This window comes from Pseudomonas spelaei (genome assembly GCF_009724245.1).
In the GTDB taxonomy this organism is placed as follows: domain Bacteria; phylum Pseudomonadota; class Gammaproteobacteria; order Pseudomonadales; family Pseudomonadaceae; genus Aquipseudomonas; species Aquipseudomonas spelaei.
Genome location: NZ_WNNK01000020.1, coordinates 55900 through 112080, shown reverse-complemented (window position 1 = coordinate 112080; position 56181 = coordinate 55900). Strand labels below are relative to the sequence as shown.

The following is a 56181-nucleotide window of genomic DNA, read 5'->3' as shown; positions in this document are numbered from 1 at the left end:
TCGGTGGCACCGAAAAGATGGCCAAGTCGAAGAACAACGGCGTCGATCCACAGTCGATGATTGACCAGTTCGGCGCAGACACCTGCCGACTGTTCATGATGTTCGCCTCGCCGCCCGACATGAGCGCGGAATGGTCCGACTCCGGCGTAGAGGGTTCGCACCGTTTCCTCAAACGCGTCTGGCGCCTGGCACACGCACATGTCAGCCAGGGCTTGCCCGGCAAGCTGAACGTGGCCGGCCTGAACGATGAGCAAAAAGTCATTCGCCGCAGCACGCACCTGGCCATCAAACAAGCCAGCCAGGACGTGGGCCAGCACCACAAATTCAACACCGCCATCGCCCAGGTGATGACGCTGATGAACGTGCTGGAAAAAGCCCCGCAGGCCACTGAGCAAGACCGTGCGCTGGTGCAGGAAGGCCTGGAAACGGTCACCCTGTTGCTGGCACCGATCACACCGCACATCAGCCACGAACTGTGGAGCCAACTGGGCCACAGCGGCGCAGTCATCGATGCCCGCTGGCCAGTACAGGATGACAGCGCCCTGGTACAGGACACGTTGCAACTGGTGATTCAGGTCAACGGCAAACTGCGTGGCCAGATCGACATGCCTGCCAGCGCCAGCCGCGAAGAAGTCGAAGCCGCTGCCCGCTGCAACGAAAACGTGCTGCGCTTTACCGAAGGCCTGACGATCCGCAAAGTGATCGTGGTGCCCGGCAAACTGGTCAATATCGTCGCTAGCTAATCGGATCGGGCGCCAGGACAAAAAACTGGCGCCGAACAAAACCTCCAGGGCCTCGATAAGGCCCACATGGTTTCAAGGGGAGCATCAAAATGATCAAACGCAATCTGCTGGTTATGGGCCTCGCCGTGCTGTTGAGCGCTTGCGGCTTCCAGCTGCGCGGCACCGGCACCACCGAACTGACAATCAAGGAATTGGACGTCAGCGCCCGCAACGCCTACGGCGAGACCGTGACGCAACTGCGCACTACGCTGGAAGGCAGTGGCGTGAAAGTCTACACCGGAGCGCCTTACAAACTGGTCCTGATCAACGAACAGGAAACCCAGCGTAACCTCAGCTACGCCAGCGCCGGTCGTGCCTCGGACATCGAACTGAACACCGCGCTCATCTACGAGATCCAGGGTCACGACAACCTGCCGCTGACCGGTGGCAAACTGGAAGTACAGAAAGTCGTGAGCCACGACGGCAACAACCTGGTGGGTTCGGACTCGGAAAGCATCCAGGTACGCAAAGAAATGCGTCGTGACCTGGTCCAGCGTATGGTGCTGCGCCTGCAACAATTTAGCCCGACCCAATTGGACGCCCTGCAGCAAACTGCAGACGCCAAGGCCAAGGCAGATGCCGATGCGCTGAAAGCTGCGCAAGAGTATGAAAACAACACGCCGAAGCAGTCCCCTGTAGAAATCCCTGCCGAGTAAGCTAAACGGGGCGCGTCATGCGCCCCGTTCGCCCCGACTATGAAACTCGCCCCTGCCCAACTCGCCAAGCACCTGCAAGGCAGCCTCGCGCCCATCTATATCGTCAGCGGTGATGACCCGTTGCTGTGCCAGGAAGCCGCCGACGCTATTCGTGCTGCCGCGCGTCAACAGGGTTTTGATGAGCGCCAGGTATTCAGCGCCGACGCCAGTTTCGACTGGGGTACGTTGCTGCAAGCCGGCGCGAGCATGTCACTGTTTGCTGAAAAGCGCCTGCTGGAACTGCGCCTGCCCTCGGGCAAGCCTGGGGATAAAGGCGCAGCAGCGTTGATGGAGTACTGCGCGCGTCCTGCCGAAGACACGCTACTGCTGATCAGCTTGCCCAAGCTCGATGGCAGCGCGCAGAAAACCAAGTGGGGCAAGGCGCTGGTTGAGGGACCGCAGACCCAGTTCATCCAGATCTGGCCGGTGGATGGCAATCAACTGCCCCAGTGGATTCGCCAGCGTTTGTCGCAGTCCGGGCTGTCCGCCAGCCAGGATGCAGTGGAGCTGATTGCCGCACGCGTCGAAGGCAACCTGCTGGCAGCCGCGCAGGAAATCGAGAAGCTCAAGTTGATGGCCGAAGGTGGGCAAATCACCGTCGAAACCGTGCAAGGGGCCGTGGCCGACAGCGCGCGCTTTGATGTGTTCGGCCTGGTGGATGCGATCCTCAATGGTGAGGCCGCTCACGCCCTGCGCATGCTCGAAGGCCTGCGCGGTGAAGGCGTCGAACCACCGGTGATTCTCTGGGCCCTGGCCCGGGAGCTGCGGTTACTGGCCAATATCGCCCTGCAATACAGCCAGGGCATACCGCTGGACAAGGCCTTCAGCCAGGCTCGGCCGCCGGTGTGGGACAAACGTAAACCGCTGATCAGCAAAGCCCTGCAACGGCATTCGGCGCAACGCTGGGCGCAACTGTTGCTCGAGGCCCAGCGCATTGATGCGCAGATCAAGGGACAAGCGGCGGGATCACCGTGGATGAGCTTGAGCCGTTTGTCACTGCTTATGTCCGGCCAACGCCTGGCCTTACCGGCCGAATAACCCTGTAGACGCAGCCTCGTGCCTCGGCAGCGGCTACAGGGGCTGGACAGAATCCGAACTTCGGCAGATGATTCGTCCCGCAATTACCCACCCAGAGAGCACTCATCATGAGCAAAAAGCCATCCAAGCATGGCCCCAACAAGGCCAAGTCCATCATCGCCCAACCCCTGTTCCGCAGTCGCCAGGAACGTGCAGCCAAGGGCAAAGGCAGCTACCGCCGCGAAGCCTTCCAGTCTAATAGCTGGGAGGCTTCTTACTTTCTGGCTGCCTGAAGGCAAGCGCCCCTCTGGCATGATAAGGTCTGTACCTGATTCGTATTCCCTGGACCTGTGCATGCCCTCTAGTCTTTCCCGTCGTTGGCACCTCCGCCAACTGATCGCTGCCTCCAGCCTCATTCTGTTAGTCGCCTGTGCGGAAAAACCTACCGCCGCAGACGCCCAACCCTTGCCTACCGTGCAAACCGCACCGGTGGCCGCCCCTGCCGTCGTTGCGCCGTTGGCGGTGGACAATCTCGACATCCAGCCCACCCAGACCTTCGCCGAATGGCAAGCAGGCTTTCGCATTGAAGCCTTGAAGGCCGGTATCACACCCCAGGTGTTTGACACCGCCTTTGCCAACGTCACCCCCGACATGTCGGTTATCCGCGCCGATCGCAGCCAGCCAGAGTTTTCTCGCCCTGTGTGGGAATACCTCGATGGTGCTCTGTCGCCATTGCGGGTGCGTAATGGCCAGTCGCTGCTGATCAAGTACGCCGACACACTGCAAAGCATCGAGCAACGTTATGGCGTCGACCGCCAGGCGCTGGTATCGGTGTGGGGCATGGAGAGTAACTTCGGCCAGTTCCAAGGCAATAACCTGGTGATCCGCTCACTGGCCACCCTGGCCTATGAAGGCCGCCGCCCGGCATTTGCCCTGGCGCAACTGCTGGCGGCGCTGCAAATCATCCAGCACGGCGATATCCAGGCCGACCAGATGCGCGGCTCCTGGGCCGGGGCCATGGGGCAAACCCAGTTTATCCCCACCACCTACAACACCCACGCCGTGGACTTCGACGGCGATGGCCGCCGCGACATCTGGAACAGCCCTGCCGACGCCCTCGCCTCCACCGCACACTACCTGCAAAGCTCCGGCTGGCAGAAAGGCCAGCCATGGGGCTTTGAGGTACAGCAACTACCGTTGAACTTTGATTACGCCCTGGCCGACGGCGCGGTGCGCAAGACAGTGGGTGAATGGCTGAAACTGGGGATCCAGGTGCCAGCCGGCGCCAGCGTACCGCCCAACGTGGACCAGCTCTCTGCTGCCCTGCTACTGCCTGCCGGCTATCGCGGCCCGGCGTTCCTGGTACTGGATAACTTCCGGGCGATCCTCAAGTACAACAACTCGTCGTCCTACGCACTGGCGGTCGGCTTGCTGTCGGAGCGGTTCGGCGGTGGTGGGCTGATTCGTGGGGCTTGGCCGAAAGACGAGCTGCCGTTGACCCGCTCCCAGCGTATGGAGTTGCAGACGGTGCTCAGTGCGCATGGTTACGATGCCGGGAACCCGGACGGGATCATTGGCGCCAACACGCGCAAGGCGATTCGAGCAGCGCAGCAAGCGCTGGGCTGGCCGGCGGATGGGTATCCGACGGTGAAGTTGCTGGAGAGCTTGCGCAACAAATAGATTGCCGCATGGCGGCTATCGCTATCGCGGGCAAGCCCGACTCCCACATTTGACCGTGTCGCTCAAGATGTACGCGATCAATGTGGGAGCCGGGCTTGCCCGCGAAGGGCCCTCCAAGGCAATAACTTTGTCAGGGTTTGAATACCACATCCTGCTCCAGCACTAACCTCTTCTCCCCCGCATCCAGCCTTACTCGCGCACCCATCGGCAAGGTCAGGTTCGGGTCGCAGTGCCCACTGCGCCATCCGGACAGCACCGGAATGCACAACGGCTCAAACGTCTGCTTGAGCAAACGCTCCAGCGCCACGTTATCCACACCCGCCACATCCCCCACCAGCACACCGGCCAGTTGGGCCAGCTTGCCTGCCAGGCGCAAATGGGTGAACAAGCGATCAATGCGATACAGCGGCTCGTTAACGTCTTCGATAAACAGAATAATGCCCTCGGCATCAATCTCGTAAGCCGTGCCCATGACCGCAGCGATCATCGACAGGTTACCCCCCAGCAGGCGCCCACAGGCAATACCTGGCTCGATCGTGGTCAACGGATAGGCCACGGGGTGGACCAACTGGCTACCAGCCTTCATCTGGCCCCGCAGCATGCTGAACAGCGACGACTCCGTAGGCTGCTGCTTTTCACCCAGCAAGTCGGCGTTGAGCATCGGCCCATGAAAGGTCACGAACCCGGCGTACCGGCTGATCGCCAGGTGCAACGCGGTGATATCGCTGTAACCTACAAATGGCTTGGGGTTGGCCCGCAGCAGGTCGAAATCCAGGCGGTCAAGCAAGCGTGGTGTCCCGTAGCCGCCGCGCAGGCAGAAGATGGCATCAATTTCTGGATCAGCGAAGGCAGCGTGCAGGTCGCGCAGGCGCACTTCATCGCTGCCGGCCAGATAGCCGTCGCGTTCATACACACCAGAGAAGATCCGCAGCTCATGGCCACGGGCACGCATCCATTGCCCGGCCTTTTCCACATCCAACGCGGCGGGGCCGGCGGGTGCGATCAAGCCGATCACGCCTTCGGCGCGCAGAGCAGGTACGGCGGCCGCGAGTTGAGTCGTCATCCATGGTTCTCCTTATCTAGATAGCCAAGGCACTCTAACCAGCAACAGTGACTTATAGAAGACACAGAAACAAATGTGGGAGCTGGCTTGCCTGCGATTGCATCACCCTCGGCATGTTTGATACACCGAGGCGTCTGCATCGCAGGCAAGCCAGCTCCCACACAAACCCACTCCCACATTGGATCTGCGGTGCGGCTTAGGAAACCAGGCTGGCCTTGACCAGTTTCGCCTGCTCATCGGCGTGGTACGAGGAACGCACCAATGGGCCCGAGGCGACGTTCTTGAAGCCCATCTTGTAACCTTCCTCGGCGAACCAGGCGAAGACGTCCGGGTGCACGAAGCGCTGCACCGGCAAGTGGCTGCGGGACGGTTGCAGGTACTGGCCAAGAGTCAGCATGTCGATGTCGTGCTCGCGCATGCGCTTCATGACTTCGATGACTTCTTCATCGGTTTCGCCAAGACCCAGCATCAAACCGGACTTGGTCGGAATGTGCGGCATCATTTGCTTGAACTTCTGCAGCAAGGTCAGCGACCACTGATAGTCCGAGCCCGGACGCGCAGCCTTGTACAGGCGCGGCACGGTTTCCAGGTTGTGGTTGAACACATCTGGCGGCTCAGCGGCGGTGATTTCCAATGCGACGTCCATCCGGCCACGGTAATCCGGGACCAGGGTTTCGAGCATCACATTCGGCGACAGCTTGCGAATTTCGCGGATGCAATCGGCAAAGTGCTGGGCACCGCCGTCACGCAAGTCATCACGGTCTACCGAGGTGATGACCACATACTTGAGTTTCAGGTCGGCGATGGCAATGGCCAGGCTTTCCGGCTCGTTGACGTCCAATGGCTTCGGACGGCCGTGGCCGACGTCGCAGAACGGGCAGCGACGGGTGCAGATATCACCCATGATCATGAAAGTGGCGGTGCCGCCAGAGAAACATTCGCCCAGGTTCGGGCAGGACGCTTCTTCGCAGACGCTGTGCAGCTTGTGTTTGCGCAGCAGGGCCTTGATCCGGTCGACTTCCGGCGAGACCGGGATGCGTACGCGAATCCAGTCAGGCTTTTTCGGCAGTTCGGTGGTCGGAATGATCTTTACCGGGATGCGTGCAACCTTCTCGGCGCCGCGCAGCTTGACGCCGGCTTCCACCTTGGCACGCGGGGCCGGACGCTCGGTAATGTCCAGCGTCGGGATCATGGTTTGCACAACATCAGTAGTCATATCAATCGATTCCGCCCGTCAGGGTCGTCTGCTCAGCATAGTCGAGGTGTTTGACGAGCTGCGCGCGCAGCCGGGCACTTACCTCGGCAAATTCTATCGGACCTGTGTGATCGCGCAGCTGGGTCATCGCCAGCCCGGCGTAGCCACAGGGGTTAATCCGTTGAAACGGGGCCAGGTCCATGTCCACGTTCAAGGCCAGGCCATGAAAGGAACAACCGTGGCGGATCCGCAGGCCCAGGGAGGCGATTTTCGCGCCATCGACATACACACCAGGCGCATCGGGCTTGGCCGCCGCGGTCACGCCATAGCTGGCCAACAGCTCGATCAGACAGGTTTCCATGCGGCTGACCAGATCACGTACACCGAAACCCAGCTTGCGCACATCCAGCAGCAGATAAGCCACCAGTTGGCCTGGGCCATGGTAAGTCACTTGGCCACCTCGGTCGACCTGCACCACCGGAATATCACCCGGCAATAGCAGATGCTCGGCCTTCCCTGCCTGCCCCTGAGTGAAAACCGGCGGGTGTTCCACCAACCAGATTTCATCGTCGGCAGCAGAACCACGCTCATTGGTAAACCGCTGCATGGCATGCCAGACCGGCTCGTAAGCCATCCGGCCGAGCTCGCGAAAGCCCAGGACCTGTGACATCACAACACCATGTGTACGAAGCCGGTAGCCCGCAGTTCGCTGTTGATGTCGTAGAGCTGGTCTTGACCCGTTGCAACGATGTGCAACTGGATCGTCGTGTATTTACCGTTGGTGCTGGAACGCTCATCCACACGGTTGTCGTTGATCGTCGCATGCTTCCTGACGATCTCAAGGATCTTGTCCTTGTTGCCCACACCTGTGTCGCTGATCACCTTGACTGGATAATCAGTCACTGGGAATTCGATCTTTGGCGCCTTTACTTCGGTATCGGTCATGGCGTAACGGCCTCGTAAGCGGTAAGCCGTGGCGACGGGCAAAGCCCCGCGTCGGATCAACGCGGGGCTTTGCAGGTGCACACTATCAGTTGAACAAGCCGTAGAAGAATAGACGGATGCTATCCCACACGCGGCGGAAGATACCACCTTCGTCGACAGCGTCGAGGGCGATCAAGTCGGCGCTGTGCACCACTTTGTCATCCAGCTTCACTTCGACCTTACCAATGACATCGCCCTTGGCAATCGGTGCAACCAGTTGCGGGTTCATGGTCATGCTGGCAACCAGCTTCTTGAGCTGGCCTTTAGGCATGGTCAGGGTCAGGTCTTCAGCCAGGCCGGCCTTGACTTGATGGGTAGCGCCTTTCCACACCGGGGCTTGCGCCAGCTCAGTACCCTTCTGGTAGAAGGTCTGGGTTTCGAAGAAGCGGAAACCGTAGGTCAGCAACTTTTGCGTCTCGGCCGCACGGGCCTGCTCGCTGTTGGTACCGAACACCACTGCAATCAGGCGCTGGCCGTCACGTACAGCGGAAGACACCATGCAGTAGCCGGCTTCGTCGGTGTGGCCGGTTTTCAGGCCATCGACGGTCTTGTCACGCCACAGCAACAGGTTGCGGTTAGGCTGCTTGATGTTGTTCCAGAAGAACTCTTTCTGCGAGTAGATCGCATAGTGCACCGGGTCGACACGAATGATCGCGCGGGCCAGGATCGCCATGTCGTGAGCCGACGAGTAGTGCTCAGGGTTCGGCAGACCGGTCGGGTTCATGAAGTGGCTGTTGGTCATGCCCAGGTCAGTCACGGTTTTGTTCATCATGTCGGCGAACGCATCTTCGCTGCCGGCGATGTGCTCGGACAGGGCCACGCTGGCGTCGTTACCGGACTGGATGATGATGCCGTGCAGCAGGTCGCTGACGGTCACTTGAGAGCCGACCTTGATGAACATCCGCGAGCCACCGGTACGCCAGGCGTTTTCGCTGACGGTTACCGGATCGTTTTCGCCGATCTGGCCGCGACGGATTTCCAAGGTCGCGATGTAGGCCGTCATCAGTTTGGTCAGGCTGGCCGGTGGCAGGCGCTGGTCACCGTTGCTCTCGACCAGCACGTTACCGCTGGCGGCATCCATGAGTACCCAGGACTTGGCGGCCAGTTGCGGTGAAGCCGGCACCATTTCAACCGCCCAGGCGGCCGGAGTGATGATCAGCGGGACAAGCAGGCACAGGCGTTTGGCTAAGGTGGTGATGTTCATCCGTCTCTCGAAATTGCTTATGGAAACTTGCCCTTGCGGGCAAAACTATTCAGACAGCCCGTCTCCAGACTGTCGCGTGTTCGGTTGCCTGCTCACCCCTTGCCCCTGGGTTTTTATTATTCCACGAGCCAACAACCAGGGTCCTGGCCCGCACGCGAGCCTGAACCATCAATCCGATAACTGCTTATTCCGCGCTGACCACACTCGGCTGGCCCAGGTTGGCCAGACGAACGCTGTTCTGCACTTGCTGGATCTCGCCCGGTGAACCGATCGGCCCCAGGCGAACCCGGTGCAGGGTCTGCTGATTACGCACGATAGAGCTGATAAAGACTGGCGCGCTGACCATCCCACTGAGCTTGGACCTTAACAGCTCCGCAGCATCCGGGTTGGCAAAGGCACCGACTTGCAGGTACTGGCCACCCACTGCGTTGCCGGGGGCCGCTTGTGGCACGGCCACCACGGGGGCCGCATGTTGCTGCGGCGGCGGTGTCCATTGCTCGACCTTGCCCGCCTGGGCGATCTGCGGCTGCGGGGTTTGCGGCTCGTTGAGCATCAGCGGTGCCGGCTTGCCACGCTGGGCCCAGTACTGCTGTGGATCGATGCCCTCGACCTTGACCCGGGCGGTGCCGGTTTCGGCATAGCCGAGTTTCTTCGCGGCCGCGTAGGACAAGTCGATGATCCGATCCGAATAGAACGGCCCACGGTCATTGACCCGCAGGATGACCGTACGGTTGTTGTCCAGGTTGGTCACCTTGACGTAGCTGGGCAGCGGCAAGGTCTTGTGGGCCGCGCTCATGCCGTACAGGTCATAGACTTCGCCGTTGGCCGTGTTCTGGCCGTGGAACTTGGTGCCGTACCAGGACGCGGTGCCCGATTGCACGTAGGTCTTGGACTCTTGCAGCGGGAAGTAGGTCTTGCCCAGCACGGTGTACGGGTTGGCCTTGTAGGCACCGGTGTGCAGGGTCGGCGTCGCATCCGGGATACGGGAGACATCAACGTCCCACCACGGCGCGCCATCTTTGTGGGCCCGGTTGATATCCAGGCCTGGTTGAGCGCGGACGACAGCACCGCCAGCTTTTTGCGCAGGGGCACGACTGGTGTTGGAGGAACAACTGACCACCAACAATGACAATGCAGCCAGCGCCACCAGCTTCAGGGGTTTATTGATCGGCGATACCGGCATTACTTGACGCCCCGTGCTTGGACCAGCATGTCTGACAGCTGATGCACGGCCATGGCGTACATCACACTGCGGTTATAACGCGTAATTGCGTAGAAATTCTTCAAGCCCATCCAGTATTCAGGGCCGTCTGCGCCTTCCAGGCGGAAAGCCGTGACCGGCATATCATCGCGCAGCGCATCATGACTTGACCAGCCCAGCGCCCGCAACTCCCCGACGGTCTTGACCGGCTCGATGCCCTGGGTGAGGCCTTCATCGGCGCGATCCCCGGTCACATCGGCACGAATCACCACCGGCTCGCCGGCTACCCAGCCATGGCGCTTGAAGTAACTGGCCACACTGCCGATGGCATCATCGGGATTGCTCCAGATGTTGATATGGCCGTCACCGTCAAAATCCACCGCATAGGCGCGAAAGCTGCTCGGCATGAACTGCGGCAGCCCCATGGCACCGGCGTAGGACCCCTTGAGGGTCAGCGGGTCAACCTGTTCTTCGCGGGCCAGCAGCAGGAATTCGCGCAGTTCCTTACGGAAGAACTCGGCGCGAGGCGGGTAATCGAAACCCAGGGTCGACAACGCGTCGATCACCCGGTAGCTGCCGGTGTTGCGGCCGTAAAAGGTTTCAATGCCGATGATCGAGACAATCACCTGGGCCGGCACGCCGTACTCCTGCTCGGCGCGGGCCAGCACCGCTTCGTGCTGGCGCCAGAAGTCCACGCCCCGGGCTATGCGGGCATCGGTGAGGAACATCGGACGATATTCCTTCCACTGCTTCACACGCTCGGCAGGACGGGAAATGGCGTCCAGGATCGACTGCTTGCGCTGGGCTTCACGAAACACGTCCATCAGCTGTTCACCGGCGAAACCATAGTCACGGGTCATCTCACCGACAAACTCGGCGACCTGGGGCGAACCGTCATAGTCGCCGGCCTGTGCTTCCTGAGTAGCGCCCAGCAGGCCTATCAAGCCCACACAGGACGCGTACCGAGCAGCCCAGCCGCGCATTGCTTGCATTGACATCTTCACCTTATTCAAACCTGTGCGATCCACTTACGATGGGTATGGATCGACATCAAAACCCCAAACGCTGACATCAATGTGACCAGCGAAGTTCCGCCGTAGCTAATGAACGGCAACGGCACCCCAACCACCGGCAACAGGCCACTGACCATACCGATGTTGACGAAAACATAAACAAAAAACGTCATAGTCAGGCTGCCGGCGAGCAATTTGCCGAACAGCGTCTGCGCCTGAGCGGTAATCACCAGGCCGCGACCAATCAATAACAGGTAGATCAGCAACAGTGCGCAAATGCCCACCAGGCCGAACTCTTCCCCCATCACCGCGATAATAAAGTCGGTGTGGCTTTCCGGCAAAAAGTCCAGGTGCGACTGGGTGCCCAGCAACCAGCCCTTACCGAATACACCACCAGAACCGATGGCCGCCTTGGACTGGATGATGTTCCAGCCGGTGCCCAACGGATCACTCTCCGGATCGAGGAACGTCAGGATCCGCTGCTTCTGGTAGTCGTGCATGAAGAAGAACCACATGGCCACCGCCACCGGTATCGCCGCCGCCAATACGCTGAGGATCCAGCGCCAGCGCAAGCCGCCCATGAACAACACGAACGCACCACCGGCCAGGATCAGCAGCGAGGTGCCCAGGTCCGGCTGACGCACAATCAGGATAAATGGCACGCCGATCAGGATCAGGCTGATCCCCACGTGCTTGAGCTGCGGCGGCAAGGTGCGCTTGGACAGGTACCAGGCAATGGTTGCCGGCATCAGGATCTTCATGAATTCCGACGGCTGGAAGCGGATCACCCCCGGAATGTTGATCCAGCGGGTCGCACCCATGGCGTTGTGGCCCATGACGTCCACCACCACCAGCAGCAACACGCCCGCCACGTAGCCCAATGGTACCCAACGCGCCATGAAGCGCGGCTCCAGTTGGGCAATCACCACCATCGACAACAGGCCCAGGCCGAACGAAGACGCCTGCTTGATCAACAGGTCCCAGTTCTTGCCACTGGCCGAATACAACACAAACAGGCTGCCGGCGGCCAATGTCAGCAGCAGGATCAGCAACGGGCCATCAATGTGCAGGCGCTGCAGCAAGGTGGCGCGACGGCGCATCACATCCTCGCTGGAGAGGATGCGGTCAAAATTACTCTTCACGGGCCGTAGCCTCCGCGCTTGAAGGGTTGGCGTACTCAGGCTTGAGCTTGCCGTCCTGGTCCAGCAACCAGGCGTCCATGATCTGGCGCACTACCGGAGCAGCCACGCCGGAGCCGGACTCGCCGTTCTCGACCATCACCGCCACGGTGATCCTGGGGTTGTCAGCCGGGGCAAAACCAACGAACAACGCATGGTCGCGGTGACGCTCCTGAACCTTGGAGCGGTCGTACTTCTCACCCTGCTTGATCGCCACCACCTGGGCGGTACCACTCTTGCCGGCAATCCGGTACTGCGAGCCGGCCGCCGCCTTGCGCGCAGTACCCCGGGCGCCGTGCATCACTTGCTGCATGCCGTGGTTGACCTTGGTCCAGTCGGACGGATCACGCAGGACAATGTCCGGAATCGGGTTCTCATCCACCGGTTTTTCACCCTCGATGGTCTTGGCCAGGTGTGGACGGTTCCATTTGCCCTTGTTAGCCACCAGCGCCGTCGCCTGGGCCAGTTGCAGCGGAGTGGCCTGCATATAACCCTGGCCGATCCCGAGAATCAGGGTTTCACCCGGGAACCAGGCTTGGCGTCGGGTCGCGCGCTTCCATTCACGGGAAGGCATCAGGCCGGGAGACTCTTCAAACATGTCCAGGGACACTTTCTGACCGAGGCCGAACTTGCCCATGTAGGCCGACAACCGATCAATCCCCAGCTTGTGGGCCAGGTCATAGAAGTAGGTGTCGTTGGACCGCATGATCGCCGTGTCCAGGTCCACATAACCGTCACCGGTACGGTTCCAGTTACGGTACTTGTGATCGTAGTTGGGCAGCATGTAGTAACCGGGGTCGAATACCCGGCTGGACGCTGTGATAACACCGGAATCCAGGCCGGCAATGGCCACCGCCGGTTTGATGGTCGAACCCGGTGGATACAGGCCGCGCAGCACCCGGTTGAACAGCGGGCGGTCAATGGAGTCGCGCAGCTCGGCGTAAGCCTTGAAGCTGATCCCGGTCACAAACAGATTCGGGTCGAAACTCGGCTGGCTGACCATCGCCAATACTTCGCCAGTGGTCGGATCCAGCGCCACGACTGCGCCGCGGCGACCGCCCAAGGCCATCTCCGCCGCTTCCTGCAACTTGATATCCAGGCTCAGGACAATGTCCTTGCCGGGAGTCGGATCGGTACGCTTGAGCACCCGCAGCACCCGGCCACGGGCGTTGGTTTCAACTTCTTCGTAACCCACTTGGCCATGCAGTTCCGGCTCGTAGAAGCGCTCGATGCCGGTCTTGCCGATATGATGGGTACCGCTGTAGTTGACCGGGTCGAGGGTCTTGAGCTCTTTCTCGTTGATCCGTCCCATATAGCCGACAGAGTGGGCAAAGTGCGCCCCCTGCGGGTAGTGACGTACCAACTGCGCCACCACTTCAACACCCGGCAGGCGGAACTGGTTCACCGCAATCCGGGCGATCTGCTCTTCGGTCAGCTCAAACAGAATCGGCACCGGCTCAAACGGCCGGCGCCCCTGTTTCATACGCTTCTCGAAGATCACCCGGTCGTCCGGGGTCAGTTGCAGCACCTCGACGATGACATCAAGGATCTGCTGCCAGTCGCCGGATCGCTCGCGGGTCATGCTCAGGCTGAAACTGGGCCGGTTATCCGCCACCACCACGCCATTGCGGTCGAAAATCAAGCCACGGGTCGGCGGAATCGGCTGCACGTGCACCCGGTTGTTTTCCGACAGCGTGGAGTGATAGTCGTACTGGATCACCTGCAGGAAATACAGGCGGGCGATCAACACCCCCAGCAGTACCACCACCAAAATGGCGCCGAACACGACCCGACCGCGCACCAGACGTGCGTCTTTCTCGTGGTCCTTGATGCGGATCGGCTGGGTCATCAGGCAGGGCGCAGACTATTTGTGGTAAGGGTGCCCGGACAGAACTGTCCAGGCGCGATACAGCTGTTCACCGATCAGAATCCGCACCAGCGGATGCGGCAGCGTCAGGGGCGACAGCGACCAGCGCTGATCGGCCCGTGCACACACTTCCGGCGCCAGCCCTTCGGGGCCGCCGACCATGAAGTTCACCGTGCGCGAATCCAGGCGCCAGCGATCCAGCTCCACCGCCAACTGCTCGGTGCTCCACGGCTTGCCATGCACTTCCAGGGTGACAATCCGCTCATTGGGGCCGACCTTGGCCAGCATGGCCTCGCCTTCCTGACGGATAAAGCGCGCCACGTCGGCGTTCTTGCCCCGGGTATTGAGCGGTATTTCCACCAGTTCCAGTGCCAGCTCGGAGGGCAGACGCTTGGCATATTCATGCCAGCCTTCTTCCACCCACTTGGGCATGCGTGAACCAACAGCGATCAGACGCAGGCGCACAGCCGTTCCTTATTCCTGGTCTTTGTTGAGCTTGTCGAAGTGCGCGTGGCCGACTTCAGGGCTGTGGTGCTTGCCATCGGCGGCACGGCTCTGCTCGGCGCCTTGCCACAGACGCTCCAGGTCGTAGAACTGACGGGCGTTGCTGGTCATCATGTGAACGATCACATCGTCCATGTCCAACAGCACCCAGTCGCTGTCGCCCTTGCCTTCTTCACCCAGTGGCTTGACGCCTTGGGCTTTGACGGCTTCGCGAACCTTGTCCAGCATCGCGCCGATCTGACGGTTGGAGGTACCGGTGGCGATGATCATGAAGTCGGTGATGCTCTGCTTGTCGCGCACGTCCAGGACTTGAATGTCCTGGGCCTTCACGTCTTCCAGTGCAGCTACGGCAACCTTCACCAGCTCTGCGCCAGCGAGTTCCGGGCCGGTATGGGCTTCTACAGGCAACGGAGCGCTCTTGAACGTGCCTTTGCGCTTAACTTTGCTTACGTCTTTGTTCGTCATATAAAACTCGTTTTACTCGTATGTTCGGGCGCTTCAATACACGTCTATTCGTGCCTTCAAGCGCGCCTTTTCAGTTCGACGCACGGTAAAGCCCGTGCGCATCGATGTAGGCCAGGACCGCGTCAGGCACCAGGAAACGTACCGACTTCCCGCTGGCCAGCAGTTGACGGATCTGGGTGGCAGACACCGCAAGCGGCGTCTGCCAGACGAATGCAATATTCCCGCTCGGCCCGGTCAGAGCCTGCGGGTCACTTACCGAGCGCGCTGCCAGCAGGTTGCGCAAGGCATCCGGCGGTTCGCTGTCGGCATCCGGGCGTTGCAGCACCAGGATGTGGCAATGCTGGAGCAATTCTTCCCAGCGGTGCCAAGTGGGCAGGCCGCAAAATGCGTCCCAGCCCAAAAGTAGAAACAACTGGTCATCTGCGGCCAGTTCGGCGCGCATCAGTTCCAGAGTGTCAACAGTGTAGGACGGTTTGTCGCGCTTGAGCTCGCGGTCGTCCACCACCAACGGTGCAATACCGGCCACCGCCAGGCGCACCATTTCCAGGCGCTGCTGCGGTGACACCTGCGGCGTGTCCCGATGAGGCGGCCGGGCATTGGGTGCCAGGCGCAGCTCATCCAGTGCGAGGGCATCCGCGACTTCCAGGGCACTGCGCAAATGGCCGATGTGCACGGGGTCGAAGGTACCGCCGAGCAGCCCGATGCGTTTACCCATCAAGTGCGCACATGACCGTCACCGAACACCACGTACTTCTCGCTGGTCAGGCCTTCCAGGCCAACCGGGCCGCGTGCGTGGAGCTTGTCGGTGGAAATGCCGATCTCGGCCCCCAGGCCGTATTCAAAGCCGTCGGCAAAGCGCGTCGAGGCGTTGACCATCACCGAAGCGGAATCCACTTCATTGAGGAAACGCCGGGCATCGCTGAAATGCTCGGTGACGATGGCGTCGGTGTGCCTGGAGCCATAGGTGTTGATGTGTTCGATGGCCTGGTCCAGGTCGTCGACGATGCGGATCGACAGGATCGGCGCCGTGTACTCGGTGTACCAGTCTTGCTCGGTGGCTTCGATTACATCGCTGCCGAGGATCGCCCGGGTACGCTCGCAGCCACGCAGCTCGACGCCCTTGTCGCGGTAAATGGCCGCCAGCGGCGGCAGCACGCGATCGGCAATGCCGACGTGCACCAGCAGGGTTTCCATGGTGTTGCACGGCGCATAGCGATGAGTCTTGGCGTTGTCGGCAATGCGAATGGCCTTGTCGAGGTCGGCGGCCACATCAATGAACACGTGGCAGACGCCGTCCAGGTGCTTAATGACCGGCACCTTGGCATCACGGCTGACCCGTTCGATCAGGCTCTTGCCACCGCGCGGGACGATCACGTCGACGAACTCGGGCATCGTGATCAACGCGCCAACGGCGGCGCGGTCGGTGGTTTCCACCACTTGCACCACTTCGGCCGGCAAATCAGCCACGGCCAAGCCCTGTTGGATGCACGCGGCGATGGCACGGTTGGAGTTGATCGCCTCGGAACCGCCCCGCAGGATCGTGGCGTTACCGGACTTGAGGCACAGGCTCGCAGCGTCGATGGTCACGTTCGGACGCGACTCATAGATGATGCCGATCACGCCCAGGGGCACGCGCATCTTGCCGACCTGGATACCCGACGGCAGGTAGCGCATGTCGCGGATTTCACCGATGGGGTCAGGCAGCTTGGCCACCTGACGCAAACCTTCGATCATGTCGTCGATGCGTGCCGGCGTCAGCGCCAGACGGTCCAGCAATGCCGGTTCCAGACCATTGGCCCGGCCATTGGCCAGGTCCAGCTCGTTAGCGGCCGTCAGCTCGGAGCGCGAAGCATCCAGGGCATCGGCGGCAGCCAGCAGGGCACGGTTCTTCTGCGCAGTGCTCGCACGGGCGATCAACCGCGAGGCCTGACGGGCAGCGCGACCCAGGCGGGTCATGTAGTCAAGAACGGACTCAGTCATGGTCTGGTGGGGTCTTGGCAAAGAGGAAAGCGGCAGATTATAGCTGTCGCGCAGTCCTACGGACAGCGGTGAGGGGCGGATGGTCGAAATGAACTGCAAATACTCGACGTTCAGCAGGAATTAAGGCTGGAGTTGTTATCATCCTGTCACATTTAGCCGCTCCCGCCTTGATCGCCATGTCCAGTTTTTCGCCCCTGATCCCCGCCAGCGCCCTGCCCGACGGCTTTTTCGACCGTGACGCGCAACTGCTTGCCCGTGAATTGCTGGGAAAAGTGATCCGCCACCGCGTAGGTGATCTGTGGCTGTCGGCACGCATTATTGAGACTGAAGCCTATTACATGGCCGAAAAAGGCAGCCATGCCTCACTCGGCTACACAGAAAAGCGTAAGGCTTTGTTTCTGGATGGTGGCCACATCTATATGTACTACGCCCGTGGCGGCGACTCGCTGAACTTCAGCGCCCAGGGGCCAGGCAATGCCGTATTGATCAAGTCTGCCTATCCGTGGGTCGACGAACTGTCTGGCCCGGCCAGTTTGGCGCAGATGCTGCTGAACAACCCCGACGCCAGTGGCCGCCCCCGCCCGTCCCAGAAGCTGTGTGCCGGGCAGACCCTGCTGTGCAAGGCCCTCGGCCTGAAAGTACCGATGTGGGATGCCAAGCGCTTCGATCAAGAACTCTTGTTCGTCGAGGACGTAGGCCAATCGCCTACGCAAATGATCCAGACCTCCCGCCTGGGCATTCCCAGTGGCCGGGATGAACACCTGATGTATCGATTCGTCGATGCCAACTACGCGCCCTACTGCACACGGAACCCGCTGCGTCGGGGCCAGGTCGAAGGGCGCGACTATTTTTTGCGTTGAAATAACCGAACCGGCCACGCGCGCCACACACCAATGGAGTTGATTGTATGGGCCCATGGCTCGATAGCATTACCGGCTGGCTGACCCTGAACCCGCAATGGCTGGCTGTGGCGGTGTTTATCGTGGCGTTCGTGGAGTGCCTGGCCATCGCCGGTCTGATCGTGCCCGGCACGGTATTGCTGTTCGCTATTGCCGCGCTGGCCGGCAGCGGCGCACTGTCGTTGGGGGAAACCCTGTTGCTGGGATTCCTCGGCGGATTGCTGGGCGATGCTATTTCCTACTACCTGGGGCGACATTTTCACCAGAACATCCGCCGGCTGCCTGGCCTGCGCCATCATCCCGAATGGATGAGCGGCGCCGAGACATACTTCCATAAATACGGGATCGCCAGCCTGCTGGTAGGGCGTTTTATCGGCCCGCTGCGGCCAATGCTGCCAATGGTCGCCGGCATGTGCGACATGCCGTTCCCGCGCTTCGCTGCCGTCAGCCTACTGGCCGGCGCCGGTTGGGCGGTGGTCTACTTGCTACCGGGCTGGGCCACCGGTGCGGCATTTCGCCTGCCATTGCCCGAAGGTTTCTGGCCTCAGGCCGGGATTGTCGCCGCCTGCCTCGCCGTATTCGTGGGCCTGAGCCTCAACAGCAGCCTGCGCGGGCATCGACGGGCAACACTGCTGGTCGGCTGCCTCAGCGGGGCGTTGCTAATCGCACTGTTTATTGGCTATCCGTACCTGAACCATTTTGACCAAGGGCTGATGGCCTTGGTGCAGGAACACCGTAGCCCGGCGATGGACCAGGCCATGGTGATGGTCACCCAGCTCGGCGAGTTCAAGAAGATGTTCGTGGCGAGCGCCGTGCTCACCGGCCTGCTGGCGCTGCTGCGGCAATGGCGCAAGGCGATTTTCGTCGGCGCCACACTCTTGGGCGCAGCACTGATCAACACTGGCACCAAGCTGTTTTTTGCGCGGATGCGCCCGGAAGTGCTGAGCGATCCATTGACCAGCTACAGCATGCCCAGCGGCCACGCCTCCGGTTCATTTGCGTTTTTCCTGGCCCTGGCGGTGCTGGCTGGACGCGGTCAGCCCACCCGCTTGCGCCTGACCTGGCTTTTGCTTGGCGCCATCCCCGCCGCGAGCATTGCCCTGTCTCGGGTATATCTCGGCGCCCATTGGCCGACGGACATCCTGGCTGGCACCTTACTGGCAATGACGGTCTGCGCCTTCAGCCTGACCCTCAGCCAGCGCCAAAGCCTGCTGCCGCCCATGGTGCCGAAGGTCTGGTGGTTGATCTTGCCGGCCTGCGTGGCGGTGCTTGGTTTTATCGCCTTTACCGGCACGGCCCACGCGCTGCTCAGGTACGCCTACTGATCCAGGCCGGCCCGATCCAGTCCACCGGGCGCAGCGCGACGTTCAAAAGAACGTTCGCGCCGCTCCAGCAACATCTCGTCGGCAATTTCTGCGGCGCGCTCAGCGATATATTCCGGGCCGCGGTCATCGGCCCATCGAATCATTTGCCCCGTAATTCCGATAAAAAAAGCATCCCAAACTGCCTGTTCCGATTGCGAGAGCCGAATCATTTCCATCCCCTGATCCTGATTAGGTAATTGCCAACCATGTCAGCCGGCAGGATCAGAGTAACGACGAAAATTCCGAGAGAGATATCAGACATGTCTGGAAATTAGATTCAGGTGAACAGCTCACCTTGCAGTTCATCCAGCAACATCTGAATGGCATCCAACCGTTGCTGCGGGTCATCGAGCTGCAACAGGTCGACCTTATCGGCCTCGGTGAAGGGCAACAGATAGGCCAACTGATTGCCCAATGCCTGTTGGCCATCCGCGTGAGTGCCCATGTCCAGCGAAGCGACCATCGGGTGCTCGGCCAAGGCCTGGAGCAGCGCCAACAGGTCGGCGTCCTCCTCTTCCAGCGGTTGCTCCGGCCGCTCTTCCAACCACTGGACCTCAGCCACCAGCAACTGGTCACGCTGAACACCGGCGTCCCACACGCGAAACCTGCGGCCGCCCTCGACTCGAATCCCCAACAGGCCATTATCCTGCTGCTTGAAGTCACGGATCAGCGCTTCGCAGCCAATCAGCGCATAGCCATCCGGGGCCAGCCCCACTTCCTTGCCGTCGAGGATGCACACCACGCCAAAGCTTTCGCCCTTTTTCATACAGCGGCTGATCATGTCCAGATAGCGCGCCTCGAATACCTGTAAATCAAGGGTGCACCCGGGAAACAGCACCGTATTGAGCGGGAAAAGCGCCAGACTCATAAAGGTTTCCTTAAACCTGACTTAAACAACCAGTGACACGGCCAACGGCAGGAAAACCGCCGTGGCCACGCCCATCAAACTCATGGCCAGCGCCGCAAAGGCGCCGCACTCTTCACTTTCCTGCAAGGCCACCGAGGTACCGACCGCATGGGCCGTCATGCCCAATGCCATGCCCCGCGCCTCGGGGCTGTGGACGCCGAGGCGCGACAGGTATGCCGGCCCGATCATCGCCCCGACCACGCCGGTGATCAGCACAAACACTGCCGCCAGCGCCGCCACACCACCAATCTGCTCAGCCACCAGCATGGCAATCGGCGAGGTCACCGACTTGGGCGCCATGGTCATCAACATCATGTGCTCGGCGCCAAACCACCACCCCAGCAACACACAGAGACCAGTGGCCAAAACACCTCCCACCACCAGCGTAGTAAAAATCGGCCAGAACAACTGGCGAATCCGTCGCAGATTCAAGTAAAGCGGCACCGCCAGGGCGACCGTTGCGGGACCCAGCAGGATGCTCATGATCTCGGTGCTCTTGCGGTACTCGGCGTAGCTCAGTCCACAACCGAGCAAGACGCCGATCACCAACAGCATCGACACCAGCACCGGTTGCAGGAAAATCCAGCGGGTTTTCTCGAAGCCCGCCAACACCAGTTGATAGGCACCCAGGGTGATACCGATGCCGAACAACGGATGATGAATCACAGCGACCCAGGCACCTTGCCAGTCGAAGGTCATTGGCCCTCCTCCCGACGTGACTGGCGCTTGATCAGCCTCTGCATCAGCACCCCGACAAAGCCCATAGCGATCACCAGGGACAGCACCAGCGCACCGACGATGGCCCAGAAATCGGCGGCGATGTCCTTGGCATAGACCATCACGCCCACGGCTGGCGGCACCAGCAGCAACGGCAAATAGCGCAGCAAACTGCTCGCCGCCAGGCTCAGGGGCTCGCCGACTTCGCCGTTCCATATCAGATACGCCAGCATCAGCAACAGACCGACAATCGGCCCCGGCAGCACCGGCAGGAATAAATGATTGATCGCCGTGCCCAGCAATTGAAACAGCACCAGCCATGTCAGACCGCGTAACAGCATCCGTCCTCTCCCCCAGAAATCGCGTCCTGCATTATAAGCACGCCGCCTCTATGGACCGGCATTCGCCAAAAGCATGGTGGGTTGACCGGGCCAAATGCCCATGATGATCTACATTGGTTCTTCAGGGGCTTGCCCCACACCTGAACATTATAAAAACCGATGAACCCAAGGAGAGTCGCAATGCCCTCAGTACCCGTAGCGCAACTCAAAGATTACGTCGGCAAGGAACTGGGACGTTCCGACTGGCTCACCATCGACCAGGAACGCATCAACCTGTTCGCGGAGGCCACTGGCGATCATCAGTTCATCCACGTCGACCCGGTGAAGGCCGCCCAGACGCCGTTCGGCAGCACCATCGCCCATGGTTTCCTGTCGTTGTCGCTGATACCCAAGTTGATAGAAGACATCCTGGTCATGCCCGAGGGCTTGAAGATGGCCGTCAACTACGGCCTGGACAGCGTGCGTTTCATCCAGCCGGTCAAGGTCAACTCCAAGGTGCGCCTGGCAGTCACCTTGACCGATGCCACCGAGAAAAAACCTGGCCAGTGGCTACTTAAAGCGACCTGTACCCTGGAAATTGAAGGCCAGGAAAAACCTGCGTACATTGCCGAGTCGTTGTCACTCTGCTTTGTCTGAGTCTTAGTCCGGCACGAAACAGCACATACGCTGTTTCGTGTAAATTTATGTATAGATCTCGCAGCTGCGGCATACTCGGCGCTCAATTATCCGGATCCCGCTATGCGCCCACTCGCTCCCCTTGCTCTTGTCCTGTTGCTCACCGCTTGCGGCGACGGCGAATCGCTGTTGCCGCCTGATGCGCGACTGCCCGACGGAGGTCGTTATCGGGGTGAGGTGATCAACGGTTTGCTGCAAGGCCAGGGTCGGGTGGACTACCCCAATGGCAGTTGGTACGCCGGGCAGTTCGACAAGGGCCAGTGGCATGGCCAGGGCGAATGGCATGGCAGTAATGGCGAGGTCTATAAAGGTCAGTTCCAGCAAGGCCTGTTCGACGGCCAGGGCACGCTGACCACGCCGGGCAGCAGCTACGTTGGCGGTTTCAAGCAAGGGCGACGCAACGGTGAAGGCACTCTCAAAGAGGGCCTGATGACCTACCGCGGCGAATTCAAGGACGATCAGTATTCCGGCCTCGGTCGCCTCGAACTGCCCGACGGCAGTCAATACCAGGGCCAATTCAGCCACGGCAAACCCAATGGCGAAGGCCAGCGCAACGACGACAGTGGCAACCAGTTCAGTGGCCACTTCGTCGATGGCCAACTGGAAGGCAACGGCACCTTCAACAGCGCCGACGGCGACATGTACGTCGGCCATTTCAAACAAAACCAGCTCAACGGCAAAGGCCGTTATGAAAACGCCGACGGTGACGTGTGGATCGGCGAATTCAAGGAAGGCGCGCTGAGCGGCAAGGGCGAGTTGATCGGTGTCGACGCCAGCCACTACGTCGGCCAATTCAGCGATTGGCGCTTCACCGGCCAGGGGCGCCTGAACCTCACTGATGGCAGCTTCTACATTGGCGGCTTCGACAGCGACAGTTATCAAGGCAAGGGCACATTGGTGCTCACCGATGGCACCGTCCAGGCCGGAACGTGGGTCAACGGCATGCGCGTACGCAACGCCGATGGCAAATTGCTGCCCGACGCCCTGGAGGTCGGGATACTGGCCCAGGGCCGTCTGCTTGACCAGGCTCTGGCCGCAGTGCCCGCGTCGACTCCGACGGTTGAGCTGTACACCTTGACGCTGGCCGGCGACGGCAAGCAAAGCGTATTCCTGCGCGAAGCCGACTACGTCAGCAACATGCTCGCCACCCGCTTCGGCGCCTACGGCCAGATTCGCCTGGTCAACCACCGCGACCATATTGCCGACCGCCCCATGGCCACCCGGGAAAGCCTGCGCCGCGCGGTACAAACCCTGGCCGAGCGCAGCGGGCCAGAAGACCTGGTGTTCATCTACCTGACCAGTCACGGTACCCACGAGCACGAGCTGGTGCTGGACCAGCCACGCATGGAGCTGGCCGACCTGCCCGCCGATGAATTGGCGGCCGTCATGGAGCCGCTGAAAAACCGCGACAAGATCATCGTCATTTCAGCCTGCTACTCCGGCGGCTTCATCCCGGCATTGAAAGACGAACACACCCTGATCATGACGGCCTCTCGGGCCGACCGGGTCTCGTTCGGCTGCTCGGAGGAAGCTGACTTCACGTACTTCGGCGACGCCCTGTTCGCCCAGGCTTTCAACCAGACTGATGATCTGCAGCAAGCCTTCAAGCTGGCGCAAAGGCATGTCACCGAGCGCGAAATGGCGGAGAACTTCGAAGCCTCCGAACCGCAAATCTGGGCGCCCAAAGGGGTGATCGCCCATTGGCAGTTGCTGCGTAAACAGCAAGCACGAAAGGCGCTGGAAAGCGTCTCTTTAAATAGCAAGGAAGCGAAGAGCAACTAAGCTGAAATAGTATCAAGGGGGAAATATCATGTACTTGACGCCTCAGCATATCTTGCTTGCCGGAGCCTCTGGCTTGACCGGGGAACATTTGCTGGACCGCCTGCTTAACGAGCCCACCGTCACCCGTGTGCTAGCGCCCAGCCGTAAACCTCTGGCCGAGCATCCACACCTGGAAAACCCGGTGGGTGATCCGGCGGTATTCCTGCCGCAACTGAGCGGCCAGGTGGATATCGCCTTCTGCTGCCTGGGCACCACCATCAAGCAAGCCGGTTCCGAAGCGGCCTTTCGCGCGGTGGACCTAGACATGGTGGTGGCCTTTGCCAAGCGCGCACGGGAAATGGGCGCGCGGCACCTGATCGTGATCAGCGCGATTGGCGCCGACCCCAAATCCTCGATTTTCTACAACCGGGTCAAAGGGGAGATGGAACAAGCGCTGAAGGCCCAGGACTGGCCGCAACTGACTATCGTCAGGCCTTCTCTGTTGCTGGGGGAACGACTGGAACCACGGCTGGCCGAGCAATTGGCCGGACCGTTATCCCGATTGATCCCCGGCAAATACCGTGGCATCGAAGTGTGCGAACTGGCGCGGGCCATGTGGCGTTTGGCGCTGGAAGAGCAGGATGGTGTTCGGATTGTGGAGTCGGATGAGTTGCGCAAGCTCGGCAAGTGATTTTGCAGTGAGTCGACTGGCCTCATCGCAGGCAAGCCAGCTCCCACATTTGAATGTATTCACCCCTAAAAATGTGGGAGCCGGGCTTGCCCGCGATGACGTCGGCGCAAACACCCTCTATGTTGCAGACTACAACCCACCCGTCGCGTTAAACCCAACCCCCAACACCGTCAACACCGACAGCGGCAACAGCAGCGTGTCGAGCAAGGCGCTGGCTGGCAGGTCAACGCCCGGATAGCGCGGCGCCTCGGCACCAAACCGATCCATCGCGCAGCACCCGCCCTGCATCGCATACAAATCCAGCCGCATCCCGGCATACACCACCGGCGCGCCGGGTTGCGCCGCGTCCAGAGTGCGTGCCGTGGCACAACCACCCAACTGCAGCGCCAGCACTACCATGAGTGCCTTATTCATCGCTGCTCAAATGGTGTTCGCCCCAACGCGGCAGCATGTCTTGGGGAATATTCAGCAGGTTGAGAATCCGCGCCACCACAAAATCCACCAGGTCATCGATGGTTTGCGGCTGGTGATAAAAGCCCGGCGACGCCGGCAAGATGGTCACGCCCATGTTCGACAGCTTGAGCATGTGTTCCAGGTGGATGCTCGAATACGGCGCCTCGCGCGGCACCAGAATCAACTGCCGACGCTCTTTCAACGTCACATCCGCCGCCCGTTCGATCAAGTTATTGCAGGCGCCCGTGGCAATGGCCGACAACGTCCCGGTGGAACACGGCACTACCACCATCGCCGCCGGCGCACCGGAGCCAGAGGCCACCGGCGACATCCAGTCTTCCTTGCCATAGACCTTGATCTGCCCCGCCGCCGCGCCGGTGTATTCGGTGAGGAAGGCCTGCATCATCTGCACTTTGGCAGGCAGTGCGACATCGGTCTCGGTGGCCACCACCAGTTGCGCGGCCTTGGAGATCAGAAAGTGCACCTCGCGATCTTCCCGTATCAGGCAATCCAGCAGCCGCAGACCATAGGGCGCGCCGGACGCGCCGGTCATCGCCAGGGTGACACGCTCCGGGCCGCTCACTTCAGGGCCTCGGCGAGTTTGCCGTGCAGGCCGCCGAAGCCGCCGTTGCTCATGATCACCACATGGGTACCGGGCCTGGCCTGGTGTTTCACGTGCTCAATGATGCCTTCCAGTGAATCGCAGACAATCGAGGGCACCGTACACAACGCAGCGATGGCGGGCAGGTCCCATCCGAGGTTGGCCGGCGCATACCACACCACCTGGTCGGCATCGTTCACGCTTTCCGGCAGACCGTCACGGTGCGCGCCGAGCTTCATGGAGTTGGAACGCGGCTCGACAATGGCAATCACCTGGGCATCGCCGACGCGCTTGCGCAGACCGTCGAGGGTGGTTGCAATGGCCGTCGGGTGGTGGGCAAAGTCATCGTAGATGGTGATCCCATTCACCTCGGCGACCTTTTCCATACGGCGCTTGACGCTTTTGAACGCGCTCAACGCCGCGATGCCCATGGATGGCACAACGCCGACGTGCCGAGCGGCCGCCAGGGTGACCAAGGCATTGGCCACGTTATGTTGGCCGGTCATGCCCCAATCGACGATGCCTTGGGCGACACCTTCGAACAGCACTTCAAATTGGGAGCCGTCTTCACTCAGTAACCTGACCTGCCACTGCCCGCCCGCACCAGTGGTTTGCACCGGGGTCCAGCAGCCCATCTCAATCACTCGCTGCAACGCAGGCTCAGTGGTCGGGTGAATCACCAGCCCTTCGCTGGGGATGGTACGCACCAAGTGGTGGAATTGCCGTTCGATGGCCGGCAGATCGGGGAAGATGTCGGCGTGATCGTATTCCAGGTTATTCAGGATCGCCGTGCGCGGGCGGTAATGAACGAACTTGGAACGCTTGTCGAAGAACGCACTGTCGTATTCATCGGCTTCGATGACGAAGAATGGCGTATCACCCAGGCGTGCAGACACCGAGAAGTTCTGCGGCACACCGCCGATCAGGAAGCCCGGGCTCATGCCTGCGTGCTCCAGAACCCAGGCCAGCATGCTGCTGGTGGTGGTCTTGCCATGGGTGCCGGCGACGGCCAGCACCCAACGGCCTTGCAGCACATGGTCCGCCAGCCACTGCGGGCCGGACACATAAGGCAGGCCTTTGTTCAGCACGTACTCGACAGCGGGGTTGCCGCGGGTCATGGCATTGCCAATGACGACCAGATCCGGGACCGGGTCAAACTGCGCCGGGTCGTAACCTTGGGTCAACTCAATGCCTTGGGCCTGCAGTTGCGTGCTCATGGGCGGATAAACGTTGGCATCGGAGCCAGTGACATGATGGCCCAGCTCTTTGGCCAGAACCGCCATCGACCCCATGAAGGTGCCGCAAATACCGAGAATATGAATGTGCATAGTCGACCTCGTAAAACATCGAGGCAGGTTAGCGTAGGGTGGGAAAAATCGCACTCTTTAGCTGTAGGGCAAAAGGAGTCCCTGTAGCCGCTGCCGAGGCAGCGGCTACCGTGTTATCGGGCAATCCCATGTTTGCGCAGCTTTCTATATAAGGTGTTGCGGCTCACACCCAACTGCTCCGCCGTATGGCTCATGTGCCAGCGCTGCTGCTCAAGGGCATTGAGCAACGCCAACCGCTCGGCATCGTCCAGCGGCGAGTCCGACGGCACATCCAGCGTCACCGCTTGCGATTGCGTCTGGCGAATCATGACAGGCAAGTCCTCAAGCCCGATGCGCCCGTCCTCACATAACGCCGCCAACGTTCGCAACACCGTGCGCAACTGCCGCACATTCCCCGGCCAGGCAAATGCCAGCAGCGCCTGACGCGCCGATGCATCCAGTAACACCGATTGCTCCCCCGCCTCTTCCGTCAGCAGAAAATCCAGCAACTGCGACTTGTCAGTACGCTCACGCAACGGCGGCAACGCGACTTCCAGACCATTGAGCCGGTAATACAAATCCTCGCGGAAGCTGCCGTCCTGCACGCGCTCCAGCAAATTGCGGTGAGTGGCGCTGATGATGCGCACGTCCACCGCCTGTGGCTCGCCGCCGATGGGCACCACCAGGCGATCCTCTAGCACCCTTAATAGACGGGTTTGCAAAGCCAGGGGCATGTCGCCAATCTCATCCAGGAACAAGGTACCGCCGTCGGCCTGTTGCAGCTTGCCGCGCATGCCTTCCTTGCGTGCGCCGGTGAAACTGCCGCCGCGATAGCCGAACAACTCACTCTCGATCAGGCTTTCCGGGATGGCCGCGCAATTGAGGGCAACGAAAGCCTTGTCCGCCCGCAGACTGGCGTGGTGTACCGCTTTGGCGAAGGCTTCCTTGCCGGAGCCGGTTTCACCGTTGATCAGCAAGGGTACGTCGCGTTCGAACACCCGCAGTGATTTGCGAAAATCCTCTTGCAACGCCATGTCCCCCAGGCAAATGCCTGGCAAACGCGGGCGCTCGATACCTGGCAGCGCCTTGACCCGCGGGCTCGGTACACTGCGGGGCTGCCCGCGCAACACCGCGAACAACCCACGCCCATCACGGGTGCGCAGCGGCCAACTGGCGCTGGCATTGGCGCTGGCGCGACCGAGCAGTTCATCCAGCGAGCAGTCGAAAAACGCCTCCACCGGCTGCCCCAACAGGCCGCCACGTATTTGCCCCAGCAAGTTCAGCGCGCTCTGGTTGACCGCGCAGATCCGCCCTTCGCCGTCGAACGCCAGCAGCCCTTCGCTGAACAGCCCCACCGACTCGGCCTGTAGATGAAAACGCAGCAGCCAATGATTCTCGAAATGCCGTAGGAAGTAGCAACTCTCGATCATCTTCGCCGAGAGATTGACCAGCGCCATGGTGTGGAACTGGCTCTGGCGCGACACCGCTTCCCGGGCCGATGACACATCGAGCACCGCCAGCAGTTCGCCATGAGGGTCGAATACCGGGCTGGCGGAACAGGTCAGCCCGGTGTGCCGACCACGGAAGTGTTCATCGCGATGAATGGTCAGCGACTGGCGCTCCACCAGACAGGTACCAATGCCATTGGTGCCTTCGCAGGCTTCGCTCCAGTCGGCGCCGAGCCACAGCCCCGCGCGTTCGAAAATCTTGCGTTCGCTGGGAGCGGTGACGCAGTTGAGGATCACCCCACGCGCATCCGTCAACAACACCGCGTGGCCAGCACCGGAGAGCTGTTGATGCAGGCTGTTCATTTCACTGCCGGCGATGCGCAGCACTTGCTGCAGGCGTTCGCGACTTTCCAGCAGGCGGCCGTGTTCCAGCACCGTTGGGGCGATGGTCAGGGCAGGGTCGAGGTGATAATCCTCCAGGCAACGCAACCAGGAGCGGGCAATGGATGGATCGCTGCCGGGGCCGTGTACAGGGTCCTGGCCGCGGGTGACGGTCAGCACTTGCTGGGCATGGCGACTGAAATGATCGTTGTGCATGTTCTTATTGTTCTCCTGCTGCGTAATACACGTCGCGAACCGGGACGCCCAGCATCCCCCAGCCTTCCCGCCATTGCAATCCCGACTCGACCCACCGGTCACAGGTTGTATCGTTTGTGGCACAAACTGTCACCCAGGCTGTACCAGCCTTGTCACAGCGCCTCCTCGCCCCACACCACAACGCCTTGATTTACCTGGCCTGCACGGCACTGGCCCGACCTTTGCTCTACGCTTTAACAAGCACAACAGTGCGTCCTCCAATAAACACAAAAAGCCAGGAGATACCCACCATGCGTTACGCACACCCCGGTACTGAAGGCGCTATCGTTTCGTTCAAAGCCAAGTACGGCAACTACATTGGCGGCGAATTCGTCGCGCCGGTGGACGGCAACTACTTCACCAACACTTCGCCAGTTAATGGCAAGCCGATCGCCGACTTCCCGCGCTCCACCGCCAAAGACATCGACAAGGCGCTGGACGCCGCCCACGCCGCCGCTGACGCCTGGGGCAAGACCTCGGCCCAGGACCGCTCGCTGGTGCTGCTGAAAATCGCCGACCGCATCGAACAGAACCTGGAACTGCTGGCTATCACCGAAACCTGGGACAACGGCAAGGCCGTGCGTGAAACCCTTAACGCCGACATCCCCCTCGCCGCGGACCACTTCCGCTACTTCGCCGGCTGCATCCGCGCCCAGGAAGGCAGCAGCGCCGAGATCAATGAACTCACTGCCGCCTATCACTTCCATGAGCCATTGGGCGTGGTCGGCCAGATCATCCCGTGGAACTTCCCGCTGCTGATGGCCGCCTGGAAACTCGCTCCAGCCCTGGCGGCCGGTAACTGCGTGGTACTCAAGCCTGCGGAACAAACCCCGCTGGGCATCAACGTGCTGATGGAGCTGATCGGCGACCTGCTGCCGCCGGGCGTGTTGAACGTGGTCCACGGTTTCGGCAAAGAAGCCGGCGAAGCCCTGGCCACCAGCAAACGCATCGCCAAGATTGCCTTCACCGGTTCCACGCCTGTGGGCTCGCACATCATGCACGCGGCCGCCGAAAACATTATTCCGTCCACCGTTGAGCTGGGCGGCAAGTCGCCGAACATCTTCTTCGCCGACATCATGAAAGCCGAGCCGCAATTCATTGAGAAAGCCGCCGAAGGCCTGGTGCTGGCGTTCTTCAACCAGGGCGAAGTGTGCACCTGCCCATCCCGCGCGCTGGTGGAAGAGTCGATCTACGACGACTTCATGAAAGTGGTGATGAAGAAGGTCGAGTCGATCAAGCGCGGCGACCCGCTGGACACCGACACCATGGTCGGCGCCCAGGCGTCCGAGCAACAATTCGACAAGATCCTGTCCTACCTGGAAATCGCCAAGGGCGAAGGCGCCGAACTGCTGACCGGCGGCAAGGTCGAGAAGCTGACTGGCGATCTGGCCACCGGCTATTACATCCAGCCGACCCTGCTCAAGGGCACCAACAAGATGCGGGTGTTCCAGGAGGAAATCTTTGGCCCGGTGGTGAGCATCACCACCTTCAAGGATGAAGCCGAAGCCCTGGCGATTGCCAACGACACCGAGTTTGGTTTGGGTGCCGGTTTGTGGACTCGTGACATTAACCGTGCGTACCGCATGGGCCGGGCAATCAAGGCCGGGCGTGTCTGGACCAACTGCTATCACCTGTACCCGGCGCACGCTGCGTTTGGCGGTTACAAGAAGTCGGGCGTTGGCCGTGAAACCCACAAGATGATGTTGGATCACTATCAGCAGACCAAGAACTTGCTGGTGAGCTACGACATTAATCCGCTGGGTTTCTTCTAAGTAATTAGCAGACAACCTGCTCCCACATTTGAAATGCAATTAAACCTGTGGGAGCAAGCCCGCTCCCACACAAGCCAGCCCCCACATGTGATCTTCACAAGTACTCAACATCTCATCCGGCTCAAGTAAGTCGGGCAAAAACAATAAGAACGAAAGGTACTTCCTCATGCCTAGCGAACCTACCGGTGCGTCCGGATCTTCCGTCGACTTCGAAAAGGTCGGCACCGAATACTTCCAGCAACGCGAACTGAAAAAAGGTGCCGCCGGCTGGGTGCTTTTAGTTGGCCTTGGCGTTGCCTATGTGATCTCCGGCGACTACGCCGGCTGGAACTTCGGCCTGGCCCAAGGCGGCTGGGGCGGCATGTTCCTCGCCACATTGCTGATGGCCACCATGTACCTGTGCATGTGTTTCTCCCTGGCCGAACTGTCTTCCATGATTCCTACAGCGGGCGGCGGCTACGGCTTTGCCCGCAGTGCATTCGGGCCCTGGGGTGGGTTCCTCACCGGCACCGCGATCCTGATTGAATACGCCATCGCGCCCGCCGCCATTGCAGTGTTTATCGGCGCCTATTGCGAGTCACTGTTCGGCATCGGCGGCTGGATGATCTACCTGGCGTTCTACATCATCTTTATCGGCATCCACATCTTCGGGGTCGGTGAAGCGTTGAAACTGATGTTCGTCATCACCGCCGTCGCCGCGATTGCCCTGGGCGTGTTCCTGGTGGCGATGGTGCCGCACTTCAACGTCGCCAACCTGCTGGATATCCCGGTGACCGAGGCCAAGGGTGCCAGCACCTTCCTGCCGTTTGGTTATGTCGGCGTGTGGGCGGCGATTCCCTATGCGATCTGGTTCTTCCTCGCCGTCGAAGGTGTGCCGCTGGCGGCCGAAGAAACCAAGAACCCGAAACGCGACCTGCCCCGCGGCCTGATCGGCGCCATTGTGGTGCTCACCAGTTTTGCCCTGTTGATCCTGGTGATCGCCCCCGGCGGCGCTGGCGCCCATGCGCTGATGGCTTCGGGCAATCCGCTGGTGGAAGCCTTGTCCAAGGCCTACGGTGGCTCAACCTGGATGGGGCACTTCGTGAACCTGGTGGGCCTGGCGGGTCTGATTGCGAGCTTTTTCTCGATCATCTACGCCTATTCCCGGCAGATCTTCGCCTTGTCCCGCGCCGGCTACCTGCCACGCAAACTGTCCCAGACCAACAAGAGCAAAGCGCCGGTATTGGCCCTGGTCATCCCCGGAATCATCGGCTTTGGTCTGTCGCTGACCGGGCAGGGCGACTTGCTGATTCTGGTGGCCGTGTTCGGCGCGACGATTTCCTACGTGCTGATGATGGCCGCGCACATCACCCTGCGCATCCGCCGCCCCAAAATGGACCGTCCGTACCGCACTCCGGGCGGCATCTTCACCTCCGGCGTGGCGCTGGTGCTGGCGTGCATCGCCGTGGTGGCGGGCTTCCTGGTAGATCCGCGGGTGGTGATTGGCGCTGCGATCATCTATGGAGTATTAATTGCTTACTTTGCTTTCTACAGTCGGCATCACTTGGTAGCAGGCACGCCGGAAGAAGAGTTTGCGGCGATCCAGGCCGCAGAGGCCGCCTTGCACTAAACGCCGTAAACCTCGGGGCGCTCACCAGTGCGCACCGTCATGGAGACTCTGTATGGCAAGTTTTTCCCACGCGGTTGGCGCATTGAACTACCGCTTCGACAGCCTCAAGGACGTCATGGCCAAGGCCAGCCCGGCGCGCTCCGGGGACTTCCTCGCCGGTGTCGCGGCGCAGAACGACGGCGAGCGGGTTGCGGCGCAAATGGCCCTGGCCAATATCCCGTTGAAGCACTTTCTCGAAGAAGTGCTGATTCCCTATGAAAGCGACGAAGTCACCCGACTGATCATCGACACCCACGACAAGCAGGCGTTTTCAGTGGTCAGCCACCTGACGGTTGGCGGCTTTCGCGACTGGCTGCTCAGTGACGCGGCCGATGAACAAAGCCTACGCGCGCTGGCGCCAGGGCTGACACCGGAAATGGTCGCCGCCGTGTCGAAGATCATGCGCGTGCAGGACTTGGTGCTGGTGGCGCAGAAGATCCGCGTCGTCACGAAGTTTCGCGGCACCATGGGCTTGCGCGGACGCCTGTCCACGCGCCTGCAACCGAACCACCCGACCGATGAACCGGCCGGCATCGCCGCGAGCATTCTCGACGGCCTGCTCTACGGCAACGGCGACGCGATGATCGGCATCAACCCGGCCACCGACAGCATCGCGTCAATCTGCGCCATGCTGGAAATGCTCGACGCGATCATCCAACGCTACGACATCCCGACCCAGGCCTGCGTGCTGACCCACGTCACCACCTCCATTGAAGCCATCAACCGCGGTGTGCCGCTGGACCTGGTGTTCCAGTCGATCGCCGGTACCGAGGCGGCCAACGCCAGCTTCGGTATCAGCCTGAGCGTGCTGCAAGAAGGCTATGACGCCGGCTTGAGCCTCAATCGCGGGACCCTGGGGCAAAACCTGATGTACTTCGAAACCGGCCAGGGCAGCGCCTTGTCGGCCAACGCGCACTTTGGCGTCGACCAGCAAACCTGCGAAACCCGCGCCTATGCCGTGGCCCGCCACTTCAAGCCGTTTCTGGTGAACACCGTGGTCGGTTTTATCGGCCCGGAGTACCTGTACAACGGCAAGCAGATCATCCGCGCCGGCCTCGAAGACCACTTCTGCGGCAAGCTGCTGGGTGTGCCCATGGGTTGCGACATCTGCTACACCAACCATGCCGAAGCCGACCAGGACGACATGGACACCCTGCTGACCCTGCTGGGGGTAGCCGGGATCAACTTCATCATGGGCATCCCCGGTTCCGACGACATCATGCTCAACTACCAGACCACCTCGTTCCACGACGCGCTGTACGCCCGGCAAACATTGGGTTTAAAACCGGCGCCGGAATTTGAACAGTGGCTGGCAAAAATGGGCATCTTCACGCAAGCCGATGGCAAAGTGCACTTCGGCAACAGCCTGCCGCCGGCCTTCCGCCAGGCCCTGGCGCAATTGGGATGAAGGAGCCGCCTGTGCACATCAATCCCCCTGAAACCCTTCCCGACAACCCGTGGCTGGAACTACGCCGCCTGACGCCCGCGCGAATTGCCCTGGGCCGCACCGGTACCAGCATCCCCACAGGTGCACAACTGGACTTCCAGTTCGCCCATGCCCAGGCGCGGGACGCGGTGCACCTGCCGTTCGACCATGCCGGCCTGAGCAGTCAACTGAAAGAGCGCGGCCGCGACAGCCTGTTGCTGCACAGTGCCGCCGTCGACCGTCACAGCTACCTGCAACGTCCGGATTTGGGACGGCGCCTGAGTGACGAGTCAGCCCAAATCCTGCGCGATTACGCCCAAGCCAATCCGGGCGGTGTGGATTTGGCGGTGGTGGTGGCCGATGGTTTATCCGCGCTGGCGGTGCATAAACATACGCTGCCGTTTCTGACGCGCATGGAGGAACAAACCCACGCAGAAGGCTGGTCGCTGTCACCGGTGATTCTGGTGGAGCAAGGCCGGGTGGCGGTGGCCGATGAGATCGGTCAGTTGCTGGGGGCGAAGATGGTGGTGATCCTGATCGGCGAACGGCCGGGGCTCAGCTCGCCGGACAGCCTGGGGCTGTACTTCACCTATAACCCCAAGGTTGGTCTGACCGATGCCTACCGCAACTGCATTTCCAATGTGCGCCTGGAAGGCTTGAGCTACGGCATGGCCGCTCACCGCTTGCTGTATTTGATGCGCGAGGCTTGTCGCCGGCAGTTGTCCGGGGTCAACCTCAAGGATGAGGCGCAAGTTCAGACGATCGAGTCGGACGATCCAGACCTGATGAAAGGCAACTTCCTGCTCAGCCCACCGGAGGACTGATCCCGACACGATTGCGATTTTTCGCAGCTTTAGGCAGCATCAAGCCACGGCCGCTCGTGTCGTCGTACCCACTGGAAGTTGAGGCCTAGCATGCGGATTACTCAAGCGACCCTGGAACACCTGGACCTGTTGACTCCGCTGTTCGTCAAATACCGCGAGTTTTATGGGGCGCTACCGTTTCCTGACTCGTCTCGGACTTTTCTGGAAAAGCGTCTGCGGCGCAAGGAGTCGGTGATCTACCTGGCCTTTCCAGATGACGATGAGAGCAAGTTGCTTGGGTTTTGTCAGTTATATCCAAGTTTTTCGTCGCTCTCTCTGAAACGGGTGTGGATCCTCAACGATATCTACGTGGCCGAAGATGCTCGCCGACAATTGGTCGCCGATAACCTGATGCGTACAGCGAAGAAGATGGCCAAGGACACTCAAGCCGTGCGCCTGCGCGTGTCGACCAGCAGTGACAATGAAGTGGCACAGAAGACCTATGAATCGATTGGGTTTCGGGAAGACACGGAGTTCAAGAACTACGTACTGCCGATCAGTGATGAACAGTCCTGATTGATTCAACACAGCAGATCAACATGTGGGAGCTGGCTTGCCTGCGATGCAGACGCCTCGATGTATCAGTTACACCGAGGTGACACTATCGCGGGCAAGCCCGCTCCCACACGGGATTAGTGGCAACCCTAAGAACGCCTTTCACGACATCCCCCGCTACAAAACCAACACGCTTTTCACCTCTCTATCCGTATAATGCGGACCTTTCTGGGCCGTAAGAAACACGGCAACCCCGTGTAGCCTTATTACCCGAAGCCTCCGCACAGGTCCGCTGAGTCGGCCATTCACACAGGTGCCATCCATGGATTTCAACCCGCTCGACCTTATCCTGCATCTCGACGTGTACCTCGACATGCTGGTAACCAACTACGGTCCGTGGATCTACGCCATTCTGTTCCTGGTGATTTTTTGCGAAACCGGCCTGGTGGTCATGCCGTTCCTGCCGGGTGATTCCCTGCTGTTTATTGCCGGCGCCGTAGCCGCGGGTGGCGGTATGGATCCGGTGTTGCTGGGTGGGCTGCTGATGCTCGCGGCGATCCTCGGCGACAGCACCAACTACGTCATCGGACGAACGGCCGGGGAGCGCTTGTTCAGCAACCCCAACTCGAAAATTTTCCGCCGTGACTACCTGCAAAAGACCCACGATTTCTACGACAAGCACGGCGGCAAAACCGTGACCCTGGCGCGCTTCCTGCCGATCCTGCGGACTTTCGCACCGTTCGTCGCCGGTATCGCCAAAATGCCTTATCCGCGATTCTTCGGTTTCAGCGTCTTCGGCACCATCATCTGGGTCGGCGGCCTGGTCACCCTCGGCTACTTCTTCGGTAACGTACCGTTTATCAAGAAAAACCTGTCGCTGCTGGTGGTGTTTATCATCCTGCTGTCCCTGGTACCGATGATCATTGGCGTGGTCCGCAGCCGTTTCAGCCGCACTTCGTCCGAAGCCAACCCGCACTAATCGACGATGTGGTCCCTCAGCGCCTGGCGTCGCCGGCGCCTCCTGGCCAAGCACCCGATTGCCGATGACACCTGGCAGCGGGTGCGCCAGCACCTGACCTTTCTCGACGGCATCAGTGCCGAGCAGGATCAATGGCTGCGTGAAGCCTGCGTGGTCTTTCTGGCTGAAAAACACCTCACTGCCCTGCCCGGCGTCGAACTGCACCAGGAACAACGCCTGCTGCTCGCCGCCCAGGCGCAACTGCCGCTGATGAACCTGGGCGACCTCGACTGGTATCAGGGTTTCCACGAAATCGTCCTCTACCCCGACGACTTCCTCAGCCCCCAGCGCCACCGTGACGCCAGCGGCGTCGAGCACGAATGGAACGGCGAACACAGCGGCGAAGCCTGGCAGCAAGGCCCGGTAATCCTCGCCTGGCCTGGCGTATTGGCCAGCGGCAACTGGGAAGGCTACAACCTGGTGATCCACGAACTGGCCCACAAACTGGACATGCTCAACGGCGACGCCAACGGCCTGCCACCCCTGCACAACGACATGCGCGTGCAGGAATGGGCGAGCGTGATGCAAAGCGCCTACGACGACCTGAACCACCAGCTTGACTGCAACCCCGACGCCGAGACGCCCATTGACCCCTACGCCGCAGAAAACCCGGCGGAGTTCTTTGCCGTCACCAGTGAATATTTTTTCAGTGCCCCGGATTTGCTGGTCAGCACTTATCCACAGGTCTACGCGCAACTGAGCCACTTTTACCGCCAGGATCCCTTGGCCCGCCTCACCCAACTGCAAGCCGGCGACCCACGCTATCAAGCGCAACACTGACAGCTGTACGACGTCTGGCGCATGGCATCAGCCGCAGAATATGCCTATAATCGCCGCCACTTTCAGGCCAATCCGGCCAAGTTTTATGGCCAACTACGGGGGCAACGCCCAATGAGCTACAGCAAGATTCCGGCTGGCAAAGACCTGCCGAACGACATCTACGTCGCGATCGAAATTCCGGCCAACCACGCGCCGATCAAATACGAAATCGACAAAGACAGCGACTGCCTGTTCGTTGACCGTTTCATGGCCACCCCAATGTTCTACCCGGCCAACTACGGTTTCATCCCCAACACCCTGGCTGACGACGGCGACCCCCTCGACGTGCTGGTCGTGACTCCTTACCCGGTCACCCCAGGCTCGGTCATCCGCGCTCGCCCGGTCGGCATCCTGCACATGACTGACGACGGCGGCGGCGATGCCAAAGTCATCGCAGTGCCACACGACAAGCTGTCCCAGCTGTACGTCGACGTGAAGGAATACACCGACCTGCCGCCACTGTTGCTGGAACAGATCAAGCACTTCTTCGAGAACTACAAAGACCTCGAAAAAGGCAAATGGGTGAAGATCGAAGGTTGGGGCAACGCAGACGCCGCCCGCGCCGAGATCATGAAGTCGGTAGCCGCCTACAAAGGCTGATACCCACTACTCATTGCATAAGCGATAAAAAGAGCCCCGATCATTCGGGGCTTTTTTTGTGCGAAAAACACAAACATTCACTCAACTAAATAAACAAAAACAAGATCAATGTTTAGCTAAAGGCATACAGAGAAAGATCAATCAGGCAATAAGGAAATACCTACAAAAGTATCTCAACGCATAGTTTATTTGATCTAGTTTTCCGGCCAGTAAACTCTGCGTTTATGAATACATCAGGTGATCGCTTAAGAGCGCTACTTCGGGAAGTTCATCTTTCCGCTTCCGACTTCGCCAAGAACCGCGGCGTCACGCCCCAGCACGTGAACAACTGGTTCAAACGCGGCGTCCCCATGGGCCGACTCGAGGAGTTCGCTGAACTGCTGTGCGTCACCAGCCGCTGGCTGCGTACCGGCGAAGGCCCTAAACATCCACTCATAACCTTCCAACCGGCAAACCCGGACACCCACAACGCGCACCCCACTCGAGAAGACAACGGCAACTACCTCGTCACCCCGGCCTGTGGCCCGGAAAAAATCGACGTGGAAATCCCTCTCCACAGTTCGTTCAACTCACAAGAAAGCATTCGGCTCTCACTGCAAACCCTCGAAACCCTCAACGTCACCCCTGAACGCGCCTTGGGCGCCTACATGATCGGCAACAGCATGATCGACATCATCCAGGACGGCTCCACCCTCGCCATCGACCGCGGCCGCACTCAAATCATCGACGGCGAAATCTACGCCCTCGAACACGACGGGATGCTACGCATCAAATACCTCTACAACCGCCCGGGCGGAGGCCTGCGACTGCGCAGCCACAACAGCGCCGAACACCCCGACGAACTGCTGAGCTACGACCAACGCCACGAACAAAACCTGCAAATTCTGGGCTGGGTGTTCTGGTGGTCCACCCTCAACAATCGGCGGCCTCCGGTGCCTCTGGATGATGAGCACCTTTTCAGGGACAAAGGCTCTAAGTCGGATCTTAAACTGGGAAATTGAAGCGAATATGGGTATAGTGCGCGGCACATTTGGCAGGGGTTGGCGCCAAGCCAAGCGCCCTGCCCGGCGATGCGGAGGAGTTCCCGCTGATGCCCCCTATCACTCGGATGAGAGTCTGGGTGAATGATTTGAAGGCTGGTGAGATTTACCAAAAATAGATTGAACCAGTCCCCGAGAAGCCGGCCACAAGCCGGCTTTTTAATGCCTGAATGAAAGTACAAGACATATCCTCTGGACCGTCGCGCAACTTGACTCTCCCCCTAAGGTCACACCCTACCCTGAAACCTAGTTTTTCAGGACCTCGCCCCATGAGCCAAAGAATTCTGGTCATCCTCGGCCACCCTTCCAACACCAGCTTCTGCTCCGCCCTCACCGACGCCTACATAGCCGCTGCCAAAACCGCCGGCCACGACGTACGCCTCCTACGCCTGGCCGACCTGAGCTTCGACCCAATCCTGCACAACGGTTACACCCAAATCCAACCTCTGGAACCCGACCTGCTCAACGCCCAATCCGACATCCTCTGGGCCGAGCACCTGACATTTGTTTTCCCCATCTGGTGGGGCGGCATCCCGGCGTTGATGAAGGGGTTTATCGACAGAGCTTTCCTGCCCGGCTTTGCCTTTAAATACCGCAAAGGCAAGGCATTCCCTGACAAACTGTTGCAGGGTCGAACCGCGCATTTGCTGGTAACCCTGGATACACCGCCGTGGTATTACAGGTGGTTCTACCATATGCCCGGCTTGCATCAGATGCGCAAGACGACGCTGGTGTTTTGCGGCATCAAGCCGATCAAGACGTTACTGTTCGGGCCGGTGCTGGGCTCTACGTCAGCGCAGCGGGACAGGTGGCTGAAGCAGGCCGGCGCACTCTTTGGGAAAAGGATTTTTCATGTACATCGGCAAAGCTGCACAGTTGTCAGGCACGACGATCAAGGCCATTCGTCACTATGAAGCCATCGGCTTGTTGCCACCGCCGCAGCGGGAAGGCCGCTATCGCCTTTACACACCGCAGAGCGTGGAGCTGCTGACGTTTATCAAGTGCGCTCAGCAGTTGGGTTTCAAGCTCAAGGAGTTACAAACGATTTTGCATGGGCACTCAGGCGATGCATTGCCGTGGCAGCGGGCAAGCAAGGCTATTGTGGACAAGAAGCGTGAGTTGATGTGCCAGCTTGAAGCGTTGCAGACGGTATATGCAGGACTTGAGGCGTTTGAAGCCAGCCTTGAGGATGCGCAGAATCAGTGTCAGTTCGAGCGTCTTGCTGGACGGTAACACCCTGATCAATAAGGCGCCTCAGCATTTTTTAGCAATGGATGTCGGTTTGATACGAAAAAACGGCAGAACCTGAGGGCGATAGAAGAGAGCACTCCCTTAACCTTTATTCGGCTCACACCCCAGCCAAAACCCAACCCCTCATTTGCCCCAATCCCCCATGTCTGCTAGTGTCGCGCCGGTTTACCGTCAACCGGAATAGCCGCCATGGCCCGCAAAAAAGTTGCACTCGATTTCGAACAATCCCTCGCTGACCTGCAAGCGCTGGTGGAGCGTCTGGAGAACGGCGAGTTATCGCTCGAGGATTCGTTGACGGCATTCGAGCAAGGCATCGGCCTGACCCGTGACTGCCAGAGCGCGCTGGCGCAGGCTGAGCAGAAGGTTCAGGTGTTGTTGGAGCGTGACGGGGAGTTGGCCGAAGAACCTTTTGACGCGGAACAGCCTGAATGATCGCTGCCTATCAGGCCAGCAGCCAGGCCCGGGTCAATGCTGCGCTGGAAACCTTGTTTGTCGCCCCAAGCCCTGAACTGAACCGCCTGTATGACGCCATGCGCTACAGCGTGATGAACGGTGGCAAGCGTGTGCGGCCACTGCTCGCGTACGCAGCTTGCGAGGCCTTGGGCGCTGTGGCGGAACAGGCCAACGGCGCAGCGTGTGCAGTGGAGTTGATTCACGCCTATTCCCTGGTACACGACGATTTACCGGCGATGGACGACGATGATCTGCGTCGCGGCCAGCCGACGACTCATAAAGCCTTCGATGAAGCCTGCGCGATCCTCGCCGGTGACGGTCTGCAAAGTCTGGCATTCAGTGCCTTGCTGGATCCGCAACTGAGTGGTGCGAGCGCCGAGACCCGTTTGCGGATGGTCACTGCCCTGGCTTACGCCGCTGGCCCCGCCGGCATGGTCGGCGGTCAGGCGATCGATTTGGGCTCGGTGGGCCTGAAGCTTGATCAAACAGCCCTTGAATACATGCATCGCCACAAGACCGGCGCGCTGATCGAAGCGGCCGTGCAGCTCGGCGCCCTGGCCAGCGGCCGCGCCGACGCAACGCAGTTGGCGGCGCTGCAGACTTATGCACAGGCTATTGGCCTGGCGTTCCAGGTCCAGGACGACATTCTCGACGTCGAAAGCGATACCGCAACCCTCGGTAAACGCCAAGGTGCCGATATCGCACGGGACAAACCGACTTATCCTGCTCTGCTCGGGCTTGAGGCCGCCAAGGCCTACGCCCTTGAGCTACGTGACCAGGCGTTGCATGCCCTGCGACCTTTCGACGCGGCTGCCGAGCCATTGCGTGATTTGGCGCGGTATATCGTCGAGCGCCGCCACTGAGATCACTGGCCGTTTGCACCGCATATCAGCCAACTTCGGTGCACTGCGTGGGCAGCTTGCGATGCTTGAGGTAAACTGCCGCCTCTTCTATATCTATAACGATTCGCCTGATGCCCACGACGTTTCAAGAGATTCCCCGCAAGCGCCCGTCCACGCCCCTGCTCGACCGTGCTGATACGCCGGCCGGCCTGCGCCGTCTGGGTGAAGCCGAGCTGGAAACCCTGGCCGATGAGTTGCGCCTGGAATTGCTCTACACGGTCGGCCAGACCGGTGGGCATTTCGGTGCCGGCCTGGGCGTCATCGAGCTGACCATCGCGCTGCATTACGTCTTCGACACCCCGGACGACCGGCTGGTGTGGGACGTGGGTCATCAGGCGTATCCGCACAAGATCCTCACCGGTCGCCGCGAGCGCATGGCTACCCTGCGCCAGAAGGACGGCATTGCCGCCTTCCCGCGTCGCTCCGAGAGCGAGTACGACACCTTTGGCGTCGGCCACTCCAGCACCTCCATCAGTGCAGCCCTGGGCATGGCGATTGCCGCCCGTCTGCAAAACAGCGATCGCAAGGCGATTGCGGTGATCGGTGATGGCGCCCTGACGGCGGGCATGGCTTTTGAAGCGCTGAACCATGCGCCGGAAGTCGATGCCAACATGTTGGTGATCCTCAACGACAACGACATGTCGATCTCGCGCAACGTCGGCGGGCTGTCCAACTACCTGGCGAAGATTCTCTCCAGCCGTACCTACGCCAGCATGCGCGAAGGCAGCAAGAAAGTGCTGTCGCGTCTGCCCGGCGCGTGGGAAATTGCCCGTCGTACCGAAGAATATGCCAAGGGCATGCTGGTGCCCGGCACCCTGTTCGAAGAACTGGGCTGGAACTACATCGGCCCGATCGACGGCCACGACCTGCCGACCCTGATCGCCACTCTGCGCAACATGCGTGACCTCAAAGGCCCGCAGTTCCTGCATATCGTCACCAAGAAAGGCAAAGGTTTCGCCCCGGCGGAAGTCGACCCGATTGGTTACCACGCCATCACCAAGCTTGAACCCGTAGACGCTCCGGCCACTGCGCCGAAGAAAGCCAGCGGGCCGAAGTATTCCGGCGTGTTCGGCGAATGGCTGTGCGACATGGCCGCCGCCGACCCGCGCCTGGTGGGCATCACGCCAGCGATGAAGGAAGGCTCCGACCTGGTGGCGTTCAGCGAGCGCTTCCCGCTGCGCTATTTCGACGTGGCGATTGCCGAGCAGCACGCCGTGACCTTCGCCGCCGGCATGGCCTGTGAAGGCGCCAAGCCGGTGGTGGCGATCTACTCCACCTTCCTGCAGCGCGGTTACGACCAGTTGGTGCATGACGTGGCGGTGCAGAACCTCGACGTGTTGTTCGCTATCGACCGTGCCGGTCTGGTGGGCGAAGACGGCCCAACCCACGCCGGCAGTTTCGATCTGTCCTTCTTGCGCTGCATCCCCGGCATGCTGGTGATGACCCCGAGTGACGAGAACGAACTGCGCAAGATGCTCAGCACCGGCCACCTGTACAACGGCCCGGCAGCGGTGCGCTACCCGCGCGGCACCGGTCCGAATGCGGTGATCGAGAAAGACCTGGAACCGATCGAGATTGGTAAAGGCATCGTCCGTCGCCAAGGCAGCAAGGTCGCTTTGCTGGTGTTCGGCGTGCAACTGGCCGAAGCCCTGAAAGTCGCCGAGAAAATCGACGCGACCGTGGTAGATATGCGTTTCGTCAAACCATTGGACGAAGCCCTGGTGCGCGAGATTGCCGGCAGCCATGAGTTGCTGGTGACCCTCGAAGAAAACGCCATCATGGGCGGCGCCGGTGCGGCGGTCAGTGAGTGCCTGGCACGGGAGAATATCCTCAAGTCGGTGCTGCACCTGGGCTTGCCGGATGCGTATGTCGAACATGCCAAGCCGGCGCAGATGCTGGCGGAGTGCGGGCTGGATGAAGCGGGGATTGAAGCCTCGGTTCGCCAGCGCATGACGCTGCTGGGGCTGTAGCTCCCACATTGATGTTGTATTGTTCTTGAATGCTATGGACAGCCCATGAGCCACCTTCGCTTCGCCCTGCCTCTTCTGCTGCTACCCGCCACTGACCTGCTCGCCGACAACTTTGAGCGCGACGACGCCCTGAAGCTGCCCGACGTGGTGATCAGCGCCAACCGCCAGGTTCAGGCACGCAATGACAGCAGCGCGGCTAACACGGTGTTCACCCGTGATGATATCGATCGCTTGCAACCGTCCAGCGTGACCGATCTGCTCAGCCGTGTGCCCGGCGTGCAGGTGGCACAAACCGGCGGGCGCGGAAGCTTGCCTGGGATATTCATCCGTGGCACCAAGACCGCTCAGAGCCTGGTACTGGTGGATGGCCAGCGCATCGCCAATGCTTCTTCCGGCGATAGTGGACTGCAATATTTAAGTGTCGATCAGATTGAGCGTGTGGAAGTACTACGCGGCTCTCGTTCCGTGATTTACGGCAGTGATGCCATTGGCGGAGTGATTCAGATCTTCACCCGCCGCAATTCGCAGCCCGGCGTGCATCCGCGTTTGCACATGGGATTTGGCAGCAACAAAACCTGGGAACGCAGCCTTGGGCTGTCCGGCGGCGATGAGCGCACCCGCTTCAATCTCGGTGCCAGCCTGGATGAGACACAAGGGATCAACTGGACGCGTGAGTCGTTTTCTGCCGATAACGATCACGATGCCTACCGCAATAAATCCTTGAGCCTGAACCTCAGCCACGCCCTGACCGACGACGTTGAGGTGGGTTTCAACCTGTTGGATGGTCGGGGCAAGTCAGAGTACGACAATCCGGACGGGCGCTGGGACTACGACCTGAGGAAAAGCGTCGGCCAACAGCCCTATACCGATTACACGGTAAGCAGCGTCAGTAGCTATATCGATGCCAAGCTCAATGACCGCTGGCAAACCCGGTTAGAACTGGGGCATAGCGAGAACCGCGACAAGAAGCGCGACAAACTCAGTGATGAGGTCAGCGTGTTCAACACCTACCGCGATTCGGTGAACTGGCAGAACGACCTGATTCTGAACGAGCAGAACAGCCTGATCCTGGGCGGCGATTGGTACCAAGACAGAGTTCGTAGCGACTTTGACTACTTCTTCCAGCGTCGCGGCCTGGATGAAACCAGTCGTTGGAATCGCGCGGCCTTTATTCAGCATCGCTTCCAGTCGGATGCATTCTCGACCGAACTGGGCCTGCGCCACGACAAGAACCAGCAATATGGCAGCCAAAATACCTGGAGTGGCACCTTCACCCTGCCACTCAATCCAGATAACCAAGTGCTGTTGTCCTACAGCGAAGGCTTCCGCGCGCCGACCTTCGGTGACCTCTACTATCCCGGCAGCAGCAACCCGAGCCTCAAACCTGAGCATTCAAAAAGCTACGAGCTGCAATGGCGTAGCCAACTGACCGACAGTACGCGCCTGGAAACCTCGCTCTATCGTACCGACCTCAAAGACGCGATTGTTGCTCGCCAAGAGAATTACTACATTCCGTACAACGTCGCCTCTGCTCGTATCAATGGCTTCGAAGCAACCCTGAAGCAGGAGCTGTTTGGATGGCAAAGCAACCTGGGCTTGGCGATCATCGATCCCCGCGACCGAGAAAGCGGCCACACTCTGGCTCGTCGTGCTCGGCGAACCTTGAGCCTGGATCTGGATCGGCAGTTCGATAAGTTAGGGGTCGGCGCCAGCTGGCAAGCGGTCAGCAGCAGTTACGACGATGAAATGAACAAGAACCGCCTGGGTGGCTATGGATTGCTGGGATTACGCAGTAGTTGGGCCTTAAGCCGTGAAGTGTTGCTGTCAGTGAAGATCGATAACCTGCTGGACAAGACTTATGCTCGGGCGCGTTACAGCTACGATGAACCCAACTTCGAGAACAACTACAACTATCGGGAAGAGGGTCGAGTGTGGATGTTTGGGGTGACGTGGACCCCTGAGTTCTAAAACCCAATTAGCTCAGCGGTCAGGTGTGATGACCGCACACAACCTGGCCACCGCCTCCAACATCTGCCCACTGGGCCGCTCCAGGCCCTTGTCCGGTACCCGCAACAAATGCCCCTGCGCCACCGCCGCCACCTGCGGCCAAGCCTTCCACGCATCCAACTGCGCTTGGTCACCTGCCAGAATCACCTCGGGATTGCGCTGCAACACCGACTCGATACTGACCTGTGGCGCCGGTAGTTTGAGGTCATCGAACACATTCCGCGCCCCACACACACTCAACGCGTCACTGATGATCTGCCCACCGCCCACGGTGTACAGCGGCTGATTCCACACCTGATAAAACACCCGCAACGGTTCTGCTCGGTAGTAGCGCTGACGTAGCCCATTTAGGCGCTGGCGCAATTGCGCAGCCAATTGTTTGCCTGCCTCGGCGCGCCCCAATTGCCGGGCAATGGCTTCGACCTGTGTGGTCAGTTGTTCGAGGCTATGGGGCTCAGCCACGTAGACCGGGATGTTCAGACGCTGGAGCTGCTCACGCTGCGCCGGCCCGACGCTGCCGGGCCACAGCAGTATCAGGTCTGGCTTGAGGCTGAGGAGTTGTTCCATGTCCAACTGGCCGTAACGTCCGACAGAGGCCACGTGCGCCAGTTGCGCAGGCCGATCACCGCCATCGAGTACACCCACCAGCAAATCAGCAGCGCCCAACTCAACGACGATTTCAGACAGGGACGGCGCGAGGCTGGCCACACGCTGCACGGCGCTGGCCGACACGCTGATAGCCAGCAGCAAAACCGCCAGCCAGGCGCGCATCAACCCAGCTGACGCGGGATGCGGTAGAGGTAGAACAGCACCAGGGTCGACAGCGCCAACAGAAACAGCGGCACCGCTTCCAGGCCGACGAAGACGGCCAATGCGCCGATCCAGGCCGGCAACGCGGCAATCAACAGTGCCATGCGTCGACGAGCCGCCAGGGTGATCCAGGCCGCTGGTTCTTCTGGGGTATCGAGGTTTTTTTGCGTACTGATCAGCGCGTGTTTGTAACCATTGAAATACCGCAGGCTGACAAACATCGACGCCACACCGGCGATAAAAAACGGCATGGCCAGCACCGGCAATAGCGGCTCGGTCTTGCCAAACACCAGGTTGATCACGAACAACGGCAGCAGTGCCAGGGCCAGGTACTGCCACCAGTTGACGGACAGTCGCCGCCGGACCTGGCCACGGGTCACGCCCGGTCGGCCTCGCCCTGGTGTTCGTTGCCCATCATGTGGTCGAGCTTGCTGGCCTTGGTAGCCAGGTAGAGTTTGTTGTGCGGGTTGTGGCCGGTGTGCAGCGGCACACGCTCGGCGACGGTGATGCCCATGTCGGTCAAGGCTTTGACCTTGCGCGGGTTGTTGGTCATCAGCCGCAGGGACTTGACGCCCAAGTGCTCAAGCATCGGCAGGCAGATGGCGTAGTCACGCTGATCGGCGGCAAAGCCCAGGCGCTCGTTGGCTTCCACCGTGTCGGCACCACCGTCTTGCAATTCGTAGGCGCGAATCTTGTTCAACAGGCCAATGCCACGGCCTTCCTGGCGCAAGTACAGCAATACGCCACGGCCTTCGCGGGCGATGGCCTGCATGGCGGCTTCCAGCTGCGAACCGCAGTCGCAACGTTGGCTGAACAAGGCATCGCCGGTCAGGCATTCGGAGTGCAAACGGCCGAGCACTGGGGCGCCGTCGGCCACATCACCCAGGCTGAGGACGACATGTTCGCGCCCGGTGGCTTCTTCAAGAAAACCATGCATGGTGAACTGGGCAAAGGGGGTAGGCAGCTTGGAAGCGGCGACGAAAACGACGGGCACCGTGTGCTCCTGATTTCAAATTACACAGAGGACGCCATTGTAACAGCAGGTTCCTACGGGCGCTTAAGCTGAATTATCGCTGATAAAGATCAATACGTTTGATTGGCCTTTGTCCTGGATCTATGGGCGTCAGAATGGATACGGCTGGTGCCAGTGCTCGAAAATCGGCTTCAACTCGCCATTTTTCACCAGAACCTCCATGCGCAAGTCAAACAACGTGCGTAAAGCCTGGCCCCGTGGATTGTCGGCAAACCCGAGAAACAACGGCAGTTCGGCGATGTGGGTGAGTTTGAACAATGAAGGGTCAGCCGCCTGAGCAAGAAGGAAACGCACTTCGGTCAGCGCGTCGATATAGAAGTCGGCGCGCCGGTACTCCAGCATCGCCAGAATGCCGTTGCGACGTTCGATCTGCTTGAAAGTGTGGATATTGGGCAAGTACTCGTCGTACTTGTAGCCGCGCACCCAAGCCAGGCGGTAGGTGCCCAAGGTGGCCAGGGTGGGTGCCGGCGTGGTTGCCAGCCCCAACGCATAGATATGATCGGAATCGAAGCTCCAGTGCGGGTACAACACACCCGTAGCCTCATCACGGTAGGAGCCGACCCACGCATCCACCTCGCCCCGCTGCGCCAGACCGACCGAACGAGTATACGGTTCGGTACGCGCCTGAACCTTGACCCCCAGCGGCTCGAAGATGTGCCGCAAAACATCCCAGGCCAGGCCACTGCCGTCGGCGTTGGTGTAGTCGTTCCAGGTTTCGCTGGCCAGGCGAATCTCGCTTGGCACCACAGGAATATCCTCCGCCTGCACCGAAGACACCCCTACACACAGCAGGATCAACAGCCAGCGGCGAATATCCATATCGATTACCTCACGTCAAACACCGCACATGCCGAGCATCAGCCAATCGCCCCATCTAACGCAACCCTCAGGTACTCAGGGCGTAGGCCAGAGTGATCTGTTACAGCGTCTCGCGAAAATGCTGATAACCATGAATGACGGGGGTGACGTCTTGCCCGGCGGCGTCCAGCAGCACTACGCCCTGCCCCGGTGCCACACAGCCGATCACATGGATCGGCCAACCGTCGGCCAGCAACGGTGCCAGCTCGGCAGGTGGCAAGGTAAAGGCCAGCACGTAGTCGTCGCCACCGCTCAAGGCTGCGTCACGGGCACCCTCGTCGCCGAGAAACGCCAGCAGCGGCGCGGACAACGGCAGCTTCTGCCGTTCGATGAGCAAGCTGACAGAGGATGCCTTGGCGATATGCCCGCAATCGGCCAAAAGACCATCGGAAATATCCAGTGCAGACGTAGCCTTCCCACGCAAGGCCTGGCCCAAGGCTAACTGCGGTTGCGGCGACCAGTAATGCGCCAACAGCGGTTCAGCAATGGATGCCTCAGCGCTGCGTTGCCCCAGTACCAGCGGCAAAGCGCCGGCGGCGTTACCCAGCTCACCGCCCACACACAGCAGGTCACCCGGCCGCGCGCCGCTGCGGGTCAACGCTAGCCCGGCAGGCACCCGGCCAAACACGGTCAAGGTCAGGCTCAGCGGCCCACGGGTGGTGTCTCCGCCCACCAAACCCACACCGCAACTCAGCGCCATGGTGTTCAAACCCTGGGCATAGCGTTGCAGCCAATCGGCATCAACCGTCGGGGTGGTCAGGGCAAGGGTAAAGGCAAGCGGATGGGCGCCCATGGCCGCCAGATCGCTGACTGCCACCGCCAGCGAGCGCTGGCCGAGCAGGAACGGATCACAGGGGTCGGCGAAATGCACGCCAGCCACCAGGGTATCGGTAGAAATCGCCAGCTGCTCCCCGGGAGGAACCGCCAGCAAGGCACAATCATCGCCGATCCCCAGTGCAATACCCTCGCCGCCTTGCGCACAAGGCGCGGCGGCGAAGTATTTGCGGATCAGCTCAAACTCGCCCATGGCTGATACAAGCGCTGATCAGCGCTTGAAGGCCTTCACTTCGGCTTCACGCAGGCGCGGGGCCAGCTTGTCGAGCACGCCGTTGACGAACTTGTGACCGTCGGTGGAGCCGTAGACTTTCGCCAGTTCGATCCCTTCGTTGATCACTACGCGGTATGGAACGTCGACGCGCTTGAGCAGTTCCCAGGTGGACAGGCGCAGTACGGCCAGCTCAACCGGGTCCAGCTCTTCGATGGTCAGGTCCAGACATGGCGCCAATGCAGCGTCGATCTCGGGCAGGTTGGCCGGGACGCCGTGCAGGATGTCGTGGAAGTAGCTGGCATCCGCCATGCTGAAATCGTTGTCGACGCGAAACTGCGCCTCGATTTCGTTCAGCGAGGTTTTTGCCATGTGACGCTGGTACAGCGCCTGGGTCGCGAGCTGACGCGCCGCACGACGCTTTTCGCTCTTCGATGGTTTACCGGCGTCCGCTGGGCGCGGGTCGCGTGGGTTGAACTGATCGCTGTCGTCGCTAATCACTTGGCCTCCAACTGCGCCAGCAGGCTGACCATTTGCAGGGCGGACAGGGCAGCTTCAGCACCTTTGTTACCGGCCTTGGTGCCGGAACGCTCGATGGCTTGCTCGATGGAATCAACGGTCAGTACGCCAAAGGCTACCGGCACGCCGAATTCCATGGACACCTGGGCCAGGCCCTTGGTGCATTCACCAGCCACGTATTCGAAGTGCGGAGTGCCGCCACGAATGACCGCGCCCAGGGCGATGATCGCCGCGTATTCGCCTTGTTGTGCAACTTTCTGCGCAACCAGTGGAATTTCGAAGGCGCCAGGGGCACGGATAAGGGTGATATCGCTTTCGCTCACACCGTGGCGAACCAGGGCGTCCACGGCACCGCTTACCAGGCTTTCAACCACGAAGCTGTTGAAGCGGCCAACCACCAGGGCATAGCGGCCTTTGGGGGCGATGAAGGTACCTTCGATGGTCTTCAGGGTCATTCGACAAATCTCTTAAAGAGCCGGGGCGCGCTCAGTGCGCGCCCCTCAGTGATATTTGAACCGCGAACAAGGGGTAAACAACGCCGGCCTTTATTCGGAGGGCACGTATTCTACTACTTCCAGGTCGAAACCGGATATGGCATTAAATTTCATTGGCGCACTCATCAAGCGCATTTTACGCACGCCCAGGTCCCGAAGGATCTGCGAACCGGCACCGACGATGCTGTAGGTGGTCGGTTTTTTCACCGGCACGTGTTCGCCGGTTTCACGGATATGCGCCAGCAACACATCGCCATCCAGCGGGTGACCGAGCAACAGCACCACGCCACTGCCGGCCTCGGACACCGCAGCCATCGCGGCCCGCAGGCTCCAGCGGCCGGGTTGCTTGACCATCAACAGGTCCCGCAACGGGTCCATGTTGTGCACGCGTACCAGGGTCGGTTCTTCGGCGCAGATGTTGCCCAGGGTCAGGGCCATGTGCACGTCGCCTTCTACCGAATCACGATAGGTCACCAGATTGAACTGGCCCAGTTCGCTGTCCAGCGGCTGCTCGGCAATCCGCTGAACGGTACGTTCGTGGATCATCCGGTAGTGAATCAGGTCGGCAATGGTGCCGATCTTGATGTTGTGCAGGGCCGCAAACTCTTCCAGTTCGGCACGACGGGACATGGTGCCGTCGTCGTTCATGACTTCGCAGATCACACCGCTGGGCTCGAAACCGGCCATGCGCGCCAGGTCGCAGGCGGCTTCGGTGTGGCCGGCACGGGCCAGGGTGCCACCCGGCTGGGCCATCAGCGGGAAGATGTGGCCAGGGCTGACGATGTCTTCAGCCTTGGCATCTTTCGCAGCGGCCGCTTGCACAGTGCGGGCACGGTCAGCGGCGGAGATGCCGGTGGTGACGCCGGTGGTGGCTTCGATGGACACGGTGAACTTGGTACCAAAACCCGAACCGTTGCGCGGCGCCATCAACGGCAACTTGAGCAACTCGCAACGCTCGCGGCTCATCGGCATGCAGATCAGACCACGGGCGTGCTTGGCCATGAAGTTGATGTGCTCAGGCTGGCAGCACTCGGCGGCCATGATCAGGTCGCCTTCATTCTCGCGGTCTTCGTCATCCATGAGGATGACCATCTTGCCTTGGCGGATGTCTTCTACCAGTTCTTCGATGCTGTTGAGCGCCACGCGGCACCCCCTTGGGTCAGGATTTGAGGTAGCCGTTGGCGGCTAGAAAACTTTCGGTAATGTTCCCGGACGGCCCTTGTAGAGAGACAGGTTCTGCGGCCTTGTCGCCCAACAGCAGGCGCTCCAGGTAACGGGCCAGCAAGTCCACCTCCAGGTTCACCCGGCGACCTGGCTGGTACGACGCCATGATGGTTTCGCTCAGGGTGTGGGGAATGATGGTCAGTTCAAATTCGGCGCCATTGACCGCGTTCACAGTGAGGCTGGTGCCATCAACCGTGATCGAGCCTTTATGGGCGATGTACTTGGCCAGCTCTTTGGGCGCGCGGATACGGAACTCCACCGCACGCGCATTTTCGCTGCGGGCGACGACTTCGCCAACACCGTCGACGTGACCGCTGACCAAATGCCCACCGAGGCGGGTGGTCGGGGTCAGGGCTTTTTCCAGGTTGACCGGGCTGCCGCTCTTGAGGTCGTCCATCGCGGTGCAGTCCAGGGTTTCCCGGCTGACATCGGCGGCAAAGCCGTTGCCAGGCAACTCGATAACAGTCAGGCACACGCCGCTGACGGCGATGCTGTCGCCCAGTTTGACGTCGCTCAGGTCGAGCTTGCCGGTTTCAACCAACAACCGCACATCGCCGCCTTTTGGGGTCATTGCACGGATGCTGCCAATGGATTCGATAATGCCGGTGAACATGGAGTCCTCCTGGGGAGCTCGGCGCAGGCCGGGAATTATACGCCCGCTGATGGCAGAGGGATGGCAGTGACTCGCCAGTCGTCGCCTACAGCGCGCATTTCAGTGATCTTGAGTTGGGGGGCGTCCGCCAATTTCTCAAGCGGCCAGTCCAGCAAAGGCCGGGCGGCGGAGCCGAGAAACTTGCCGGCGACGAAAATGACGTACTCGTCCACCAGGCCCTGCTGAGCGAAGGCACCCGCCAGACTTGGGCCAGCCTCTACCAGCACGTCGTTGACGCCACGGGCCGCCAGGGCCACTAAAGCGGAACGCAGGTCCACCTGACCGTCGACACCCGGCACCACCAGGCACTCAGGGCCGGTGGGGTATTGGTTGTCCGGGGTCACGCAGGTGATCACCAGCGCAGGGCCGGCCTTGAAGAACGGTGCGTTCAACGGCACTCGCAGGCGGCCGTCGATCAATACGCGCAACGGCGGTCGGGACATGGCCAGCGCGGTGGTTTCTTCATCCAGGCCCAGTTCGGCGGCGCGTACGGTCAGACGAGCACCGTCGGCCAGCACCGTATCGGCGCCGGTCAGCACCACACTGGCCTGGGCCCGCAGGCGTTGCACGGCGGCCCGCGCCGCCGGGCCGGTGATCCATTGGCTCTCGCCGTTGGCCATCGCGGTGCGACCGTCCAGGCTCATGGCCAACTTGACCCGCACAAACGGTAGCCCATGTTCCATACGCTTGAGAAAGCCGAGGTTCAGCGCCCGCGCTTCGTTCTCCAGCAAGCCGCTGTGGATCTCGATTCCGGCCTGGGCCAGACGCTGCATGCCGCGGCCGGCGACTTCCGGGTTCGGGTCCTGCATCGCTGCGACGACCCGCGCCAAACCGGCGTTCACCAACGCATCGGCGCAGGGAGGCGTGCGGCCATGATGGCTGCACGGTTCAAGGGTCACGTAAGCCGTAGCGCCACGGGCCTTGTCTCCAGCCGCGCGCAGGGCGTGGACTTCGGCGTGGGGCTCGCCGGCGCGCACGTGCCAGCCTTCACCAACAACCTGCCCATCACGGACAATCACGCAGCCCACCCGTGGATTGGGATGAGTGGTGTACAGGCCCTTGCGTGCCAACTCCAGGGCGCGAGCCATGTAATGGGCGTCGAGGACCGCTTGTTCTGCCGAAGGTGGGTTCATTCTTTGACTGGCTCACGGGCCAGGCGGTCGATCTCTTCGCGGAACTCATTGAGGTCCTGGAAGCGTCGATACACCGAGGCGAAACGGATATAGGCGACTTCGTCGAGCTTTTGCAGCTCGCCCATCACCAGTTCTCCAACCACCAGGGATTTGACTTCGCGCTCACCGGTCGCCCGCAGCTTGTGCTTGATGTGCACCAGCGCCGCTTCCAGCCGCTCGACACTCACCGGGCGTTTTTCCAGGGCGCGCTGCATTCCGGCGCGCAGTTTTTCTTCGTCGAAGGGCTGGCGACTGCCGTCGGTCTTGATCAGACGTGGCAATACCAGTTCGGCGGTTTCGAAGGTGGTGAAACGCTCACCGCAGCCAGAGGCCAGGCATTCACGCCGGCGACGCACCTGTTCGCCCTCGGCGACCAGACGCGAGTCAATGACTTTGGTGTCGTTGGCACCGCAGAAGGGACAGTGCATGGTGGCAGGCAACAAAAAATGGGAGGGCCATGGTAGCGCATCCCCGTGGCAAGACAAGCCATAGCCTTTACGGTATATAGGCTGACTATTATGTTTCATATTTTTTAAGCCACGGATTTTCGCCCTTTTTGGAGCCGTACATGTCGCTACGACCGCTTGTCATGCTTGCTTTGTTCAGTTTCCTGGTCGCTTGCAGCAGCCATGCCCCGAAACCGGCCGCCCCACAACCAACGCCCCAACAAGAGAAAAAAATCCCAGGTGTGGAAGAGCTGGGCCCGTTGCCGGCGTACCAGCGTGAAGTCAGCGGCACGCTGAACGGCATTCCCGCTGGCGCGGAAGTCGAACTGGCAATGATGGTCATTGACGACCGCAACCGTCCGCAACAACTGCTCGCCAGCAGTGTGTTGATCGGCAATAACAAACCCTTGGCCTTTCGCCTGCGCTTTAACCCCGACGTTTTTCCAGCCGGTGCGCGGGTTGAGTTGCGCGGTCGCGCCAGCCAGTCGGGCCAGTTGATCCTGCACCTGCCCGCCGTGCGTATCACCCAGGCAATCACCCAGAGCACCGGCCCCCTGCAATTCGTCAAAGCCCCATGACGCCACCGCTGGACCTGCAACGGGCCTTGAGTGAACTGATCGGCGACGCCCACCTGGTGCCCTGCCCGTTGCCGGGTACCGAGTTGTCGTTGTGGCTGCTGGACGCCGACAACATGGACCGGGCCTTCAGCCAGGAAGAAACCCGGCGCATCCTTCATGAGCCACCGTACTGGAGCTTTTGCTGGGCCAGTGGTTTGGCACTGGCCAGGTATTTGGCAGCTAATCCCGAGTGGGTCGCAGGCAAGCGGGTGCTGGACTTTGGCGCGGGCTCGGGCGTTGCCGGGATTGCGGCGATAAAAGCCGGAGCGCTGGAGGTCGTTGCGTGCGACCTCGATCCGCTGGCGCTGGATGCATGCAGGGCCAATGCGGAACTCAATGACGTGGCGCTCACTTACTCGAATGACTTCTTCGCCGAGGCTGACCGGTTTGACCTGATCCTGGTGGCCGATGTGCTGTATGACCGGGCGAACTTGCCGTTGCTGGATCAGTTCCTGACTCGCGGTCGCGAAGCGTTAGTCGCAGACTCTCGCGTAAGGGATTTCCAGCACCCGGATTATCAGCGACTGGAAATCCTGGATGCCCTGACCTTGCCCGACCTGGCCGAGCCTTGGGAGTTTCGCAAGGTCAGCCTGTACCATTCGCAGCGCACTTGAAGCCATCGCAGGCAAGCCAGCTCCCACGAGGGAATGCATTTCAACTGTGGGAGCTGGCTTGCCTGCGATAGCGACCTCAAGACTGCCCCGCTTTCAGCGAGCCCCGCCAGCCCTTATAGTTGCCCCATCCCACGCTTTGTTTGAGATACCCCATGAGTGAGCCCACGCCGTACATCTTCGACGCCACCACCGCCACCTTCGACCAGGCGGTGATCCAGAACTCCTTCGAAAAACCCGTGCTCGTGGATTTCTGGGCCGAGTGGTGCGCGCCGTGCAAGGCGTTGATGCCGATGCTGGCGCAGATTGCCGAGAGTTATCAGGGCGAGTTGCTGCTGGCCAAGGTCGATTGCGATGCCGAGCCGGACGTGGTGGCACGCTTTGGCATTCGCAGCCTGCCGACGGTGGTGCTGTTCAAGGACGGCCAGCCGGTGGACGGCTTTGCCGGTGCGCAACCGGAATCCGCCGTGCGGGCGATGCTGGAGCCGCATGTACAAATGCCGCCGCCACCCGCTGCTGACCCGCTGGAGCAAGCCCAGGCGTTGTTTGCCGACGGTCGCATCAGCGATGCCGAGGCTGTGCTGGTAGCCTTGCTGGGCGAAGACAACACCAACGCCGCCGCACTGATTCTCTATGCACGCTGCCTGGCCGAACGCGGCGAGTTGGACGAAGCGCAAACCGTGCTCGACGCCGTCAAAAGCGACGATCACAAGGCCGCGCTGGCCGGCGCCAAGGCGCAAATCACCTTCTTGCGCCAGGCCGCTGACCTGCCGGACGCCGCCGAGCTGAAAAGCCGTCTGGCGCAAAACCCGCAGGATGACGAGGCGGTGTATCAACTGGCCGTGCAACAACTGGCGCGCCAGCAATACGACGCTGCGCTGGATGGCCTGCTCAAACTGTTCATCCGCAACCGCAGCTACAGCGAAGGCTTGCCCCACAAGACGCTGCTGCAGGTGTTCGATCTGCTGGGCAATGACCACCCGCTGGTCACCGTGTATCGCCGCAAGCTGTTCGCCGCGTTGTACTGATCGTTATTCGATCCAACTGTACAGCGGCGTGTCCCCGCCGCTGGCCACCTTGACCTTGGCGCTATGGCGCAGGCGCACCAGCAGGCGCTTGCCCGCCGAGGCACTGCCGGCCAACCCTTCCAACTGATCAAGCAATTCCAACCCATTGAGTTGCCCGGCCTTGCGCAACAGGTCCTGAGCGGCCTGCCACAGGCTCTCGTCCAGATTACCCGGAGCCGGCGCAACCACAGGCTCGGCACTCGATGCTTTGCTGGTCTGCAACTGCGCGCCCAATCGGGCCCAATCACCGTCATCCAGCTCCAGGGTCAAGTCCACCGGCAAGTCGCCGATGGTTCCACGGATTCGTAACATCGCGCTTACTCCCGTACTTTTCTGACGAGCATGCTCCCACGCGTCTTGCGCTACGCCAAGCGGGCGGTCAAACTCGCCGCTATATTGTTATAAGATCACATAACAAAACATTCACCTTCGCCCAGGAGCTCCACCATGCGCCGTTTGTTGCTCGCTTTGCCGTTCGCCCTGCTACCACTGGCCATCGCCCAGGCCGCTGACGAGCATGACCATGATCACGAACATGGCAGCCTCGGCGCCCACGAACACGGCGTCGGTCGCCTCAACGCGGTGCTCGACGGCCAGGCCCTGGAGCTGGAACTGGACAGCCCGGCGATGAACCTGGTGGGTTTCGAACACCTCGCCACCACCGCTGCCGACAAAGCCAAAGTCGCCGCCGCCCGCAAACAGCTGGAAAAGCCACTGGTACTGTTCAACCTGCCAAAAGCC

Annotated in this window: 61 protein-coding genes and 1 pseudogene (2 of these 62 cut by a window edge); 29 read left to right on the top strand and 33 right to left on the bottom strand. The window is 60.6% G+C overall.

From position 1 onward, the window contains the following. The 5 genes from leuS to GNF76_RS21755 form a co-directional block, all read left to right on the top strand. On the top strand, positions 1-743 hold the 3' end of the coding sequence (leuS, locus tag GNF76_RS21775) for a leucine--tRNA ligase (protein ID WP_155585141.1). 1864 nt of this gene lie to the left of the window's left edge; the window shows 743 of its 2607 coding nt (coding positions 1865-2607); its start codon lies off the left edge, out of view; it ends in the stop codon at positions 741-743. A gap of 89 nt (positions 744-832) precedes the next feature. Further along, the gene (locus GNF76_RS21770) at positions 833-1438 is read left to right on the top strand and encodes an LPS-assembly lipoprotein LptE (RefSeq protein WP_155585140.1); all 606 of its coding nucleotides are present in this window, start codon (positions 833-835) and stop codon (positions 1436-1438) included. Positions 1439-1477: 39 nt separating this feature from the next. Beyond that, complete coding sequence (gene holA, locus GNF76_RS21765; RefSeq protein ID WP_155585139.1) at positions 1478-2515, top strand: DNA polymerase III subunit delta; 1038 nt, start codon at positions 1478-1480, stop codon at positions 2513-2515. A 107-nt stretch (positions 2516-2622) separates the two neighbouring features. After that, positions 2623-2787 (top strand): alternative ribosome rescue factor ArfA, encoded by a 165-nt coding sequence (gene arfA / locus GNF76_RS21760; protein ID WP_155585138.1) that lies wholly within the window; start codon positions 2623-2625, stop codon positions 2785-2787. Between the two features lie 61 nt (positions 2788-2848). After that, a complete protein-coding gene (locus tag GNF76_RS21755; RefSeq protein ID WP_155585137.1) occupies positions 2849-4174 on the top strand; it encodes a lytic murein transglycosylase in 1326 nt (441 codons plus the stop codon). Positions 4175-4304: 130 nt separating this feature from the next. On the opposite strand, the gene GNF76_RS21750 is transcribed toward GNF76_RS21755, so the two are convergent. The 13 genes from GNF76_RS21750 to GNF76_RS21690 all read right to left on the bottom strand — a co-directional run bounded on the left by GNF76_RS21750 (position 4305) and on the right by GNF76_RS21690 (position 16828). Next, positions 4305-5237, bottom strand: a complete 933-nt coding sequence (locus tag GNF76_RS21750) for a S66 peptidase family protein (RefSeq protein ID WP_155585136.1) — start codon at positions 5235-5237, stop codon at positions 4305-4307. Between the two features lie 196 nt (positions 5238-5433). Continuing rightward, entirely contained in the window at positions 5434-6453 is a 1020-nt protein-coding gene (gene lipA / locus GNF76_RS21745) for a lipoyl synthase (protein ID WP_155585135.1), read from the bottom strand. Between the two features lies 1 nt (position 6454). Next, the gene (gene lipB / locus GNF76_RS21740; RefSeq protein ID WP_155585134.1) at positions 6455-7102 is read right to left on the bottom strand and encodes a lipoyl(octanoyl) transferase LipB; all 648 of its coding nucleotides are present in this window, start codon (positions 7100-7102) and stop codon (positions 6455-6457) included. Continuing rightward, positions 7102-7377 (bottom strand): DUF493 domain-containing protein, encoded by a 276-nt coding sequence (locus GNF76_RS21735; protein WP_071485441.1) that lies wholly within the window; start codon positions 7375-7377, stop codon positions 7102-7104. Before GNF76_RS21735 ends, lipB begins: the two co-directional genes overlap by 1 nt. Before the next feature lie 85 nt (positions 7378-7462). Further along, positions 7463-8620: a D-alanyl-D-alanine carboxypeptidase family protein gene (locus GNF76_RS21730; protein ID WP_155585133.1), complete on the bottom strand. Its 1158-nt coding sequence runs from the start codon at positions 8618-8620 to the stop codon at positions 7463-7465. Positions 8621-8804: 184 nt separating this feature from the next. Beyond that, a complete protein-coding gene (locus GNF76_RS21725; protein WP_155585132.1) occupies positions 8805-9803 on the bottom strand; it encodes a septal ring lytic transglycosylase RlpA family protein in 999 nt (332 codons plus the stop codon). Continuing rightward, positions 9803-10813 (bottom strand): lytic murein transglycosylase B, encoded by a 1011-nt coding sequence (gene mltB / locus GNF76_RS21720; RefSeq protein ID WP_155585131.1) that lies wholly within the window; start codon positions 10811-10813, stop codon positions 9803-9805. Before mltB ends, GNF76_RS21725 begins: the two co-directional genes overlap by 1 nt. A 17-nt stretch (positions 10814-10830) precedes the next feature. Continuing rightward, positions 10831-11934, bottom strand: a complete 1104-nt coding sequence (rodA, locus tag GNF76_RS21715; protein ID WP_050547734.1) for a rod shape-determining protein RodA — start codon at positions 11932-11934, stop codon at positions 10831-10833. Positions 11935-11965: 31 nt separating this feature from the next. Further along, a complete protein-coding gene (gene mrdA / locus GNF76_RS21710; protein WP_155585130.1) occupies positions 11966-13861 on the bottom strand; it encodes a penicillin-binding protein 2 in 1896 nt (631 codons plus the stop codon). A gap of 15 nt (positions 13862-13876) precedes the next feature. Further along, positions 13877-14344 carry a 23S rRNA (pseudouridine(1915)-N(3))-methyltransferase RlmH gene (gene rlmH / locus GNF76_RS21705; protein WP_003185785.1) on the bottom strand — a complete coding sequence of 156 codons (468 nt, stop codon included), beginning with the start codon at positions 14342-14344 and terminating at the stop codon, positions 13877-13879. 9 nt (positions 14345-14353) lie between these two features. After that, a complete protein-coding gene (gene rsfS / locus GNF76_RS21700) occupies positions 14354-14848 on the bottom strand; it encodes a ribosome silencing factor (protein ID WP_155585129.1) in 495 nt (164 codons plus the stop codon). 70 nt (positions 14849-14918) lie between these two features. Beyond that, positions 14919-15563 (bottom strand): nicotinate-nucleotide adenylyltransferase, encoded by a 645-nt coding sequence (nadD, locus tag GNF76_RS21695; RefSeq protein ID WP_155585128.1) that lies wholly within the window; start codon positions 15561-15563, stop codon positions 14919-14921. Next, positions 15563-16828, bottom strand: coding sequence for a glutamate-5-semialdehyde dehydrogenase (locus GNF76_RS21690; protein ID WP_155585127.1), 1266 nt, complete (start codon positions 16826-16828; stop codon positions 15563-15565). Before GNF76_RS21690 ends, nadD begins: the two co-directional genes overlap by 1 nt. Positions 16829-17004: 176 nt before the next feature. On the opposite strand from GNF76_RS21690, the gene GNF76_RS21685 reads away from it, so the two are divergent. Beyond that, a complete protein-coding gene (locus tag GNF76_RS21685; RefSeq protein ID WP_155585126.1) occupies positions 17005-17688 on the top strand; it encodes a DNA-3-methyladenine glycosylase in 684 nt (227 codons plus the stop codon). A gap of 47 nt (positions 17689-17735) precedes the next feature. Continuing rightward, on the top strand, positions 17736-19052 hold the full coding sequence (locus GNF76_RS21680) for a bifunctional DedA family/phosphatase PAP2 family protein (protein WP_155585125.1): 1317 nt from the start codon (positions 17736-17738) through the stop codon (positions 19050-19052). Here the strand turns inward: GNF76_RS21680 and GNF76_RS21675 are convergent. The 4 genes and pseudogenes from GNF76_RS21675 to GNF76_RS21660 all read right to left on the bottom strand — a co-directional run bounded on the left by GNF76_RS21675 (position 19036) and on the right by GNF76_RS21660 (position 21056). Further along, a pseudogene (locus tag GNF76_RS21675) lies at positions 19036-19261 on the bottom strand (hypothetical protein). The gene GNF76_RS21680 and the pseudogene GNF76_RS21675 sit on opposite strands and share 17 nt — an antisense overlap. Before the next feature lie 107 nt (positions 19262-19368). Beyond that, on the bottom strand, positions 19369-19959 hold the full coding sequence (locus GNF76_RS21670; RefSeq protein WP_155585124.1) for an LON peptidase substrate-binding domain-containing protein: 591 nt from the start codon (positions 19957-19959) through the stop codon (positions 19369-19371). 21 nt (positions 19960-19980) lie between these two features. Further along, positions 19981-20697: an LrgB family protein gene (locus tag GNF76_RS21665; protein WP_155585123.1), complete on the bottom strand. Its 717-nt coding sequence runs from the start codon at positions 20695-20697 to the stop codon at positions 19981-19983. Further along, entirely contained in the window at positions 20694-21056 is a 363-nt protein-coding gene (locus GNF76_RS21660; RefSeq protein ID WP_155585122.1) for a CidA/LrgA family protein, read from the bottom strand. Before GNF76_RS21660 ends, GNF76_RS21665 begins: the two co-directional genes overlap by 4 nt. Before the next feature lie 180 nt (positions 21057-21236). On the opposite strand from GNF76_RS21660, the gene GNF76_RS21655 reads away from it, so the two are divergent. From GNF76_RS21655 to GNF76_RS21645, 3 genes are all read left to right on the top strand, one after another. After that, a complete protein-coding gene (locus tag GNF76_RS21655; RefSeq protein WP_155585121.1) occupies positions 21237-21692 on the top strand; it encodes a MaoC family dehydratase in 456 nt (151 codons plus the stop codon). 102 nt (positions 21693-21794) lie between these two features. After that, positions 21795-23513 (top strand): C13 family peptidase, encoded by a 1719-nt coding sequence (locus tag GNF76_RS21650; RefSeq protein WP_155585120.1) that lies wholly within the window; start codon positions 21795-21797, stop codon positions 23511-23513. Positions 23514-23541: 28 nt separating this feature from the next. Then, the gene (locus GNF76_RS21645; protein ID WP_155585119.1) at positions 23542-24183 is read left to right on the top strand and encodes an oxidoreductase; all 642 of its coding nucleotides are present in this window, start codon (positions 23542-23544) and stop codon (positions 24181-24183) included. A 129-nt stretch (positions 24184-24312) separates the two neighbouring features. Here GNF76_RS21645 and GNF76_RS21640 read toward each other — a convergent pair whose 3' ends face one another. The 4 genes from GNF76_RS21640 to GNF76_RS21625 all read right to left on the bottom strand — a co-directional run bounded on the left by GNF76_RS21640 (position 24313) and on the right by GNF76_RS21625 (position 28589). Further along, entirely contained in the window at positions 24313-24597 is a 285-nt protein-coding gene (locus GNF76_RS21640; RefSeq protein ID WP_155585118.1) for a YceK/YidQ family lipoprotein, read from the bottom strand. Then, positions 24590-25219 (bottom strand): flavin prenyltransferase UbiX, encoded by a 630-nt coding sequence (ubiX, locus tag GNF76_RS21635; protein ID WP_169356543.1) that lies wholly within the window; start codon positions 25217-25219, stop codon positions 24590-24592. Before ubiX ends, GNF76_RS21640 begins: the two co-directional genes overlap by 8 nt. Further along, complete coding sequence (gene mpl / locus GNF76_RS21630) at positions 25216-26565, bottom strand: UDP-N-acetylmuramate:L-alanyl-gamma-D-glutamyl-meso-diaminopimelate ligase (RefSeq protein WP_155585117.1); 1350 nt, start codon at positions 26563-26565, stop codon at positions 25216-25218. Before mpl ends, ubiX begins: the two co-directional genes overlap by 4 nt. 113 nt (positions 26566-26678) lie before the next feature. Next, positions 26679-28589: a sigma-54-dependent Fis family transcriptional regulator gene (locus tag GNF76_RS21625; RefSeq protein ID WP_155585116.1), complete on the bottom strand. Its 1911-nt coding sequence runs from the start codon at positions 28587-28589 to the stop codon at positions 26679-26681. Between the two features lie 290 nt (positions 28590-28879). Between GNF76_RS21625 and exaC the strand changes: the two genes are divergently transcribed. The 15 genes from exaC (at position 28880) to GNF76_RS21550 (ending at position 44853) form a co-directional block, all read left to right on the top strand. Then, entirely contained in the window at positions 28880-30400 is a 1521-nt protein-coding gene (gene exaC, locus GNF76_RS21620) for an acetaldehyde dehydrogenase ExaC (protein WP_155585115.1), read from the top strand. A 166-nt stretch (positions 30401-30566) separates the two neighbouring features. Further along, complete coding sequence (gene eat / locus GNF76_RS21615; protein WP_155585114.1) at positions 30567-32009, top strand: ethanolamine permease; 1443 nt, start codon at positions 30567-30569, stop codon at positions 32007-32009. A 52-nt stretch (positions 32010-32061) separates the two neighbouring features. Beyond that, a complete protein-coding gene (locus tag GNF76_RS21610) occupies positions 32062-33456 on the top strand; it encodes an ethanolamine ammonia-lyase subunit EutB (protein ID WP_155585113.1) in 1395 nt (464 codons plus the stop codon). Next, positions 33453-34298 (top strand): ethanolamine ammonia-lyase subunit EutC, encoded by an 846-nt coding sequence (eutC, locus tag GNF76_RS21605; protein ID WP_155585112.1) that lies wholly within the window; start codon positions 33453-33455, stop codon positions 34296-34298. The genes GNF76_RS21610 and eutC overlap by 4 nt, the downstream gene beginning before the upstream one ends. 90 nt (positions 34299-34388) lie before the next feature. After that, complete coding sequence (locus GNF76_RS21600; RefSeq protein WP_155585111.1) at positions 34389-34853, top strand: GNAT family N-acetyltransferase; 465 nt, start codon at positions 34389-34391, stop codon at positions 34851-34853. Between the two features lie 301 nt (positions 34854-35154). Next, positions 35155-35811 (top strand): DedA family protein, encoded by a 657-nt coding sequence (locus GNF76_RS21595; protein WP_155585110.1) that lies wholly within the window; start codon positions 35155-35157, stop codon positions 35809-35811. Positions 35812-35817: 6 nt separating this feature from the next. Next, positions 35818-36630, top strand: a complete 813-nt coding sequence (locus GNF76_RS21590; protein ID WP_155585109.1) for a M90 family metallopeptidase — start codon at positions 35818-35820, stop codon at positions 36628-36630. A gap of 111 nt (positions 36631-36741) precedes the next feature. Then, the gene (gene ppa / locus GNF76_RS21585) at positions 36742-37269 is read left to right on the top strand and encodes an inorganic diphosphatase (protein WP_048724712.1); all 528 of its coding nucleotides are present in this window, start codon (positions 36742-36744) and stop codon (positions 37267-37269) included. 224 nt (positions 37270-37493) lie between these two features. Continuing rightward, a complete protein-coding gene (locus GNF76_RS21580; RefSeq protein WP_155585108.1) occupies positions 37494-38270 on the top strand; it encodes a LexA family transcriptional regulator in 777 nt (258 codons plus the stop codon). A gap of 308 nt (positions 38271-38578) precedes the next feature. Beyond that, positions 38579-39223, top strand: a complete 645-nt coding sequence (locus tag GNF76_RS21575) for an NAD(P)H-dependent oxidoreductase (RefSeq protein WP_155585107.1) — start codon at positions 38579-38581, stop codon at positions 39221-39223. Next, on the top strand, positions 39162-39542 hold the full coding sequence (locus GNF76_RS21570) for a MerR family transcriptional regulator (protein ID WP_155585106.1): 381 nt from the start codon (positions 39162-39164) through the stop codon (positions 39540-39542). Before GNF76_RS21575 ends, GNF76_RS21570 begins: the two co-directional genes overlap by 62 nt. A 207-nt stretch (positions 39543-39749) precedes the next feature. Then, the gene (locus GNF76_RS21565) at positions 39750-39992 is read left to right on the top strand and encodes an exodeoxyribonuclease VII small subunit (protein WP_003194556.1); all 243 of its coding nucleotides are present in this window, start codon (positions 39750-39752) and stop codon (positions 39990-39992) included. Further along, complete coding sequence (gene ispA, locus GNF76_RS21560) at positions 39989-40876, top strand: (2E,6E)-farnesyl diphosphate synthase (protein WP_155585105.1); 888 nt, start codon at positions 39989-39991, stop codon at positions 40874-40876. Before GNF76_RS21565 ends, ispA begins: the two co-directional genes overlap by 4 nt. A 110-nt stretch (positions 40877-40986) precedes the next feature. Beyond that, positions 40987-42885, top strand: a complete 1899-nt coding sequence (dxs, locus tag GNF76_RS21555) for a 1-deoxy-D-xylulose-5-phosphate synthase (protein WP_155585104.1) — start codon at positions 40987-40989, stop codon at positions 42883-42885. 45 nt (positions 42886-42930) lie between these two features. Next, positions 42931-44853 (top strand): TonB-dependent receptor plug domain-containing protein, encoded by a 1923-nt coding sequence (locus tag GNF76_RS21550; RefSeq protein ID WP_155585103.1) that lies wholly within the window; start codon positions 42931-42933, stop codon positions 44851-44853. A 12-nt stretch (positions 44854-44865) separates the two neighbouring features. On the opposite strand, the gene GNF76_RS21545 is transcribed toward GNF76_RS21550, so the two are convergent. The 11 genes from GNF76_RS21545 to nrdR form a co-directional block, all read right to left on the bottom strand. Beyond that, on the bottom strand, positions 44866-45663 hold the full coding sequence (locus tag GNF76_RS21545) for a cobalamin-binding protein (RefSeq protein WP_155585102.1): 798 nt from the start codon (positions 45661-45663) through the stop codon (positions 44866-44868). Beyond that, the gene (locus tag GNF76_RS21540) at positions 45663-46082 is read right to left on the bottom strand and encodes an MFS transporter (RefSeq protein WP_178123476.1); all 420 of its coding nucleotides are present in this window, start codon (positions 46080-46082) and stop codon (positions 45663-45665) included. The genes GNF76_RS21545 and GNF76_RS21540 overlap by 1 nt, the downstream gene beginning before the upstream one ends. Further along, entirely contained in the window at positions 46079-46696 is a 618-nt protein-coding gene (gene ribA / locus GNF76_RS21535; protein ID WP_169356587.1) for a GTP cyclohydrolase II, read from the bottom strand. The genes GNF76_RS21540 and ribA overlap by 4 nt, the downstream gene beginning before the upstream one ends. A gap of 129 nt (positions 46697-46825) precedes the next feature. Beyond that, positions 46826-47554 carry a substrate-binding periplasmic protein gene (locus GNF76_RS21530; RefSeq protein WP_155585101.1) on the bottom strand — a complete coding sequence of 243 codons (729 nt, stop codon included), beginning with the start codon at positions 47552-47554 and terminating at the stop codon, positions 46826-46828. 100 nt (positions 47555-47654) lie between these two features. After that, positions 47655-48620, bottom strand: coding sequence for a thiamine-phosphate kinase (thiL, locus tag GNF76_RS21525; protein ID WP_155585100.1), 966 nt, complete (start codon positions 48618-48620; stop codon positions 47655-47657). A gap of 18 nt (positions 48621-48638) precedes the next feature. Beyond that, positions 48639-49139, bottom strand: a complete 501-nt coding sequence (gene nusB, locus GNF76_RS21520) for a transcription antitermination factor NusB (protein ID WP_178123474.1) — start codon at positions 49137-49139, stop codon at positions 48639-48641. Then, a complete protein-coding gene (gene ribH / locus GNF76_RS21515; RefSeq protein ID WP_155585099.1) occupies positions 49136-49612 on the bottom strand; it encodes a 6,7-dimethyl-8-ribityllumazine synthase in 477 nt (158 codons plus the stop codon). The genes nusB and ribH overlap by 4 nt, the downstream gene beginning before the upstream one ends. 90 nt (positions 49613-49702) lie before the next feature. Further along, a complete protein-coding gene (ribBA, locus tag GNF76_RS21510; protein ID WP_169356592.1) occupies positions 49703-50794 on the bottom strand; it encodes a bifunctional 3,4-dihydroxy-2-butanone-4-phosphate synthase/GTP cyclohydrolase II in 1092 nt (363 codons plus the stop codon). A 16-nt stretch (positions 50795-50810) separates the two neighbouring features. Further along, the gene (locus tag GNF76_RS21505; RefSeq protein ID WP_155585098.1) at positions 50811-51488 is read right to left on the bottom strand and encodes a riboflavin synthase; all 678 of its coding nucleotides are present in this window, start codon (positions 51486-51488) and stop codon (positions 50811-50813) included. A 35-nt stretch (positions 51489-51523) separates the two neighbouring features. Beyond that, complete coding sequence (gene ribD / locus GNF76_RS21500) at positions 51524-52660, bottom strand: bifunctional diaminohydroxyphosphoribosylaminopyrimidine deaminase/5-amino-6-(5-phosphoribosylamino)uracil reductase RibD (protein ID WP_155585097.1); 1137 nt, start codon at positions 52658-52660, stop codon at positions 51524-51526. Beyond that, entirely contained in the window at positions 52657-53127 is a 471-nt protein-coding gene (nrdR, locus tag GNF76_RS21495; protein WP_003209990.1) for a transcriptional regulator NrdR, read from the bottom strand. Before nrdR ends, ribD begins: the two co-directional genes overlap by 4 nt. 140 nt (positions 53128-53267) lie before the next feature. On the opposite strand from nrdR, the gene GNF76_RS21490 reads away from it, so the two are divergent. The 3 genes from GNF76_RS21490 to trxA all read left to right on the top strand — a co-directional run bounded on the left by GNF76_RS21490 (position 53268) and on the right by trxA (position 55401). After that, positions 53268-53723 (top strand): YbaY family lipoprotein, encoded by a 456-nt coding sequence (locus GNF76_RS21490; RefSeq protein ID WP_155585096.1) that lies wholly within the window; start codon positions 53268-53270, stop codon positions 53721-53723. Beyond that, a complete protein-coding gene (locus GNF76_RS21485) occupies positions 53720-54376 on the top strand; it encodes a class I SAM-dependent methyltransferase (RefSeq protein ID WP_155585095.1) in 657 nt (218 codons plus the stop codon). Before GNF76_RS21490 ends, GNF76_RS21485 begins: the two co-directional genes overlap by 4 nt. 152 nt (positions 54377-54528) lie before the next feature. Beyond that, positions 54529-55401 (top strand): thioredoxin, encoded by an 873-nt coding sequence (trxA, locus tag GNF76_RS21480; RefSeq protein ID WP_155585094.1) that lies wholly within the window; start codon positions 54529-54531, stop codon positions 55399-55401. 3 nt (positions 55402-55404) lie between these two features. Here the strand turns inward: trxA and GNF76_RS21475 are convergent, their stop codons facing one another. Then, on the bottom strand, positions 55405-55752 hold the full coding sequence (locus GNF76_RS21475; RefSeq protein ID WP_155585093.1) for a hypothetical protein: 348 nt from the start codon (positions 55750-55752) through the stop codon (positions 55405-55407). A gap of 135 nt (positions 55753-55887) precedes the next feature. On the opposite strand from GNF76_RS21475, the gene GNF76_RS21470 reads away from it, so the two are divergent. After that, positions 55888-56181: the start of a DUF2796 domain-containing protein gene (locus GNF76_RS21470; protein ID WP_155585092.1), read on the top strand. 318 nt of this gene lie beyond the right edge of the window; 294 of the gene's 612 nt are visible here — the first part of the coding sequence; the start codon lies at positions 55888-55890; the stop codon falls past the right edge of the window.

Coding starts and splice junctions, on each gene's coding strand:
- trxA (WP_155585094.1), top strand. CDS start 54,529: ATGAGTGAGCCCACGCCGTACATCTTCGACGCCACCACCGCCACCTTC.
- GNF76_RS21655 (WP_155585121.1), top strand. CDS start 21,237: ATGCCCTCAGTACCCGTAGCGCAACTCAAAGATTACGTCGGCAAGGAA.
- arfA (WP_155585138.1), top strand. CDS start 2,623: ATGAGCAAAAAGCCATCCAAGCATGGCCCCAACAAGGCCAAGTCCATC.
- GNF76_RS21575 (WP_155585107.1), top strand. CDS start 38,579: ATGAGCCAAAGAATTCTGGTCATCCTCGGCCACCCTTCCAACACCAGC.
- ribD (WP_155585097.1), bottom strand. CDS start 52,660: ATGAACCCACCTTCGGCAGAACAAGCGGTCCTCGACGCCCATTACATG.
- GNF76_RS21640 (WP_155585118.1), bottom strand. CDS start 24,597: ATGAATAAGGCACTCATGGTAGTGCTGGCGCTGCAGTTGGGTGGTTGT.
- holA (WP_155585139.1), top strand. CDS start 1,478: ATGAAACTCGCCCCTGCCCAACTCGCCAAGCACCTGCAAGGCAGCCTC.
- rodA (WP_050547734.1), bottom strand. CDS start 11,934: ATGCGCCGTCGCGCCACCTTGCTGCAGCGCCTGCACATTGATGGCCCG.
- GNF76_RS21625 (WP_155585116.1), bottom strand. CDS start 28,589: ATGCACAACGATCATTTCAGTCGCCATGCCCAGCAAGTGCTGACCGTC.
- GNF76_RS21545 (WP_155585102.1), bottom strand. CDS start 45,663: ATGCGCGCCTGGCTGGCGGTTTTGCTGCTGGCTATCAGCGTGTCGGCC.
- GNF76_RS21755 (WP_155585137.1), top strand. CDS start 2,849: ATGCCCTCTAGTCTTTCCCGTCGTTGGCACCTCCGCCAACTGATCGCT.
- GNF76_RS21595 (WP_155585110.1), top strand. CDS start 35,155: ATGGATTTCAACCCGCTCGACCTTATCCTGCATCTCGACGTGTACCTC.
- mrdA (WP_155585130.1), bottom strand. CDS start 13,861: ATGACCCAGCCGATCCGCATCAAGGACCACGAGAAAGACGCACGTCTG.
- GNF76_RS21650 (WP_155585120.1), top strand. CDS start 21,795: ATGCGCCCACTCGCTCCCCTTGCTCTTGTCCTGTTGCTCACCGCTTGC.
- GNF76_RS21600 (WP_155585111.1), top strand. CDS start 34,389: ATGCGGATTACTCAAGCGACCCTGGAACACCTGGACCTGTTGACTCCG.
- GNF76_RS21505 (WP_155585098.1), bottom strand. CDS start 51,488: ATGTTCACCGGCATTATCGAATCCATTGGCAGCATCCGTGCAATGACC.
- GNF76_RS21590 (WP_155585109.1), top strand. CDS start 35,818: ATGTGGTCCCTCAGCGCCTGGCGTCGCCGGCGCCTCCTGGCCAAGCAC.
- ispA (WP_155585105.1), top strand. CDS start 39,989: ATGATCGCTGCCTATCAGGCCAGCAGCCAGGCCCGGGTCAATGCTGCG.
- GNF76_RS21550 (WP_155585103.1), top strand. CDS start 42,931: ATGAGCCACCTTCGCTTCGCCCTGCCTCTTCTGCTGCTACCCGCCACT.
- mltB (WP_155585131.1), bottom strand. CDS start 10,813: ATGCAAGCAATGCGCGGCTGGGCTGCTCGGTACGCGTCCTGTGTGGGC.
- nrdR (WP_003209990.1), bottom strand. CDS start 53,127: ATGCACTGTCCCTTCTGCGGTGCCAACGACACCAAAGTCATTGACTCG.
- lipA (WP_155585135.1), bottom strand. CDS start 6,453: ATGACTACTGATGTTGTGCAAACCATGATCCCGACGCTGGACATTACC.
- rsfS (WP_155585129.1), bottom strand. CDS start 14,848: ATGACGAACAAAGACGTAAGCAAAGTTAAGCGCAAAGGCACGTTCAAG.
- thiL (WP_155585100.1), bottom strand. CDS start 48,620: ATGGGCGAGTTTGAGCTGATCCGCAAATACTTCGCCGCCGCGCCTTGT.
- GNF76_RS21735 (WP_071485441.1), bottom strand. CDS start 7,377: ATGACCGATACCGAAGTAAAGGCGCCAAAGATCGAATTCCCAGTGACT.
- GNF76_RS21660 (WP_155585122.1), bottom strand. CDS start 21,056: ATGCTGTTACGCGGTCTGACATGGCTGGTGCTGTTTCAATTGCTGGGC.
- GNF76_RS21490 (WP_155585096.1), top strand. CDS start 53,268: ATGTCGCTACGACCGCTTGTCATGCTTGCTTTGTTCAGTTTCCTGGTC.
- nadD (WP_155585128.1), bottom strand. CDS start 15,563: ATGGGTAAACGCATCGGGCTGCTCGGCGGTACCTTCGACCCCGTGCAC.
- GNF76_RS21685 (WP_155585126.1), top strand. CDS start 17,005: ATGTCCAGTTTTTCGCCCCTGATCCCCGCCAGCGCCCTGCCCGACGGC.
- GNF76_RS21475 (WP_155585093.1), bottom strand. CDS start 55,752: ATGTTACGAATCCGTGGAACCATCGGCGACTTGCCGGTGGACTTGACC.
- GNF76_RS21725 (WP_155585132.1), bottom strand. CDS start 9,803: ATGCCGGTATCGCCGATCAATAAACCCCTGAAGCTGGTGGCGCTGGCT.
- GNF76_RS21485 (WP_155585095.1), top strand. CDS start 53,720: ATGACGCCACCGCTGGACCTGCAACGGGCCTTGAGTGAACTGATCGGC.
- eat (WP_155585114.1), top strand. CDS start 30,567: ATGCCTAGCGAACCTACCGGTGCGTCCGGATCTTCCGTCGACTTCGAA.
- dxs (WP_155585104.1), top strand. CDS start 40,987: ATGCCCACGACGTTTCAAGAGATTCCCCGCAAGCGCCCGTCCACGCCC.
- GNF76_RS21530 (WP_155585101.1), bottom strand. CDS start 47,554: ATGGATATTCGCCGCTGGCTGTTGATCCTGCTGTGTGTAGGGGTGTCT.
- ppa (WP_048724712.1), top strand. CDS start 36,742: ATGAGCTACAGCAAGATTCCGGCTGGCAAAGACCTGCCGAACGACATC.
- eutC (WP_155585112.1), top strand. CDS start 33,453: ATGAAGGAGCCGCCTGTGCACATCAATCCCCCTGAAACCCTTCCCGAC.
- exaC (WP_155585115.1), top strand. CDS start 28,880: ATGCGTTACGCACACCCCGGTACTGAAGGCGCTATCGTTTCGTTCAAA.
- GNF76_RS21730 (WP_155585133.1), bottom strand. CDS start 8,620: ATGAACATCACCACCTTAGCCAAACGCCTGTGCCTGCTTGTCCCGCTG.
- GNF76_RS21570 (WP_155585106.1), top strand. CDS start 39,162: ATGTACATCGGCAAAGCTGCACAGTTGTCAGGCACGACGATCAAGGCC.
- GNF76_RS21680 (WP_155585125.1), top strand. CDS start 17,736: ATGGGCCCATGGCTCGATAGCATTACCGGCTGGCTGACCCTGAACCCG.
- mpl (WP_155585117.1), bottom strand. CDS start 26,565: ATGCACATTCATATTCTCGGTATTTGCGGCACCTTCATGGGGTCGATG.
- GNF76_RS21670 (WP_155585124.1), bottom strand. CDS start 19,959: ATGAGTCTGGCGCTTTTCCCGCTCAATACGGTGCTGTTTCCCGGGTGC.
- GNF76_RS21665 (WP_155585123.1), bottom strand. CDS start 20,697: ATGACCTTCGACTGGCAAGGTGCCTGGGTCGCTGTGATTCATCATCCG.
- lipB (WP_155585134.1), bottom strand. CDS start 7,102: ATGTCACAGGTCCTGGGCTTTCGCGAGCTCGGCCGGATGGCTTACGAG.
- GNF76_RS21750 (WP_155585136.1), bottom strand. CDS start 5,237: ATGACGACTCAACTCGCGGCCGCCGTACCTGCTCTGCGCGCCGAAGGC.
- ribH (WP_155585099.1), bottom strand. CDS start 49,612: ATGACCCTGAAGACCATCGAAGGTACCTTCATCGCCCCCAAAGGCCGC.
- GNF76_RS21770 (WP_155585140.1), top strand. CDS start 833: ATGATCAAACGCAATCTGCTGGTTATGGGCCTCGCCGTGCTGTTGAGC.
- GNF76_RS21610 (WP_155585113.1), top strand. CDS start 32,062: ATGGCAAGTTTTTCCCACGCGGTTGGCGCATTGAACTACCGCTTCGAC.
- GNF76_RS21690 (WP_155585127.1), bottom strand. CDS start 16,828: ATGACTGAGTCCGTTCTTGACTACATGACCCGCCTGGGTCGCGCTGCC.
- GNF76_RS21580 (WP_155585108.1), top strand. CDS start 37,494: ATGAATACATCAGGTGATCGCTTAAGAGCGCTACTTCGGGAAGTTCAT.
- GNF76_RS21645 (WP_155585119.1), top strand. CDS start 23,542: ATGTACTTGACGCCTCAGCATATCTTGCTTGCCGGAGCCTCTGGCTTG.
- GNF76_RS21565 (WP_003194556.1), top strand. CDS start 39,750: ATGGCCCGCAAAAAAGTTGCACTCGATTTCGAACAATCCCTCGCTGAC.